This window comes from Mesorhizobium sp. WSM4884, assembly GCF_029625675.1.
In the GTDB taxonomy this organism is placed as follows: Bacteria; Pseudomonadota; Alphaproteobacteria; order Rhizobiales; family Rhizobiaceae; genus Mesorhizobium.
The window spans coordinates 509,667-550,106 of sequence record NZ_JARTVO010000002.1 but is presented as its reverse complement, the minus strand read 5'-3'; the positions used below and the strand labels follow the sequence as shown (position 1 = coordinate 550,106).

The window sequence follows — 40,440 nt, the reverse complement described above, 5'->3', positions numbered from 1 at the left end:
GTTGCGGGCGCCGCCGGCGACGACCGCTTTCTCGAGCGCCCTTTGTGCCTTGCGTCCTTGCCAGAAGCGGATGCCGTAGAAGAGCGCGAGCAGCGCGACGGTCACGCCGATGATCGTCGCTCGCAACCAGGCTGGTGCGAGCGGACGGGTGTCGGCAAAGCGGATCAGCGGCCCGGCATACCAGACTGCCGCCGAGAACCCGGCAAGCGCGAGCAGGCTGAATATCCTGAGCACCCAGCGCATCAGTACCGCCGCTCCCTGCCGCGCCCGCTCACAGCGTCTCCTCCTTTGCGATCATCACATCGACGCGGCGGTTCTTGGCGCGGCCGTCCGCCGTCGCATTGTCGGCGATCGGTTCATCCTCCCCCTTGCCGTCGACTGTTACCCGCGACGGGTCTTTCAATTGCTTGGCCATCACTGCCTGAACGGCTTTGGCGCGGGCGACGGAGAGATCGAAATTGGACTTGAACGTGCTCGACTTCTTCGGCTTCACATTGTCGGTATGGCCGACGATCCGGATCGGCCCTGGCTCGCCGTCGAGCGCGGAGGCGATGTCGGCCGCGATGGGCTGGAACTCTGTCTTCAGCTCCGCCTGGCCTGACGCGAACAAAAGCTGGTTGTTGACCTCCACGACGATGAAGTTGCCCTTGGTGCCGACCGTCAGCCCGCCGCCGGTGATCTCCTTGGCCAAGGCTGCGCGGATGCGGTCGAACTGGGTGGAGGTGGGAGCGACGGGCGGCGGGGCGGCTTCCGCGGGTTCGGCGAGCGGCGCGCTGGCGCGCTCGATGGTGACCGGGGTCGAAGGATTGAGCGCCAGCAATTCGCCGGCGGTGACGTCGCCTTGGTCGGTGATGAGCACCCGCAACCCGAAGAACGCTGCCGTCACCAGCGTCGCCGCGGCGGCCGCCACCGCCCACAGCGGCAGCCGCGCGCGGGGCTTTGACAGCTTCGCCGCCATGCCTTGCCAATGGGGAGAGATGTCGTCTTCGGCGCGCGGCCTGAAATAGCGGAGCGTGTCGTAGACGTCGCGCCGGACACGTTCGAGTGTGTCTCGCTCGCCGGCCCGCCCGCGATACTGGCCCTCGAACCCGAGCGACAGGCAGGCATGCATCAGTTCGAGCAGGTCGTGATGGCCATCCGGGCTGCCCAGAATATTGTTCAGCGCCTCGTAGAAACCGGCGCCGGTGGGCTTGGTGTGGAAGAACCGCACTACCAGGCTGTGCCCGCTCCAGCTGTCCTCCTTCGGCCAGGGCAGGTTGCCGACGAGATCGTCGGCCGTCTCGCAAAGGGCGAATTTTGCGATTCTGCCGTCCTCCTCGGCGATGCCGGCTTTCGTCATCTCCCGGTCGAATGTTTCGATCGCTTCGGCGATATGCTCCGCGAGCGGTGCCGCCTGCCTCTCGACCGGCATCAGCCGCAACTGGCCGAACAGCATCAGCAAGGGAGCTGCCGCGGCGAGAATTGGATTTGCCGCGGCGTATTTCACGCCGTGCGAGGCATTAAGCAGGATTTCCTGCTGCAACGCGGGCGCGGATGCAGCAGGCGCCGCATCGGAAGCACCTTGGTGGATAACGGTCCCGGACGACCAGCCGGTCGGCATCTGCCGGCCGACGCCCGGATCGAACACAGTCGATTCCCGGGCGGCTGGCGCGACGCCACCAGGAGCGGCTCTCTCGGGAGCCGCGGGCGAGCGTTGTCTTGGCCGTGGCGCGCGGATGACGGTCTTGTCCGCCGGCACGGAGGGATCGTCGTTCGAGCTCATCGGCGGTCCACCGTCGAGGTGTGGCGATCGTTTCTCTGACGGGAAATGAGGCCGGCCTCGCGCCTTTCACGCCAAGGTTTGGCGGCGGGCCGGATGGAAAGGCTCATCTCGCCGAAACATGACATTGCTGCACACGCCCCAAGCCACGCCGCTTTGCCCGCCAGGCAAGCTTCCGTGCGCTTATCCTAAAGCATGTCTCCCGAAAGTGGGAACCGGTTTCGGGACAAAGACATGCGTAAAATCAAAAGCTAAAGCGCATGGAGCGAATCCGAACGATCGCGACGCGCTTTGGCTGCACGGGTGGCCGATTGAAATCGGAAAGCAGGATGCTCAAAGCAGCGGTTTCTTCTGTGAGACCGCTCACATAACGCCGGGTTCGTTACTTCTGTTTGCCGGCCTTGGCGTAGGCTTCGCTGAAATAGGCGAGGAAGACGTCGAGCATGCCGTTTTCATGCTTCTCCTCCATGGTCCGCCAGGTGGCGACGAGGGCATCCCATGCCTGGCTCTTCTTGGATGAAAAGGAGGCCGGCGGCAGTTTCCTGGCGATCGCCTCCGGCGACAGGTCGTCGAGCAGCCTGGAAAGCGCGGCCTGCATGGCGGCATAGGTAGCGAATTCGTGCGCCTTGAGGTCCCGGAAGGCGTCCTCGACACTGTGCGCGGCGTCCAGGTAGCCGGCCCTGCGTTTCGCGAACATGATCTCCAGTATGTCGTCGATGCCCGGCACGAATTTCAGCGGGTTGTTGTTCTCCGCGCCGATCATCGTGCGGTTGGCGCTCTTGGCCAGCACCTTGGCCGCCGCGCGCGCCTTGAGCAGCAGGGACAACTGCTCGACCGTGGTTCTGAGCACGGTGCCGATCTCGGCGGCCACTTCATGCGGATCGCGCGACTGAAGCAGGTCAGGCGAAATGCCGGCCGCCTTAGCGATATCCCGCAACAGCGCATCGGCTGCCGCGGGCCGGCCAGGCGGGGCCGCCGGGGTCGGCGGCGGCTGCAGCGCCGAGGACGTCGATGCCGGCAATCCTCGTCCGGGCCGCTGCTCCTTCGGACTGAAGAACGGCTCGTTGCCCAATTCCAGCGGCCTGCCTGTCGACGGCGGCAGCTCACGTTGCGTTGACCCGCTCCGGCTTTGCGGATGGCCGGTGGCGATACGCTCTTCGTCGATCGAAACCGAAATGACATAGCGGCCGATCAGCAGCCGGTCGCCGTGGGCCAGCCGGTGCGGCCCGGCCATACGCTGGCTGGAGCCGTTGATGAAGGTGCCGTTGCGCGAGATGTCGTAGAGCCAGAAGGCGCCCGCCTGGTAGCGGACCTCGCAATGCCGGCCCGAGATGATTTTGTCCGGATCGGCGAGCGTCCAGTCGCAGTTCTCGCGGCCGATCTCGAAGCTGCGGCCGCGGACGGCGTAGCTTGCCGCCGTGCCCGGAGGCAGCCTGTCGACATTGCTGATCTGGAGCGAGATGAACATCCGGAAGCGTCGCCGAACTTGGTAAATAAATACTTGCTTCGCAATTCCGGACGGAGAACCGCTGCGCGCTTTTTCCCGGAATTGCTCCGGCATTCTAGCAGCTTGCGGGAACGACGGGAGAGGAGCGTTTCACATCGGCGCATCGCCACCGTTTAGGCACCGCTGTTGTTTGGCCGGCACCAAACATGTGCTAGGTTTGGATCGGTCCGGTGCGATGAATGCGAAAACTTCCCGAACGTGATGCAGTTTACAGAGCGGGGGCTTCGAACCATCACACTGGCGGCCGCGTCCAGGAGGGGCACGACCCATGCCGAACGAACGTGCCACCGTTGTGCAGACGCCGGTTGGCGCCGACCTGACTTTCACCCATCTCATCGGCCGCGATGAGATCAGCCGTTGTTTCGCCTATACCGTCGGCTTCGTCTCGAAGAGCCATGATGTCGATCCGCTGAAGATGCTCGGCGGCGTCGTTTCGGTCGAAGGCGAATCCGATCCGAAACGCTGGTTCAGCGGGCTGGTGTCGGAATTCAAGCTTACCCGCATCGAGGACCGGCTGGCCTTTTATGAGGCGGTGGTCAGGCCGTGGCTCTGGTTCCTCGGCAACACCACCGATTGCCGCATCTTCCAGAACATGACGGCGGTCGAGATCATCGAAAAAATCTTCTCGAAATACGGCATCGCGAAATTCGAGAAGCGGCTGCAGGGATCTTACCCCCAGCGCGAATATTGCGTGCAGTATGACGAAAGCGATCTGGATTTCGTGCAGCGGCTGATGGAGCACGAGGGCATCTTCTATTTCTTCGAGCATGACGAGGGCAAGCATACGCTGGTGCTCTGCGATGCGATGAGCAAGCTGAAGGCAGCGCCTGGCTACGAGAAGGTGCTCTATAATTTCGAGGGGCAGGGCTCGCGGCGCGACGTCGAATACATCACCGAATGGATCCCCGGCAGCGCGGTGCGGCCGGGCGCCTATGCCCACACCGACTACGATTTCGAGAAGCCTGGCGCGGACCTGATGGCGAAGTCCGCCCAGCCGTTCAGCCATAAGGAGGCGGCAGGCGAAAACTACCGCCAGCCTGGAGCGCATCTCGATGTCGGGCGCGGCGACACGATTGCGGGGATTCGCCGCGAGGAACTTCAGGCGGTGCACCAGCGCAGCACGGCGGTGGGCACCGTGCGCGGCATCTTTTCCGGCTGCAAGTTCAAGCTGGAGAGTTTTCCGCGCGACGACCAGAACCAGGACTATCTGGTGATCAGCGCCGAATACCGGCTATTCGATCCGGGCTACCGGACCCAGAACGAGGCCCATAGCGAGAATTTCAAGGTCGTTCTGGGGGTCGCGCCCACCAAATTGCCCTACCGGCCGCCGCGCATCACGCCGCGGCCGATCATGCGCGGGCCGCAGACGGCGACGGTGGTCGGCCCTTCCGGCGAAGAAATCTTCACCGACAAATATGCCCGCGTGAAGGTGCAGTTCCACTGGGACCGGCTCGGCAAGAAGGATCAGAACTCCTCCTGCTTCGTGCGCGTGTCTCAGACCTGGGCCGGCAGCGGCTGGGGTTTCATCCAGATCCCGCGCATCGGCCAGGAGGTCATCGTCGATTTCATCGAGGGCGATCCGGACCTGCCGATCATCACCGGCCGCGTCTACAACGCCGCCGAGATGCCCCCTTACGCGCTGCCGGGCAATGCGACGCAGTCGGGCTGGAAGTCGAACTCATCCAAGGGCGGCGGCGGTTACAACGAGCTGATGTTCGAGGACAAGGCCGGCTCCGAGCTGGTCAACTTCCAGGCGCAGAAGGACCACCACCTGCTGATCAAGCACGACCGCAACAAGACGGTGCAGCACGACCAGTCCGACCGCATCGACCACGACGCCAAGCACTCAGTCGGTCACAACCTCGACGAGGACGTGGGCAACAACAAGACGGTCAAGATCGGCGTCGACCAGACGACGAACATCGGGTCGAACGACACCGAGACGGTGGGGGCGAACCGCTCGCTGACGGTTATGGCGAATGAGACGATCCACGTCGTCTCGAACTCGACGGAAAACATCGACGCCAACCATTCGCAGACGGTCGGGTTGGTGCAGACGGTGACGGTGGGGGCGGCGCGTGTCGATACGGTGGGGGCGGCTGAGACACGGACTGTCGGCGCGGCACAGATTAACACCATCGGAGCGACGCGGGCAGTCAGCGTGGGCATCAGTCAGAGCCACGAAATTGGAGCCTCCGACAGTTGGACTATCGGCGCCGATCAAAGCATCAGCATCGGTGCCGGACAGACGGTTTCGATCGCCGCGTCACAGGCAACCGATGTGGGTGCCTCGCGCATCGCCAAAATCACATCGAACGACTCCACCGATGTTGGTGGCGGCTTCATGCTCAAGATTGCAAAGGGCAGCCTTACCGACATCAAAGAAGACTCGGTTACAAAGTCTGGCAAAAGCCTGTCGATCGAAGCGACGGACGATATCACCCTGACATGCGGAAGTTCGAAGGTTGTCATGAAAAAGGATGGCACGATCGTCGTGGAGGGAAAGGACATTTTCTTGAAAGCATCTGGTAAGATCAACGCCAAGGCTTCGGGTGACATCATCCTGAAGGGCTCGAAGATCAACGAGAATTGAGGTCGCGATGAGCAAAGTTGTCGAGCGTATCTATGGGGTGGTCATCGGGCTGTTCCTTGGTTTCGACGATCAGGGTCCGCTGGTTGTATTTCCCGGCAATCCCCTGGATGTGGCGCTGAGAGCCAGAAGCCTGGTTGAGCTCGATCAGGCTATGATCGGATCAGAAGTGGCGTTGCTGTTTCAGGACGGCGACCCGAGACGTCCGCTCATCATGGGGCCGATCATCGAACCAGCGCGCAAGGGCGCCGCCCAACGCGTTATCAGCGATGGTGAATATGTCCGACTGAAGGCCTCGAAGAGGATCGAACTTCGCTGCGGAAAGTCCAGTCTCATACTTGACAGTGATGGACATATCTCGCTTCGCGGAAAATACATCGTGAGCCAGGCCAGCGGTGCGAACAATATCCGCGGTGGCTCCGTGAATCTGAACTGATGACTCTGCCACAGGTCACAACGCAGTCGCGGCCCAACAGGGTGGCTGGTGACGTGCTCCGTCAGCATGTCGAATTGGTGGCATTCCTTTGGGCGCAACGAAATACGCTACTGAATGCAGACCCGCCGGACGTCCAGGTGGCAAAGAGCATTGGCGAGCGGCTTGACGTGCATCTAGACGCGCTGCGGATCGCCGGCGCGGCGGCTTGGCCATTTGCCATCGAACAATGGGCCGATTTTCCCGACAAAGGCGAACTTTTCACGTGTGCATGGCTCGCAATTGAGCTGGAAGACGAAAAAAGCCTGAACGAGTCGATTGAGTTCTTCCGCGCTGAAAGGAGCACGGCTTACGGCTTTGTTGGCGCGTTGGAAATCCATCGAGCGGACAAGATCGCGAGGTGGGTCAGGCAGTGGGTGTCGCACGAGGATCCCGTTAGGCGGCAACTTGCCGCTCACGCGATCGAAGTGCACAAAATGGACCCCGGCAGAATGCTTTTGCATCTGCTAAAGGACTCTGGCGCAGAGACGCGGTGTATCGGTCTTAGGCTCACGGCGGGACTTCGACATATCGAGTTTGTCCAAGTTGTCGCCGCGCTGCTCGATGATCGCGACGCTCAGGTACGCTTCTGGGCCGGCATCGCACTCGCAGAGCTTGGATTTGGGGAGCGGGTTAGGCCTGACCTTCAGGCCGTAGCCGCATCAGACGACGCTAACGCACTCACCGCGTTGCGTACTTTGATCAAGACAACGCAGCCGCAGGAAGTCCGATCCTGGCTGGGAGGTCTGATGCGCGCCGCGAACCCGGTGGCTGTCCGCGCAGTTGGGATGCTCAACGACAAGACCTACCTCAACTGGCTCATCGATCGCATGCGCGAACCCGCGATGGCCGCCGCGGCGGGTGCGGCCTTTCTGGAGCTCTTTCCCGACGCTGCGCAAGAAGATGATTTGTTCACCATCGACCCAGCCGAAGCCGGTTTGGAATTTGTCCGCCGCTTCGAATATGGCGAACAGAAAATCCCGCTGGCTGACAGAGTCATGGAATGGGGCAAGGCGAGTGGATTTGTAGAATAGGGCCAACCTCGCAGCAGCGATCTCTCCGCACACGCGTGGAACTGCTCAGGTCGCTATCGGGTGCCCAAAAAAATATCTCTGACCGGGCCTGAAGCTCTCGATCTGGTCGCCGTCGAAAAATGCCTCTAGGATCCCGGCTGCATGCAACGATTTCAAGTTGCCGCTGCGATCGAACATTTTCGAACAATTTATACCTGTGGCGGCCTCGAACAGCGTCGCTTCCCGAGCCAGTCTTTGCTCCCGCTCGTCGTCCTGGTCCAGGTTGTCATACATGCGCTTCGCAATCTTGGCGATGTCAATCGCCTCGCCTCCATAGATCGGAATATCCTTGGAGCCTACGCGCTCCAGCACCGCATCTTGCGCCTGCTTCACTTGGTCGAAATATCTTTCGCGGTTAGCTCTCTCGACCCAGCCCTCATCCGTCAAGACTTCCTCCATGGAACCCGCCATCAAAGGGCCATCCTCGGCTTCGAGGAGGAAGGATATTTCCTGCTCGATCTGTCTTAGCGGGTCGATGTCCCCGGCTCGTTTGTGCGCTTCCATGAGGTAGTCGACTGCAGCGAGGTTGGATGTAGCTCCCAGTGCAATTGCCAGAAAAAAGAGAAAATTGTCTCCGCTTTTGTCCTCGATATAATCGAAAGTCTGCCGCACCGACTGAAGTGTGCCGGCATAACCGGAAATGTTGGCGATCGCGTGCCAAAGTAGGTAAAGCGGATTGTCTCGCATCAAAGGGCCGAGTTCCGGAAGCCTGGAAAAGTTTCCGCGCGAGCATCCTAGCAGAACCGCCGCTATCCGCTCCCATGCGCGCGTGCTCGTTTCGAGGCGGGCGAGGTCCAACGCATAGAGGTCGAACGATTTGGGATGAAACCCATAGCTGAGTTCCTCGAATGCGGTGTTGGCAATCTTTGGATAGTGTTCCATGTCCAGTCAATAAATGAGGCTGGCGACCTTTTCCAGTTCGCTCTGGTCATCTTCAATATCGTTGCATGCCTTGGTGTTCATGTAGTGCTGGGGAACGACGTTTCCCTGATCGTTGCAGCCACCCGCCATGCGCGGCGTCTTATGATTAAGTTTGTCCGGTCGCTTCGTGCTTGGCGGAGGATAAGAAGCTGGAATGGGATTCGACGGATTCACCTTGCTCCAGGTGCTCAGAACCGCGCTCTTCTTCTTCGGGCTGAAAGCGTCGTACGCAGCCTGGGCCGCTGTTGGACCATTTGGTCGCTTCACGGTCGGACGATATCGTGTAGGCGTATCACGGTGTTGAGGTATGTCAAAATGGAGAGCGCAGCCCTGGTTTTCCTTCGTTTGAACATTCGGGCAACTCGGCTGACCGGCCTTTCTTGCCTTGCGCTGCCTGGTCTTTCTTCTGTTCATCCGCTTGAGCGTCTTAGTTAGTCGATCTTTCTCGGCCTGCTTGTCCGGCACTTTGATCAAGCTGATCTGCTTTCGCCAGAAGGCGCCCGCCGTCATCACCGGATACGGTTTTTTGGTCTTGGGATCCTTCTGCCACTTATGCAAAGGGTTGCCGCAACAGGGGCATTTGCCGGCTTTGATGGCCACCTTGGCTTGTTTCATGTCTTGTGTTTCATTCGTAGGCGCCGGTGGCGTTGCGCCGATCTGCGAGGCGTGATTGCTTGTTGTTATGTCAATATGCCGGCAAACGTTCTTGCCCTCGAACTTCACCGTCATCGCCCAGGCCTGGAAGTAGGTCTTGCCCGTGATTTGGTGAGTGATGACAGACGCGCCAAAGCTTCGGGTGGCCGCCTCGTTGCCCAAAGGCGACGATTTGTAATAGGACTTTTGGGCCAGCGCGGCGGGCTTGCCACCGATATTGACCGTCTCGGACCCTTCCTTGAGGTCTGTCGAAAACGACGTGTCGGGATAAGGAACCGGGATAGGCCCGGCTGGCGGCGAAGGCGGCGACAGACACACGTCGGGAAAGCGCGCCAATGATTTGTTCATACCGTTCTTCCCGGCGATTTCCCACTTCTCGGCGAAGACGTCTTTTGTCATCGGTCAACTCGGCCTTCTGGGTGCCACAATCGCTGCGGCCTTTGCGCCGAAGCAAGAGCTTGCATGGAGCGCCGCGAGCTTTCCCGGCGCATAGCTGCGCGCATAGGCTTGCTCGGCCCAGGCGAACTGGATGATGCCCGCGGCGGCGCCGCTGTCGCCAATGCAATCCGCTGCGTGCCAAACGTCTTGGCAGGGCCGGACTTCACGCATATTGCGCATCTGTGCCAGCACCAACTCTTCGAAAGCGTAGCTTTCGCCAGCAACGTCGGACAGCCGAAACGAGACTTTGTGCATAGGCACGCCGGCATCGGCGAGCGCGGCTTTCAGGGCGGCGCTCAATCCGTCGGCTCGGAACGGCGTCTCGTTGAACAAGGTCGACCTCTCGACGCCAAAACCGATGCCGAGAATGCTGATCGCGGTCAAAGAAGCGGCATCGCGCGTCATCACCAGGATCCCGGCGGCTTCACCAGGCACCAGTCCGTCGGTGACGATACTGGTCTTCAAGCGCTGGTGGAGATCGAGCCAGGACAACGTTCGCGCATCCACCAGACTGTCGACGGCGACGATGACGCATGCGGGAAATCCTTCGCTCTTCAAAAGCTTTTCGGCATGCGACAATGCGGTGAAGACCGCGACGGAGCCGCCCGCGATATGCAACAGCTTCGGTCCCGTCAGCCCACGTCCGTCCGGTAGCGTTATTCCCGCCAGAATTCCTTTGAGCCTGCCGCCAGGCATTTCGTTCTCACGCGTGCACAACAGAAGGGGCATCTGCCCCCAAGGCAGGCCGGTCACGTTGTCAGCATCGAGTTGCTCGAATGCGAGTTTGACCAGCGCCGAGATGCGGTCGCGGCCTCGAAGCTTGAGCGGCAAGGCGTCGACTGTTGCGCCGATGATCGGCTCGCCTTCCGCATCGTGATAGTTTAGCTCGTTGAATGCGGCGATTCTTCCCCGCATGGCCGCGATCGAACTGGCGGCGCTGTAGCCAACCGGCGTCACCAGGCTTATGCAGGCAACCCAACTCATGACAGGCGCCGTCGACTTTTCAGGGCTTCAATTGCCGCGCCCAGTCCAGCGTAGTGTGGTTTATCATCATCATCCGGGATGAGATTAACGCCAATCTCGACCTGCTGCAGTTTGACGAATTTGCGCGGAACCTTCGTGCTCACGCGGCCCACCAACACGATCTTGCCTTCGTGCGGCACGATGTTCAACGTGTCGGGCACGAGGGTCTTGCGCTCAATGCGGTCTTCGTAAACAAACCGGACCGGCACCGAGAGCCTTGGCAACCTAGCCGCGAAGCGCCCTCTTTCAGTCATCCCTAGGCAGCCGAAAACCATTCCTTCGCTAAGCAGATCAAGCCACTGATCTTGTGGCGCCGCCTGGAAATAACGGTCATCAAAATCCGGCGGCAAGTAGGGAAAAATATTGTCGAGCCAGTGCTTGTCATAGGTGCCCGCATATTGCGCGCGCTGTTTGGCGAAGCGCGGCACTGGGCCGAAGCCGATCGGCTTCACGCGGTCGTTCCAGATGCGGACACGCGATTGCGGATGCTCCACGCATGGCAACAGGACGCCATCGGGATTGGCCTGGTTCACCAGGAAGCCGGTGCCGATGGGGTTCACGCCATCGCCATGCGGCTTCTCGGGATCTGTCCTGTCAGTTCCGCCGAAAGTGAGATGCCACGCAAGCGGCATGCTGACAAAGGGCGTAGTCCGTGAGGCCTGCACACCCAGGCCTGTCTTGAACCAGCGCCTTTGCCCGGTGAGGATGGCTCGTTTATCGATGCCAGGCCCGATCAGCGCAACTTCCATCGATTCCACCGGACGGCCGATTGGTGTGACCGCCCGGGCGTCGAGCAGCACTTCGCATTTTGGCTTGACCGGAACGAAATCGCTTTCGACGCGTACCGACGTCGTCTCGGGGTCGCCGTAGTGCGTGTCTGCAAATACAAAAGGCGATTGCTCCTTCGCAGGTGTGCAGTTGCCTTGCTCGTCGACGTCGTATGTCGCGCGAACGACCGCGACGCAGAACTTCACGCAGTGCTTATCCTGATAGGGAAAAGTCTCGGCGAGAAACGGGGTGGTGTTCTGGCTGACGAACATCAACTGGTCTCCCAACTAGCCGCGAAGATCTGCTCCAGCGCCGGCTGCGGCGCCTGCGGATCGACGTCGAAGATATCCGTGCGCGCGGTCCACATGACGAGATCGTCGATGATATCGCCCTGGCCATCGGCAAGCGGAACCGGCAGGGCTGTCAGGGCGGCATCCAGCTCGTCGGGCGTCAATTCACCCCGTTGCGCTGCGAAAGCGGCTTTCTCGATGCCTTCGAACCAGACATCGGCATAAGCAAGCTTCAGCGGCGCTTCGGCAAGCCGCGCGACAACGCTGAGCGGAAACCGCCTGCCGACCCTGTCGGCGCTCTGCAGCACGATACCCGCGGCGGCGCCGAAGGAAGCAGGACCGCTGAGGAAGCGCAAAGCGATGTCCGTCGGCCAGTTTTCAAGGCCGAACAGCGGCACGATGTGTTGCGCTAGCCAGCGGTCCCATATGCGCACGAAATCGCCCGGCAGCCGCCGCGTCACGAAATCGCCGGCGGCGGGCATCTTGCCGTAGAAGCCGGGCATGTTCAGATCTGCGGCGGACATGTGAACTTCTTGAACATCTCGAGCGTGTAGGGATTCTCGACGCTGGCCGCCTTCAGCTCGAAATCGGCATACATGCCTTTCGTGCCCAGCCGCAGGCTGTAGACGTCGGTGAGCTTGGTGCCGGCGAATTTGCCGCCGCGCAGCATCCTCAGCCATGCCCAACTGCCGGTTTCGTTGAGCATCACCTCGGGCGAGCCGTCGACCGGCTGGAAGGCGAGCGAGATCACACCGGTTCCGTCCTTGCCGGGCCACGTCATCGGCTGCGGCCTCGTCGCGTTGTTGTAGTAGACGAGGTTCTGGCCATCGAGGTTGAGCGTCACCCGCGCCACGTTGGGCGACAGGTCCTTTGGTTCCAGCGTGAAGTTCATCACCGGGCCGCTGCCGCCCGGGAAAAGGTCGTCGCGGATGTGCCTTGCCTGCTCGAAAGCCGGCAGCGCCGCAGGATCGAGGCCGAAATCGGCGCGCCATTTCCAGGGCTCGCTGGCGGTGTCGACATAGTTGATCAGGTGGTCGTTGATGAAGGCGTCGATCAACCCGGCGGGACCGAACAGACGCTGGAAATCGCGCACATTGACATCCACCGCGCTGTCGGGGCTGAAGGGATAGCGGTTGTTGAGCGCCGCCTGGCAGAAGGGCAGGATGTCGGCGCGCCAGATGGCGTTGAGCTCGTTGGTGACGGCCTTCTGCGACAGCCCGCTGGTGTCGCCGGCAATGCCGCCCAGCCAGTCGTTGATCGGCGAAGGCAGGATCTGCGCCTGCCTGGCCACAGCTCCCGTCAGTTCCGCGAGGCCGCCCTGCTTCTTGATGGCGTCCTGCGGGTTGGGGTTGGCGGTCACCGTCTGCAGCACGTTGGAAAGCGCCGTCAGCGCCACCACCGCGGCGTCGAGCGCCGGCGGCTGACCGTCGACTTCGGCGATGGTGCCCTTGAGCGGTTTGAAATGCGCGGCCACCAGGCTGCCGGTCATATCGACCTGATCGGCCGAGCCCGCGCGGGGCAGCAATTTCGCTCCCGTTTTCACCACCTTGCCCAATTTGCCGAGCTTGCTGAGCAGCTTCGAGCCGGTCTTTGCGGCGCCGCCACTCTTGTCATCGGCCGGCGCGTCGTCGGAACGGGTGAGATCGACTTCCTGCACGACCGCGGTAAGCAGCCGCTTCAGCGCGGAATCGGCGCTCGAAAGATCCTTGAGGTTTTCGCTGGCGACATTGAGGTCGGTCAGTGGCGCCAGCCGCATGTCGCGCAGGAAACTGTCCCACTGCGCGATGTAGTCGTCGTAATAGAGCTTCAGAATGTCCTCTGACAGCGCCGATACAGAGGTCTCGGAATTTTCCGAGCAACCGCCGGCGAACACCGCCCGGTCGAGTGCCGCCTGCGCCGCCACATCCTCGAGCCGGTCGAGGATCGCATCGTGGAAACCGGCATAGGTATAGGCGCCGGGAACGCCGACACGCAGTGTCTTGTCGGAGCGGCGCGCGAACACCTTCGCGCCGTTGGGCCCGGCGAAATTGGCTGGCAGCCATTCCTTGACGGCAGCCACTTCCGGGTCGGCGAGCAGCTGCTTGTAGGCGCGCTCCGGCAGCGAGATCGTGCAGACCGTCTTCAGCGCCTCTGCGACCAGCTCTTTGTCGGGGGCGATGTAGCTGTCGTCGACCGCCATGCGGCGGATAGCGGCAAGCTGGTGTTCCTCGGCGTCGGCGGTAGGGAAGGGCGGGGCGGGCGCGAATTCCGGCAGGCTGTTCACCCACCAGTTCTGCGCGAAGTCGGCGTCCATCTGCGACAGGCCCGTCATCATGCGATAGGTCTTCAGCGCGCCGAGCATGAAGTCCGGATCGCGGATCTGCCGCCACATCGTCGCCTCGAGCAGGGCGACCATGTGCGGCTCGAGCACGTTGCGCAGCGCGTGGTCATAGGTGTCGGTCTGCGCGCGCACGAGTTCCGCCGAGGCGGTGGGCCCGAGCAGATTGTGAGCCGCGTCCGGCGGCGTGGTGCGGGCCGTCGCCACCGCGTCCATCGCGGCCAGCGCTCCATCCATCGTCGGCTGCTCCACCGATGCCGGTGCGGCTGAAACGTCGGTCAGCGGCGCCTGCAGCGCCTCGAACTGGCCGGCCTGCTCGGTGATGGCATTGCGGTTGTCGAGATAGGACCAGGTGAACAGTCCGCAGGCGAGCAGGGCGGCAAGCGCGCAGGCCGTGGCCGCGCCGCGCCAGATCCAGGCGCGGCGGCGCTGCGCCAGGGGATCGAACGTGCCCAAGCCGGCTTCCTTGAAGATGACTTCGGTCAGAAGATTCCGCAGGAAGAAGCTGCGCTTCTCGACGCGCGGCGCCAGCATCGCGCGGCGCGGCGGCAACCCGAAAGAGGAGGACAGTGCCGCGGTCAGCCGGTCGATCGGCGCGCCTTCCTGCGTCGCCGACGTCAGATAGAGGCCGCGCAGCCAAGCGGCTTCCTCGTAGCGGCTTTCGCCGAACATCGCGTCTACCAGCACCTGGATCGGCTCGGAGAGGCTGGCGAGCTGGGCCGGGAAGCGGAAGATTTCGGCGCGCGCGCCAAGCTTGTCCTCGTCCTCGAGCTTCGGCACCAGCCGCCGCTCGAGCTCTGCCGCAAGCGTGGCGATTTCCTTTTCGACGGTCTTGGCGTCGATGCGGGCATCGAGCGGGAAGGTCGTTCCCCACACCTGTTCGCGGGCGGCGGTCGACAAGCCGCCGAAGAAGGCTTCGAAGCCTTTGATCAGGTCGGCCTTGGTCAGCATCAGGTAGACCGGCAGGCGGATTTCGAGCCGGTCGTTCAGCTCAGCCAGCCGGCGACGGATCTTGCGGCCATGCGCCTTGATGGCTTCGTCGCCTTCCGAGAGCACGTCGATCGACAACGCGACGATGACGCCGTTGAGCGCGCGGCGGCCCCGATGCTTCTTCAGAAGATCGAGGAAGCCCAGCCATTCCGTCGCGTCGACATCCGGCTGGCTCTCCTGCTGGACGTAGCGGCCGGCGGTGTCGATCAGCACCGCGTTCTCCGAGAAGAACCAGTCGCAGTTGCGCGTGCCGCCGACGCCCTGCAGGTCATCGGTGAGGTCGATCGGGAAGTTCAGGCCGGACTGCCGCAGCGCCGTCGTCTTGCCGGTGGCCGGCGGTCCGACGATGACATACCACGGCATCTCGCGCAGGAATTTCCTGCCGCCGAGCTTGCGCCGCTTGAGCTCCGCCATCACCTCGCCGAACTTGGCGCCGACCGCCGCCACGCTCTCTTCGCCCGGCGTAAGCTGCTTTTCCTGCACCGGCGCCGCGATCTCGGCGACGAAGAGGCGGTTGGCGCGGATCGCGCGCCGCTGGGCGATGATCAGCCAGATCAGCCACAGGATGATCAGTCCGGCGATGATGGCGATGCGCACATTGTCGGATTCGAACGGCGCGTAAGGGCCGACCTGGACGATCGGGCCGAACACCCAGATCAGCAGCGAAAGCAGCGCTATGCCGATCAGCGTCCAAAGGAAGCGTGAGGTCAGAACCGCCCAGAGGAAGCGCAGGATGAACATCACAGCCTCTTCTCGACCAGGACCTCGACGCGGCGGTTGAGCGCGCGGCCCTCGCGCGTGGCGTTGTCGGCCACCGGATCGGTATCGGCACGGCCTTCGGAATGGATGCGCTCCTGCGGCACGCCGGCCTGCACGAGAAGGCTGGCTATGGTCTCGGCGCGCGCTTCCGACAGCCGCTGGTTGGACGAAAGCGGATTGGATTTTTGCAGACGCACGTTGTCGGTGTGGCCGACGACGGTGATGTTCCCGATCAGCTCCTGGTTGGCGAGGATCACCTTGGCGATCGACTCGATCAGCGGCTCGTAGCCTTCTGTGAGCGTTGGCCGCGACGACTGGAACAATTCGGGGTTGGAGGACTGGATGACCAGCTTGGCCAGCGACACGCTCTCGGTGCCGCTCAGCGCCCCCTTGAGGCTATCCGGCGCCTCGGCCTTGAATTCCGGCAGCAGCGCGAAATCGACCGGCTGCGGCGGTTCCGGTTCGGGAGCATCCGGTTTGGGCGGGGCGCGGGTAACGTCGCCACGCGAGGGCGGCGGCAGCGTGCGGACCAGTGCGGAGAGCTCGACCGCCTGGCTGCTCAGCCCCATCGACAGACCGATGTAAGCGGCGGCGGCGATGACCACGGCCGCAAGCGCCATCACCCAGATCGGCACGATGAAGCGCTGCGGCTCGTCGGACGCCGTCACGCCCTTCCAGTTCGGCGACAGCGGCGCGTCTTCGGCGTCGGCATTGCGCAGGAAGCGCGCCGCCGCCACGCGAACGGCGTTGAGCGAGCGGTCGCCGGCGCGGCCTGGCACGCGATACTTGCCGCGGAAGCCGAGCGCCAGGCAGTAATATTGCAGCTCGAGCATTTCGCGGTCGCGGTTCGGGTGCCGCTCCAGTTCGTCGAGACGCGAGAAGAACTGCGTGCCGGCATCGACGTCGCCGCGCAGCATCACCACCAGCGGCTGGCGCGGCCAGGCGCTGGCGCCGCCCCAGGGCGTGTTGAGCGCGAGGTCGTCGAGCAGCGCCGCCACCGCCCAGGCGGCCTGGTCGGCCCGCTCGAGCGAAGAGCCAGCCGCCATCGCGGTGTCGCGCGCCCGGACCAGCTCGTCGAGCAGGCGCGTGCGCATCACTTCCGGATTCTCGGGCGCGAGCGCGCTTTCGAGCTCCGGTGCGAATTCGAGCAGCGGCGCGAATATGTTGATCAGCGTGTTGGGATGGGCACGCGCCCGCTTTACCGGCGCGCCGGGCGAAAGCGGCGCCATCGGCCGGGGCGCGGCCCCCGTCAGCCGGATGCGCGTGCGTTCGCGATCCTCCGACAGTCCGAAGGGATCATCCCGGCTCATGGCCTCACCTGTTCACCGAATAGCAGTCGACCTGCGGCTCGCTCGGCAGCACACCGGAAACGCCGATGACGAAACCGGGAGCGTCGAGCAGCGAGGCCCAATGCTCGCTCTTCTGGTCCAGCTCCAGGCACAGCCGGTCGCCGTCATAGGGGATCTCGCGCGGCTGCGAGTGCAGCGGCTTCAGCGGAATGCCGGGCAGGCGCGACTTCCACAGGCCTTCGAACTGGTCGGCCGACCCGACGGTCGCCTGGTTGACGAAGATCTTGCGCAGCGCGTCTTCCGACAGTTCGGAGCCGACGCGGATGACGATGCGGCTGGCGACCAGAAGCTTCGGATTGTCGATGCGGACCTTCCACACATTGGTCGCATGCCGCATGACCGGCAGCGCGCGCGATTTCGGCTCGATGTAGCGCAGGCTGAGGATCAGCGAGCGCAAGGCGTCGGCAAGCGCCATGTAGGCCGGTCCAGGCGCCATATGGTCGTAGGCCGGCAGCTCGCCAAGCCTCCGCGAGCTGGAGCCGTAAGTCGCCATCTCGCCGGCGAGACCGGCAAGCTCGAGATAGAGCTCGGCCGGATGAAAGACGTCCTGCGCCAGCATGTGCGCGAGCCGCGGCCGCGCGGCATTGGCAAGGTGGAGCATCAAAAGGTCCTCGACGCTGCGACCCGGCCCGCCCATCACCATCTTGCCATGCGCCTCGGCGATCTGGTCGAGGCCGGTGACCACCTCTTGCAGCAATTGCCGGTACCAGGCGACCGCGCCGGTGATCAGTGTCGGCGGCAGGAAGCTCTCGTCGAGCGAGACGCCGCCGTCGGCGCGAACGCCCTTGATGTCGGCGACCGGCAGCGCGGTGTAGCCGCCGACCGATTTGCCGGGCGCAAGCAGCACCGCCTGCGGCCGGGCGATCTCGATCTCTTCCGCATCCGCACCGCCTTGCACGGCATCACGCACCGAGACGATCTTGCCGTGATAGCGCGCGCCGGTCGACGCGGTGTGCGCCGGATCGAAACCGACGCCGCCGGGTGGCTCGAGCGGCAGCGCGACCAGCACCGGGCCTGCACCCGTGTCGGCCGTGACCGGCAATGGCTTGGGCGCGTCCATCAGTTCCGGAATGGAGAAGGGCGTGCCGTCCGGGAAAATACCCCGCGCGGACACGATCGAAACCTGGCCGGCGTCGAGCAGCGACTGGTCGAGCGTCAGCTGCTGGAAGCCGAACGTATGGAGCTGGCCGGCCTGCAAGGCGCCGCGCACCATCCCCTCGAAGAACCGGTCCTGCTGCTGGAAGTGCTGGGTCCTCAAGAAGAGCCCCTCGGACCATAGGACCCTGTTTGTGTCGTTCATGCTGCTGCTCTCTGCACTGCTACCTGTTGTCTCTCCGTCAGGCGGAAATGCCGCCCTTGCCGAGGCTGACGTTGATGGTGAATTTCGACCCTGGCGACACCGACTTGGTGGTGCGCCAGTTCCTGCCGCCAGGTTCGCGGATCAGCGCGACGAAGCCGAGCGCCGTCGCGTTCGGCTCGACCGTGATGGTCTTGGCGGCGGTCTTGCCCGGCGCGACGGAGATCGTGTCGGATCCGATGAGGTCCGCGCCGAGCGCCGAGCCCGCATCGCCTTGCAGCGCGAAATAGTCGGCCGAATTGAACTTGCCGGTGCTGGCAAGCCGCATCACCAGCACGGTCACCGGCCGATCGCCGCCGCCCGGTCCCGGATTCATGCCTGCGCCACCGCTCACATTGACCGAGATAACCGATGGTTTCGGCGGGCCGCTCTGGCAAGCCGCAAGCAGCCCCGTCGCGCCGAGGGCAACGATGAATTCGCGTCGATCGATCATGTCCTACTCCTCTTCGTAAGCATCCCTGAAGTCCGCGCCGATCTCGCCCAGGAAGCTCGATTCCGCGCTTTGGGCGATGTCGCGATGGCGTTTCTGGTAAAGCTCCCACAGTTTGGCGCTGCGCCCGCCCGAAAGCAGGTTGCCGATCGCAGAATTGGATTTCAGCTCTTCCTCGATCGCGGCCGGATCGAACCGGTCGATCATGCGCCGAAGCGCTGCCTGCACGCCGCGCCAGGCGCGCACATGGTGCTGCGCGAGGTCGCGCACCGCATCGCCGATCGCCGCTTCGCCGGAGAGGAAGCCGGGGCTGCGCTCCGAGATGATGGTGACGATGACGTCCTCGACCGTCGGCAGGAACTTGAGCGGATTGACTTCCGAGGCCCCGACCATCGTCTGGGCGACGCGGGCGCTTCCCTTTTCCTCGGCGCGCTTGCGCAGAAGCTGCATCAAGCCATCCAGCATCAGCCGGTATTCGCGCCCGAACTTCTCCATTTCGGCGACCGCGTCGCGGCCGGGAAAATCGGCTTCCTCGACACCCATGCCGCGCAGGAACGCAGCGCGAAGCGCCATCTCCGAGGCAGGGGCCGCGTGTTCCGGGCGGGACGGCTTGGGCGCGGAAGCGGGGCGCGGCGGAGCAGGGGGCTCCGCAGCACGCGCCGGCATATCCCAGGGATGGGCGGCCTGCGGCTTGTCGGCCAACTGCTCGCCACGGCCGGCCGGATCGGCGCCGTCGGTGGAAGCAGGCGTCGCGGCCGGCCCGAAGCTGAAATCGTCATCGAAGCTGGACGCTTTCGGTGTGGGCTCCGCTGGATCTCTGGGCGGCGGCATGTCGCCGAAGCCGAACGGGTCTGACCGGCCCACCGCCGCGTCGTCGCTCGAGGCTGGCGTCGCTACCGGGTCGAGGCTGAACGGGTCGTCGAAGGCGGGCGAGCTGCGCTGGTTCGAGGCGCGGTCATAGGCGCCGGGCACGGGCTGCTCGAACGGGTCCGGCAGATTGGCCGGACGCGGCCGCCGCGGTTCTTCCTCGACCCTGGCCGAAAAGAAGTCGTCGCCGCCGATGCTGGGCGAAGATCGCGGCTGTGGCGGCGGCGACCATGCAGGGACCGAATGGTTGGCGGCCTGGCCGACCGACGTCTGGCTCGCGTTCGGCTGGACTTCGACATAGAGCACGTAGTCGCCCAACCTCAATCGCATGCCGCTCTGCAGTCGCGTCGACCTGCCGGCGCCGAGCGGGCTGTCGGAATCGTCGATGAAGAGCCCGCTGCTCGAGGTGTCGGTGACGAAGTAGCCGTCGCGGCCGCCGCTGATCTTGCAATGCGCGCGCGAGACGAACATGTCCGGATCGTCGATCTGCCAGCCGGCGTCGGCGCTGCGGCCGATCACCAGCTCGCCCTCGTCCAGTCGGGTCTGCCTGACCACCTGGGAGCGCGGGCCTTGTTCCAGCGTCAGCAGCAGGCTCATCAGGCCGCCTCCGCCATTTCCGGCCGCCAGCCGACGATCGTGCGCAGCTTGAGATCGTCGGCGTCTCCCTTTTCGGCGGGGCGCGCGAGCCAGGAGGTCCGGCCAAGCTGGACGGTTCCGATCCTTGGCGGCGGCACGGCGTCGCGTGCAAGCACGATGCGCAAATCGACATCGAGCGCCTCGCCGATCATGTCGCGCACGGCTTTCTTGAAGATGGCGAGGCGCCGCTCGCCGGGCAGGAAGGACTTGAAGTCATCGAGGCTGAGCGGACCTATGCGCAATTCGATCCGGCTCTGACGGCTGAAGACGCGCGGGCCGATCGTCGCCCCACGCCCGAGCGCCGCATAGGCCTTGCCGACGCGGCTCTGCAGCGCCGCCGGTATGGTGATCCAGGCGGCGACGAATTCCTTGATCTCAACCGGCACCTTGAAGGCCGTGGCGAGAAACAGCGTCAGCCGCTCCGCGCCGTCGACCTGGTTGGCGAGCGACCCGGCCTGACGCAGCCGCACCGTGTCGAGTTCGGGATCCTGGGTGCCGGGAAGGCCGATCCCCGCCATCGCTTCCAGCATGGCCCGGATGCGTCCGCCGACCGAGCGCTCGACCTGCACCGCCGGATGCGCGTCCGCCCAGGCCCGGTAGTAAAGCGCGATCATCCGGTGCTGCAGGATGTTGACGAAGTCAACGAAGGTCGTGTCGCTGGTCTGCTCCGCATCGGCGCCGGTAAACCAGCGCTGCGACAGCCGGTCGAGCACCCAGCGCGTCAGATGCAGCGGCATCGGTCCTTCAGGTCCCAGGAGTCCCAGATTGGCGACGGTTATCCGCGCCGGGGCCTTTTCGCCCGCCTCCTGGAATTTGACCACGTCCCTGGCCGAAAAGCTCAAGCGCACATGCTGGCCGAGCCGCGCCGGCTCGCGACTGGCCTGGCCGGAATAGCCGAACAGTCCGCCCCTCTGCTCCAGCCGGCGCAGCAGCTCGAAAAAGTCGAAGCTTTCCGACAGCGCGCCGAGTCCCTCAGGCGCGGCCCCGCTCGGGGTGGGCGGCGCTAGATCAGGTAGCGATTGCCGGGCGTCATCGGCCATGGCACATCCTCCTGCTTCTGCAGCAGTCGCGTGCGCGTCCGCACGAAACCGTTTATTCCGGCGTGGCGGGCAAACAGCCGCGCAAGCAGGGCCGAAAGCAGCAGCGTGCTTTGCCCCGCCAGCACCGACTGGTCGACATGCAGCGTCACTTCCGTGCCCCGCCCGAAGCACATCGGCCCGTCGATCTTGAGCCGCTCGATGACCGGGCGCGAGTCGATGCGCGTGATCGAATGCACGTTGCGGGCAAGGCTTGGATCGCCGCGGTCGGCATAGAGATCGAGCAGCGCATGCAGCGGATCGACGCCGCGCCCCTCCTTGGCGAGGCTCAGGAAATTGAGCGAGAGCTGCGCCACCAGCCGCCAGGCGAGATTATCGGCGCGGGATTCGCCCTCGGCGCCCGCCGGCAGCGAGGCCGGGATCGCCGGCTGCGGCGGCCGCAGCGCGCCGAGCAGCCTGACCGCCTCGACCGGATCGGCCGTCTCCAGCGTCAGCGTCGGTGTGTCGTCCAGGATCGGCAGGTCGCGATTGGTGCAGAGCGCCATCACGTCGAGGCGCTTGAGCGGCCGGTTCGCCGGGCTGCCAGCAGGGCGCGAGACCGCCAGGAAAACGTCGTCGCCGGTGTAGGACGTGCGGGTCAGGCCCTCGCGCCGCTCGTCTTCCGTTGCCCGGCGCGGGCGCCGCTCTGTCGAATAGACCCAGCCGCTGCCGCGATTCTGCCCCAGGCTGAAAAGCTCGGGAATTTGCGCCTCGCCGCCTTCCGCGTCGGCGTCCTCGACCCGGGTGATCCGAAAGACCTCGAAATCGCGCGCCCGGGTGCGGTCGGCGTGCACCACCTGCCGGGTCCTGCGCGGATCGATCTCGATGACGTTGCATTCCCGCTCGAAGAGATTGATGAGCGGCGTCGCGAATAGCTCGAGATCGGCCGGCGTCACATCTGCGAGCTCGGGTACTGGGCGGCGGAACAGGAAGATGATCTCGATCCCGGCCTCGCATTTGCGCACCACCGGCTGCAGTCCGGCGACCCGCACATAGTGGAAACGCTCCGGGATCATGAAATATTCGCGCAGCAGCCGGTAGCCTTCGAAGGTCGGACGAGTACGCGGCATCAAGGCTTCATCGTCGCGGATGCCGACCATTTCGGGCTCGGGCAAGGCCGAGAGCGGGTTGGTCTTTCCCTCCGCTCGGGCGCCGACTGCCGAGCAGGCGCCGAAGATCGCGTCGAACAGAAGCGGCGCCTTGGTGCGCCCGGCGAAATAGAGGTCGAGACGGTCGAGCGACAGCTCGCTGAGCTTGCCCTTTCCGGTTCGGGCGAGCGCGATGCGAAACGCCGCTTCGCCGCGCACGCCGCCGATCGGCGCGATGCCGGCGGCAGCCAACGCGCTGCGGTCCTGGAAATAGCTTACAGAGGTGATCGAGATCGGCCACAGTGTGACCTCTTGCGCGGTGGTGAAGGTACAGCGTGTCGAAAGCCCCGGATGCAGCCCGGAGACCAGTCGCGTGCCGCGCGCGACGGCGTGGCCGGCAATCATCGACTGCACCTGCTGGCCGGGTTTCAGCACGGCCATCGCCGTTGCCGGCGCCGGCGTCACCAGGTCCGGATAAAGCACGTCGAGCACGGCGCGCGAGAAGCGCGAGCGCTCGGCGTCCACCTTCAGCCGCGTGCGCGCGGCGAGGAAGGCCACGCCGTCGAGCAGCCGTTCGACATAGGGGTCGGGGCAGGGGACGGTGTCGAGGGAAAGATTGCGGGCGACCGCCGGATGCATGTCGGCGAATTCCGCGGCCAGCGCCCGGATATGGGTCAGTTCTTCTTCGTAATATTCGACGAAGACCCGATCCATCTCAGGTCTCCCGGAATTCGGTTCGCGCCAAGCCGTTGTCGAGATTGATCGTGGTGCGCAGCCGCATGCGTTCGGGCGTCGGCGTCATGATCAGCACGGCATCGATCTCGATCTTCAGACCGACGCTCTTGTCGCCGAGGGTCACATTGACCGTCGTGGCGCTTTCCTTCAGACGCGGCTCGAAAGTTGCGAGCACCGCGCGGATCTCGCGTGCCAAGGTATCGCGGTCGAAATCCCGCGACGAGCGGCCGGAGAAGGACGGCACGCCATAATTGACGACGCTGCGCCGCACTTCCGGGAAATCCGCGAGCGACGGCAATTCGTCCAACGGCTGTTCGTGTTCGGCGTCGGAGAGCATCGGAACGGATTCAAAACGCTCGGTGTTGAACAGGGCTTCGATGTCGCGCCGGACGGCTTCCCTGAGCACCCGCGCCGACACCACCACGCCGCGGCTTTCGATCTCGGCGCGATGCTCGGTCTGGAAGACAAGCCGGTGCAGGCGCCGCTTCTGGTCGGCCGTCAATTCCGCATCGGCATCGATGGCGCGCGCGCTGCCGGCGAGAAGAGCCTCGACGCGCTCGGCGCCGAGTTCTTCTTCCAGCAGTCGGCGCAGCCCGTCGATCTCCGAGGTCAGCCCGGGCAAATCGTTGATGAGGCGGTCCCAGAGGGAGGGCTGGACCGCCTCGCGCTTTGCCCGGGAACTGCCGGCAAGCTGCGCTTTCGCACCAGGCCGTTTGGCCTCACTTGCCGACATAGACATCCATTTCGATCTCGTCGTCCTTGTCATAGACGAACTTGATCTTCTTGTAGGCGAAGCTGACTTCTTCCTCGATCAGGTCGGCCTCGTCGTTGGCCTGCCGCATATCGTATTCCATGATCGAGGCGTCGGTGAGCGTCACCACCAGGTAGTCGCTGGTCTCGCCGTCGATGGTGCGGCGCGCCGAAAACACCACCTCGTCGAGCGCCTTGTTTTCGAACAGCGCCTTCTTCAGGTAGGGAGACGACTTGTCGTAGTGCTTGGTGAATTTGATCATCCCCATCGACACGCGACCGCGCCGCGACAGCGAGTTGGGGTCGTAGGGCGCGATCATCTTGTAGTCGACGCCATGGATCTCGATCTCGTCTTCATGGCCGTCGCGCTTGCTCGGGCCCTTGATGTCCGGGACTTTCAAAAAACCATCGATCTTCATTGTAGGCCCATCCGTTCTCACTGTTGTCGGCATTGTCTTTCTCCACCGCTTTCAAACGAAACAGATCACTATGCTTGCTATTTCAGCCCTTCACTGACGGCAGTTCGGACACCAGCCGGAGCGAGGCGTTGATACCTTCCAGCTGGTAGTGCGGACGCAGATAGAAACGGGCATTGTAGTAACCGGGCCGGCCTTCGACGCTGTCGACCTGGACTTCGGCCGCGGCGAGCGGGCGCTTGGCGCGCGCCTTGTCGTCGGCAAAGGCAGGGTTGGCCAGCACGTACCGGTTGATCCATTCGGTCAACCAGATCTGCATGTCGGTGCGTTCCTTGAACGAGCCGATCTTGTCGCGCGCAATCGCCTTCAGGTAGTGCGCGAAGCGCGAGACGGGGAAAAGGTAGGGCAGGTTGGCGCTGAGCCGCTCGTTCGACTGCGCGTCGGGATCGACCAGACGGCCGGCGCGGGTCTCGTCGTCCTGCAGCGAATGAGCGCCGATGAAGGCCGCAAGGTCGGTGTTCTTCCGGTGCAGGATCGGCATCAGGCCGAGCTTGGCCAATTCCGCCTCGCGCCGGTCGTCGATGGCGACCTCGGTCGGGCACTTCATCGCGATCGACCCGTCATCGGTCGGGAAGGCGTGCACCGGCAGGTTGAGCACCGTGCCGCCATTCTCGACGCCGCGGATCTGCGTGCCCCAGCCATAGAGCTTGTGGCTGCGGTTGATGTTGACCCCCATCGGGAAGGCGGCGTTCATCCAGACATATTTGTTGTGGTCGCCCCCCACCTCTTCCTCGAAGGTGAATCCCTTCACCGGAACGGTTTCGGTGCCGTAGGGCAGGCGCGCCAGCACACGCGGCATGGTGAGGCCGATATAGCGGGCGTCCTCGCTCTCGCGCAGCGACTGCCACGAGGCATAGGCCGGGTTGTTCACGATCATCGCCAGGTCCTGCGGATTGGGCAGTTCCTGCCAGCTGTCCATGCGGAACAGGCGCGGCGAGGCGGCGGCGATGAAGGGCGTATGCGCCGAGGCGCAGACGCCGGATATGTTGCGCAGCAGCCCGACGTCGCGCGGATGGTTCGAGAATTCGTAGGCGCCGATGATGCAGCCGATCGGCTCGCCGCCCAGCATCGAATACTCGTCCGTGTAGACCTTCTTGAAGATCGGGCTCTGGTCCCACATCTGGCCTTCATAGTCTTCGAGCGTGTCGGCCAGCTGCTCCTTGGAGATGTTCATCACCCGGATCTTGAGCTTGGTATCCGTCTCGGTGTTGTTGACGAGGTACCAGAGGCCGCGCCAGGTGCCTTCCATCTCCCGCACTTCCGGCGCGTGCAGGATCTCGTTGACTTGCGTCGTCAGCAATTTGTCGATCCCGGCGATCAGCGACTTGATCGACTTGATCGCATTGGACGAGATGGTGGTGGTCTCGGAGCGCGACTGCGCCGCCAGCGCCAGGTTGCGCACCAACTGCTGCAGCTTCTCGCTGTCGTCCTTCTTGACCTTGAAATCCTTTTCCAGGAGTCCGCTGAATTCGCCGAGATCGATTGCTTCCGCCTCGGCGGTGGCGGCTGCGGTCTTTTGCTGTTCAGCCATGACTTACTCCTCGCCCTTGCCGTCAGCCATCGCCTGGCTGGCGATCTTGCTCAGCAGCGGCTCGTTGTTCAGAAGCTGCGCGATGCGCTTTTCGGCGTCGACGCGCCCGTCCATGAAGCCCAGCAGCTCTTCGAGCTGACGGCGCATCTTCAGGATCTCCGCCAGTTGCGGGACCTGCTCGGCGATCTTGTCCGGGGCGAAATCGCCCATCTTGGAGAAGGTGAGATCGACCGCGAGCTCCTCGTCGCGCTCGGCGCCCTCGGCTTGCGGCAGCGTGTTCTTGACCCGCGCCTTAACCCTTGGCCCCATGGCCTCCATGAATTTCGGGAAGCGGTTGGCGTCGGTTTCGACGAAATTGCGGTCGAGCACCGACTTTACCGCTTCCTTGGTCTGTGAAGCGCCGGATAGATCGGCCATCACGGCCATGACGAACGGCAGTTCGATCGTCGTCGGGCTGCCGTAGGTCTCGACGTCGTAGGCGATCTGCACGCGCGGCGCGCGGTTTCTTTCGATGACCTTCGCTTTGCTCTCTGCTGGCATGCTTGTTACCTTTCATCCTTCTGGGCCGGCTTCTTGGGATCGGGGACACCGGCAAGCAGCCGGAACTCCTTCAGCCCCGACGGGGCGAGATCTTCCATCAGTTCCACGAAATCCATGTGCACCATGCGCCGCACGCGGCGGGCGAGATGCGGTATCGGGCTCGAAGGCTCGGTGCGATCATAGAAAGCGACGACGAGATCGAGGCATTTGACGACGTCGTCGCGCGAGGTGATCCGGTCAGGCAGCCCGACGCCCGGTTCCGCACGGCTTGCGATACTTGCCATCGTTTCGGCTCCCATCGCTTCGGCCCCTTCCGCTCGATGACCGTTTCGGGTAGGCGCTGCCGGTTCCTGCGGGACCGGCTTTGCGGCTCCGTTTCCAGCAGTGCCGGCGGACGAATTCCGCTCCAGCGTCGTCAGCAAACGCTGCAGGAACCGTTTCAATTCCGGGACGGTCGGGCCATTGCCTTCGATACGCTTGTTGAGCGCGGCGTCGACCTCGTCGAGGGCTGCGATCGCCGCGCGGGCGTCGGCGAGCAGCGCGGCCATCGCGTCGCCGGCCTGGTCGATGTGTGCCACGCAGCCGCTGCGCACCCGGTTCAAGAGCTGGCTGTGAGCGGTCGCCAGCGCCGCTTTTTCGGAAGCTCCCAGTCCGGAAGCCGCTTCCTGCAGCATGATGCGCTCGTCGAGCGCGCCCTTTTCCAGGTCGCGTCCGCTGATCGGTCCGACTTGGCGCGGCGAGAAGAAGATCATCTCGCGCAGGTTCGCCAAGAGGCCTTCCTGGGCATTCTGGAGGTCGAGCAGGGCATTGATGCGGCGCAAGGCGGCGTCGCGCGGCGGCGCGTTGGCCCGCACTGCCGGATGCATCGTGTCCCAGTACTGGTCGAAGGTCCTGGCGATCAGCGTCAGGCCCTGCGCGAGGCCTGCCAGCCTTTCCTCGTTGGCTAAAGCGCGCGCCACGATGACCAGCAGGCGCAGATCCCGGCCGCGGGGGCGAAGCTCTTCCGCCTTCTCGAGGACGGCCGCCCAGTCGACCGGGCTGGATTGCGAGACAGGCTTGCTGTTGCCGTCGTGGACGACCTTGACTTGCGGTTCGGTCAGACGCTCCAGCTCATGAAACGCCGGGTCGTTGCGCAAGTCCTCTCCCGACGGATTCTCACCGTTCAGAGGATTCAGCCAGAGTGCGAGATCAATCACACTAACCCCCAGCCAGCGGCCCTGAGACCCCTATGTGACGCGACGTTATCACATGGCCTCACTTTATCACAATTGAGCACTCGCTCAAAAACTAACGGAAGCTAAACGCGACCGGTTTCTTCGGCGAAACCCATTGCGCGATTGTCGGACCGGGTATGTGAAATGGCTCGCATAGCCCGGACGGTAATCCGGTGTTTGTTGGGTGAGTTTGCAAGGCTTGTGTAACCGGGCGGTGCCGCCTGGATGAATCCAAACGCCTTATCCGTCACACGGCTTTGTCAAGCCGCCGCTTATATGGCAGGGTACGGTTGGCAGGTTGCGGGAGCAGGTTCGATGGAACAGCGCCGGTCATCGCAGAGCTTCAAGCGTAAGGAACTGGTCGCAAAGCTCAACGCCACGGGGGTGCGCGCCTTCAAGGCCGCAGCCGACACGGCCAAGCTGCGCGGCAATCCCTATGTCGAGCTCGTCCATTTCATCCAGCAACTGGTGCTGTCCGAGCGCTCGGACGTGCAGATGATCCTTGCCGATGCCGGAGTGGACGCAAGCCGGCTTTCGGCGGATATGACGCGCGCCATCGACAAGCTGCCTTACGGCGCGACCTCGGTGGAGGAATTTTCCGACCACATCTTCCACGCCATTCAGGAAGGCTGGAACCTGGCGACGCTGGAGTTCGGCGTCGAGGAGGTGCGCAGCGCCCATATCCTGCTTGCCTGCCTGAAGACGCCCGTTCTGGAAGGCCTGGTTTCCAAGATCAGCGCCGAGTTCGACAAGATAGATGCGGACGGCGTCGTTTCCCGCTTCGCCGATGTCACCGAAGGCTCGTTGGAAGCCGGCTCACCGCCCGCCGCGGCCGCCGCCGAGACTCCGCTGAAGCGCGGCCCGGGCGGGGATTCGGCGCTGGCGAAATACGCCACCGACCTCACCCAGCGCGCCCGCGACGGCAAGATCGATCCGGTAGTTGGCCGCGATCCGGAAATTCGGCAGATCGTCGACATCCTGATGCGACGCCGGCAAAACAACCCGATCCTGACCGGCGAGGCCGGCGTCGGCAAGACGGCGGTGGTCGAGGGTTTCGCGCTCCGCATCGCCCAGGGCGACGTGCCGCCGACGCTGCAGAACGTCAGCGTGCGCATGCTCGATGTCGGGCTGATGCAGGCGGGCGCCAGCGTCAAGGGCGAGTTCGAGAAGCGGCTGAAGGCGGTAATCGACGAGGTGCAGGCCTCCGAGACGCCGATCATCCTGTTCATCGACGAGGCACACACCCTGATCGGTGCCGGAGGTGCCGCGGGCACCGGCGATGCGGCCAATCTTCTGAAGCCGGCGCTGGCGCGCGGCGAGCTGCGCACGATCGCGGCCACGACCTGGGCCGAATACAAGCAGCATATCGAGAAGGACCCGGCGCTGACCCGCCGCTTCCAGGTGGTCAAGATCGACGAGCCGTCGGAAGCCGTGGCCGTGCTGATGCTGCGCGGCGTCGCCGGCGTTCTGGAGCAGCACCACAAGGTGCAGATCCTGGATGAGGCGATCGAGGCGGCCGTTTCCCTCTCGCACCGCTACATCCCGGCACGGCAATTGCCGGACAAGGCGGTCAGTCTTCTCGACACCGCTTGCGCTCGCGTCGCCGTCTCGCAGCATGCGACGCCCGCGGAGGTCGAGGACATTCTGCGCCGCCGCCAGGCGCTGGAGGTCGAGAGCGGTATCATCGGCCGCGAGGCGGCGATCGGCATCGACGTCGCCGACCGGCAGGCTCGCGTCGACGCCGGGCTGGCGGAAACCGAGACGACCTTGGCCGCCGCCCAGGCGCGCTGGGATCGGGAAAAGGCGCTGGTGGCCGAGATTCTCGACCTGCGCGCCAAATTGCGCGGCGAAGGCGTGCCGCTCGATGCGGCTGCGGCCGAGGAGGGCGCCGAGGAAACCGCAGGGGCTGAGCCGCCTGCATCCGGAGCTTCCAAGGCGAAGGCGCCTGAGAACAAGGCGGCTGAAACAAAGCCAGCGAAATCCAAGGGTTCGAAAGCCAAGCCGACCAAGGGCGAGGCGGCCAAAGCCGAGGCGACCGCTTCGGAGACGATCGCCGAGGGATCGGCGGGTTCAACCGCCGACCTTGCGCGGCTGCGCGAATTGATGGCGGAACTCGCCGCGGCGCAGGGCGAGACGCCGCTGATCCTGCCGTCGGTCGATCGCAACGCGGTTGCCGCCGTGGTGCAGGACTGGACCGGCATCCCGACCGGACGCATGCTGTCCAGCCAGACCGAAAAGGCGCTCAGACTCGCCGCCACCCTGTCCGAGCGGGTGGTCGGCCAGGACCATGCGATGGAGATGATCGCCAGGCGTGTGCAGACCAGCCGCGCCGGCCTCGGCGCCCCGGAAAAGCCGGTCGGCGTGTTCCTGCTCTGCGGTCCGTCCGGCGTCGGCAAGACCGAGACCGCGCTGGCGCTCGCCGAGACGCTCTATGGCGGCGAGCAGAACCTGATCTCGATCAACATGTCCGAGTTCCAGGAAGCGCATACCGTCTCGACGCTGAAAGGCGCGCCGCCCGGCTACGTCGGCTACGGCAAAGGCGGCATCCTGACCGAAGCGGTGCGCCGCAAGCCCTATTCGGTGATCCTGCTCGACGAGGTCGAGAAGGCGCACCCGGACGTGCACGAGATATTCTTCCAGGTCTTCGACAAGGGCATGATGGACGACAGCGAGGGCCGGCGCATCGATTTCAAGAACACGCTGATCCTGCTCACTTCGAATGTCGGCTCGGACGTCATCATGGACCGCACGAGGAACGGCACCGTGCGGACCGGGATCGACGACCTCGACACTGCCTTGCGCGCGCCGCTGCTGAAGGTGTTCCCGGCCGCCTTCCTCGGCCGCGTCGTCACCATACCTTACTATCCGCTCTCGGATGCGATGATCGAGGCGATCACTCGCCACCAGTTCGGCAAGATCGCGCGGCGGCTGAAGGCAACCAACGATGCCGAACTGGTCATCGGCGACGGCGTCATGGACCTGGTCAAGGCGCGCTGCACCGAGATCGAATCCGGCGGGCGCATGATCGACGCCATCCTCACCAACACGCTGCTGCCGGAGCTGAGCCGCGGCGTGCTGAACCGCTCGCTCGAGGGCGCCAAGATGACGAAGGTCACCGTCGGAGCCTCGGCGGAAGGGTTTACGTATTCGTTCGAGTAGCGGGGCTCTGACGCACAAAAAAGTCTGCGCCATGTCACGTTGGGCGGGTTCTCACTCGTCTTTGAGGTCGGAACCAACGAAAGGAACCGACCATGACTGCCAGACTTGATCCCCTTGCCGCCGCCCCGTCGCTGATGAAGGAGTGGCACCGCGCCTCGCTCGTGATTTCCGCCAGTCTCGATCCGGCGCTTGCCGAGCTCATCGAGATCCGCTCTTCCCAGATCAACGGCTGCGCCAACTGCATCAACATGCACACCACCTATGCCCGCGAGCGCGGAGAGACCGAACAGCGTGTCTATCTGCTGGCGGCCTGGCGTGAGGCGCCGTGCTATACCGACCGCGAGCGCGCCGCGCTTGGCTGGACCGAGGCGCTGACGCGGATCAGCGAAGGCCATACGCATGAGGCCGCCTATGAGGCGCTGAAGGACCATTTCACCGAGGAGGAACGGGTGAAGCTCACCCTGATGATTAACATCATCAACGGCTGGAACCGCATCGCGGTTGGCTTCGGCGGCTTTGTCGACCCGGCTGCGGTGAAGGCGGCCAATGCCAAGGCTTCCAACAAGGTGGCCGCCGCTTGATGGCGAAGCCGGCATCCGAGGGTGCGGCGGCATTCGAGCCGCTGCGCCCGAAGCTCATGCGGGTCGCCTACCGCATGCTCGGCTCGGTGGCCGATGCCGAGGACATGGTGCAGGAGGCCTTCATCCGCTGGATGAGGGCCGACCGTGCCGAGGTACGCGAGCCCGAGGCTTTCTTGCGCCGCACGGTCACGCGGCTCTGCCTCGACCAGCTCAAGTCCGCACGCCACCAGCGCGAGACCTATGTCGGCTCCTGGCTTCCCGATCCCGTCGTCGAAGACGACGAGGCGGACGACGTCACCTTGCCGCTGATGCTGGCGCTGGAGCGCCTGTCGCCGCTCGAGCGGGCGGCCTTCCTGCTGCACGACGTGTTCGGGCTGCAATTCGAGGAAGTGGCAACCGAGATCGACCGCGATCCGGCGGCCTGTCGCCAGCTCGCCGCCCGCGCGCGCAGCCATGTCCGCGAGGCGCGGCCGCGTTTCAAGGTCGAGAAAGAGCGTGGCCTCGAGCTTGCCGAGGCCTTCTTCAATGCCTCGCGCAGCGGCGACATGAAGGCGCTCGGCGCCATGCTCAGCGCCGATGTCAGCGCTCATGCGGACGGCGGCGGCAAGCGCCCGGCGGCGATCGCGCCGGTCTTCGGCTACGACGCGGTCATCAAGCAATACGAGACCGTCGTCGCCTGGCTTAGGGACAATCGCTCGCAGCTCGTCCGTTTTGGCTTCATCAACGGGTTGCCGGGTTTCATCACGCTGGAAGCCGACGGCGAGTTGCAGACCACCGCGCTCGACATCGAGGACGGCAAGATCACCGCGATCTATGTGATGCGCAATCCCGACAAGCTGAAGCATCTGCATTAGCAGTCGCAACTGGCCGAGAGACCCTGCAAGGCTGCCGACGGAACCTTTGTTCGGCTGGCGATTTTGGCTATATGTTTGGGCACCGGATGCCAGAAGGGTTGCTGACGATGACGACCAAAAACCTTGCGATCTCCGCTGCCGTTCTGGCCGCGGCCGTTGCCATGTCCGCCCCGGCATTCGCCGGCCACCGGCACCATCATCGCCCGGTCGAGCAGGAACGCTACGTTCCGGCCGAAGGCGACCTCGTCGACATCCTGTTCGGCGGTCCGCGCTACTATGACGCTATGCTGGTCACCTCGGCGGCGGGCGCCTGCTCCTATCACCGGACCGGACCGGACGCAAACGCGCTGAACAAGATCAACGACCATCATTGCGGAAAATAGCCGCTCTCGCGGTTGTCTTTGCGCGGCTTGGCCTCGATGAGCCGCGCCCGCTTTTGCCCCTCCTTCAAGTGCTGATCGGGTTGGCCGAGGCGTGCCCGCTTGTTGTCGGCCGTTGCGCAGCGTGCGGCTGTCGCGCCGTCGCACACATCTGCTTCAAATATTGTATACAATAACTAAGAAAGATGTTGACAATCCGTCGCAGCCGGTTTCCCTTAGGCTATCCGCGCCATCCAACGAAAAACACAAGGCGCGATAACCAGAAGGGAACCTGCAAATGATCAATCGACGCTCGACTCTGAAATCGATGGTGCTAGGCGCCGTCTCGACCCTGGCCATTGCCGCTTTTGCCATTCCGTCCGCGCAGGCTGGAAACAAGGAGCTGAAGATAGGCTTCGTTGGCGTCACCAGCGGTCCCGCCGCCGCCTGGGGCACGTCCAATGTGCGCTCGATGCAGACGCGCGCCGCCTGGCTCAACGAAAAAGGCGGCGTCAAGATCGGCGACGACACCTACAACATCAACATCGTCACCTTCGACGACCAGAAGGATCCCAAGCGCGCCATCGCCGGCATGGAGAAGATGGCGCAGGAAGGCATCCACTATGTCGTCGGGCCGAATGTCGATGACGGTGCCGCCGCGGTGCGCCCTGTCGCAGAGTCCAACGGCATCATCTATTTCCCCTACGCTTTCCCGAAAGCCCTCTACCAAAAGCCGGCCTCGAATGCCGTGCTGGGCATGATCGCCAACTATCAGTCAGGCCCGGCGATCTACAAATATCTCAAGGAAAACAAGGGCGTGAAGACGATTGCCTTCGTTGCGGCGAACGAATCCGACCCGCTCAGCCAGCGCGACAGCGGCGTCGAGGCAGCCAAGGCGCTCGGGCTTCAGGTCGTCGCCCAGAACGACACCTACCAGAACGACACCCGCGACTTCACTCCGGTGCTGACGCCGATCGTCGCGCTGAAGCCCGACCTGCTGGTGCTGTCCGGCGTGGCGCCGGCCAACGCGCCGCTGCTCATCCGCGCCGCCCGCGAGCTCGGCTATGAGGGCCTGATCTCGACCGAGACGGCGCAGGACGCCAAGGTGCTGGAAGAGGGCGCCGGCGAATATGCCAACGGTTTCATCTCGGTCGGTGGCGCCTCGACGCCGGAGATCGCCTCCGACGAGATGAAGGAGTTCGTCACCCGCTACACCAAGATGTTCGGCGAGTACAACGACGAGTCCAACACCAAGGTCTACGCGCTGGAATACATTCTCGATACGCTGAAGGCCAATCCCGCCGCCATCAACGACGTCGCCGAATTCAAGAAGACGATGGAGACCTTCTCGGCGCCCAATCCCTTCCTGAAGGGTGACGCCAAGCTGAGCTATGTCGGCACGACGTCGTTTGGCCAGAAGCGTCAGCTCGCCGTGCCGATGGTGGTCAACGAGTATAAGGACGGTGCTTTCCAGACCCTGTTCGTAGGCTCCGTCGACTAACGCATGTCTCCCGAAAGTGGGAACCGGTTTTCGGGACAAAGACATGCGTAAATCAAAACCTAAAGCACAAGCTTTAGGGTCAGGTTCCTAAGGTTGCTTCCTCCCGCATGCCGGGGGTCCGGGCGATGCTCGGACCCCGCGGAAGATCGAAGGTGTCCATGGAACAGGTCATCGCCAACGGATTGTATCTCGGTGCCCAATATGCGCTGATCGCGCTGGGCCTCACCCTGATCTTCGCCCTGATGAACGTGCTCAACTTCGCCCACGGGCAGATGTACGTGCTGGGCGGGTTCATCACCTACACCGTCTACGGACAGCTCGGCCTGCCTTTCGTGGTGGCGCTCTTGGCCTCCGGCGTGACGCTCGCGGTGATCGGCGCGCTGATGGAGAAATTCCTCTTTCGCACCGTCATCAGGCGCAGTCATCGCGAGGAGAGCACCATGCTGCTCGCCGCGGCGACGGCCTTCTTCTTCGACGCCGTCATCCTGCTCATGTTCGGCGAGAAGCAGCGCGGCGTGCCCAAGATCGTCAAGGGCGTCTTCAACCAGGCCGGCATCATCATGCCCTACGACCGACTGGTCGTCGGTGCCTTGGCCATCGTCTTCATCGCCGCTTTCGTCCTCTATATGCAATACAGCCGAGTCGGCCGCGCCATGCGCGCGCTCGCCCAGGATCGTGTCGCGGCCCAGCTGATGGGTGTGCGGGTCGACCGCTATTCGATGATCGGCTTCGCGCTCGGCGCCATGCTGGCGGGTGTCGTCGGCGGCCTGCTGGTCACGATCACAGGCGTCAATTCCGGCATCGGCGGCCCGATCTCGATCAAGGCCTTCCTGATGGTGATGATCGGCGGCGCCGGCGTGGTCGGCGGCGCTATCGCCGGCGGCTTCATCCTCGGCATGATGGAGTCGGTCGGCCTCACCGTGCTGCGTGAATATGGCGACGTCACTTATCTCGTCATCTTCGCCGCTCTGATGGTGTTCCTGTCGATCCGCCCCAACGGGCTGATGGGCAAGCCGTGGGGTTGAGAGCGCCATGACCCGCAATCGCAACATGAAAATCGCTTCGGTCGTGGCCTTTCTGGCGATCGTCTTCGTCGTCGTGCCGGCCGCGATCTCGGCAAGCGGCCGCATCGACCTCTACTACACGCTGACCTCGGTGGCACTGCTCAGCATCGCCAGCGCCGGCGTGTGGCTCACCTTCTACATCGGTCGCATCAATATCGGCCAGGGCGCCTACGCGCTTATGGGCGGCTACGTCTCGGCCATCCTGGTGATGAACCATGGCTGGTCCTTCTGGTTGACGTTGCCCGTGGCCGGCCTGTTCTGCGCCGCGGCAAGCGTGCTGATCGGCCTGCCGATCCTGCGGCTGCGCGGCGTCTATTTCGCCATGGTGACGCTGACGCTGACCGAGGTGGCGCGGCTGTTGGCTCTGGCGCTGCCGATCACCAACGGCGCCAAGGGCATCGTCAGCATCCCGCTGCCGGGCGCGCTGTCGGTCTTCGGCCTGATCATCATCCCGGATTTCGCCACGCTGCAGAACTCGCGGCTCGCCTTCTATCTGCTGGCGGTCACGCTGATGGTGGTCTGCTTCGGCGTCATGTACCGGCTGGTCCATTCGCGCATCGGCAAGCTTTGCCAGTCGCTGCAGCAGAATGAGGAGCTTGCCTCATCGATCGGCGTCAACATCGCCTATCTGCGCGTCATTGCCTATGCGGTGTCGTCTTTCTTCGGCGGTGTCGCCGGTGCGATCTTCGCCGCCATCTCGCAATCGATCTATCCGTCGAGCTTCACGGTCACAGACTCCGTCAACTTCATGCTGAACTGCTTCCTCGGCGGCCTCGGTTATGTATTCGGGCCGATGCTCGGCACGCTGGTGCTCTATTTCGGATGGGACCTGCTCTTCCAGACCGGCCAGTTCCAACTGCTCATCTATTCCGGCCTGATGATCGTCCTGATGCTGGTGCTGCCAAACGGCCTGCTCAGCCTCACGGCTTCGACCCGGAAGAAGGCTTGAGCCATGGCCGAAATGCTCGAAGTCTCCAGCATCACCAAGCGCTTCGGCGGTCTCGTCGCGGTCAATAACGTCTCCTTCTCGGTGCGCGAAAAGGAGATCCTGTCGGTGATCGGTCCGAACGGCGCCGGTAAGTCGACGCTGTTCAAGCTGATCTCGTCGTTCCTCAGGCCGACATCCGGCGAGGTGCGCCTGAAGGGCGAGCGTATCTCCGGCATGGCGCCGCATATCGCCGCCCGCAAGGGCGTCGTGCGCACCTTCCAGGAAACGACGATCTTCAAGAACATGAGCGTGCGCGACAACGTCGTCATCGCGCACCACCTGCGCTCGAAGGCGAATCTCGTCGGCTTCTTCTTCGGCACTGGCACGGCCAAGGCCGACGAAGCGGCCTTCGGCCAGTCCGCCGACGAGATCCTGGCGCTGCTCGGCCTGGCCCCGCTTGCCAAGGAGATCGCCCGCAACCTGCCGCACGGCCATTTGCGGGCGCTGGGCATCGCCATCGGCCTTGCCACCAATCCTTCCATCCTGCTGCTCGACGAACCCTTCGCCGGCATGAACCACGAGGAGACGATGCGGATGGTGGCGATGGTGCGGCGCCTGCGCGATCTCGGCCTCACCATCCTGCTCGTCGAGCACGATATGCCGGCGGTGATGAAAATCTCGGACCGCATCGTGGTCCTCAATTTCGGGCAGAAGATCGCCGAAGGAACGCCGCCGGAAATCCAGGCCAACGAGAAGGTCATCGAAGCCTATCTCGGCAGCGAAGACGAGGCGATCGGCCTATGAACCAGATCCTGAATTTCGCCGGTGTCGAGCTCTATTACGATCACGTCTATGCGCTGAAAGGCGTCTCGCTCGAGGTCAACGAGGGCGAGACCGTCGCGCTGATCGGCGCCAACGGTGCCGGCAAGTCGTCGATCCTTCGCGCCATCACCGGTCTGAACAGGATCAGGTCCGGCGAAATCCATTACAACGGCAAGCGCATTGACGGCGCTGCGCCGGACGAGATCGTCAAGATGGGCATCGCCATGGTGCCGGAAGGGCGGCGCGTCTTCCCCTATATGACGGTGAGGGACAACCTCCTGATGGGCGCCTTCACCCGCTCGAGTAAATCCGAGATCGCCGCAACGATGGAGATGGTGCTGGGGCGCTTTCCCCGGCTGAAGGAGCGCTTCTCGCAGGCCGCCGGCACGATGAGCGGCGGTGAGCAGCAGATGCTGGTCATCGGCCGCGCGCTGATGGCGAAGCCGAAGCTTCTGCTGCTCGACGAGCCGTCGCTCGGCGTCGCGCCAAAGCTCGTCCAGGACATCGCCCGCTCGATCGTCGCCATCAACCGCGACGAAAAGGTCAGCGTTCTTCTCGTCGAGCAGAATTCCCGCATGGCGCTCCGCATCTCGCAGCGCGCCTATGCGCTGACCACGGGCAGTGTCGCGCTGAGCGGCAACTCCGCCGAATTGCTGACCGACGACAGGGTCAAGCGTCTTTATCTCGGCGGCGAGATCTGAGGCTGATTGAATGCGCATACTCGTCATCAACCCCAACACGACGGCATCGATGACCGCCAAGATCGGTCAGGCCGCGGCGAGCGTCGCGGCGGCGGGCACCGAAATCATCGCCGTCAATCCGGCCGACGGTCCGCCGAGCATCGAGGGCTATTTCGACGAGGTTTTCGCCATTCCGGGCATCATCGCCGAGATGGGCAAGGCGCCGGCGGCGGACGCCTATGTGATCGCTTGCTTCGACGACACCGGGCTCGACGCCGCGCGCTGCGCTGCCGAGGCTCCGGTCATCGGCATCGGCGAGGCGGCCTTCCACCTCGCCAGCCTTGTCGCCGGCAAGTTCAGCGTCGTTACCACGCTTGCTCGCTCGGTTCCCGCCATCGAGCACAATCTGGCAAAATACGGTCTTGCCTCGCGTTGCGCCAAGGTGCGCTCGTCGGAAGTCGCCGTGCTGGAGCTCGAACGGCCCGGCTCGAATGCGAGGCACAGGATATCGGAGGAAATTGCGCGCGCCATAAACGAGGATCGCGCCGAGGCGATTGTGCTGGGCTGCGCCGGCATGGCAGACCTCGCGCACAGCCTGTCGGAAGAGCACGGCGTTCCCGTGCTCGACGGCGTCGCCTGCGCGGTGACGCTGGCCGAGAGCCTGTTCAAGGTGGGCTTGAAGACATCGAAAGTCGGCGGCTATGCGACACCGCGCGCCAAGCGTTTCGCCGGCATATTTGCCTCGGCCTCGCCCATGGAAGCCGGTTCGCCGGGCTAGGGCGTCGGATCCCAGCGGGATTGACCGGGGCGCGGGCGACATTAGATTGGGTTGGCTGCTGGCGATTTGGGGGCAGATCGGGCCGGATCGGGCCTGCGCATTGAAAGCATGTTGACGGTACTCAGGGAAGACGATCGCGACGACAAGCCGGCAGCGCGCTGGTCGCCGATCTACTATGGGCTGAGGGACGCCATCGTCGGCCATCGCCTCGCGCCGGGCACCAAGCTGCCGGAAGACGAGCTGGCGTCGATCTATTCGGTAAGCCGCACCGTCGTCCGCTCCGCCCTGCAGGCGTTAGCGCATGACCGGCTGGCGCGGCTGGAACCCAATCGCGGCGCCTTCGTCGCGCAGCCGTCGAAGATCGAGGCGCGAGAGGTGTTCGAGGCCCGCGCCTTGATCGAGCCCAAGGTTGCGGCACTTGCCGCCAAGGCGGCGGTGCCGTCCGACATCGCGCAATTGCGGGCGCATCTGGAGAAGGAGCACGAGGCGCTCCACGCCGGCCGCGACAGCGACGCCATCATGCTGTCAGCGCGCTTCCATGTCGGCATCGCCGAGATCGCCGCGCATTCCGTCTTCACCAACTTCGTGCGCGATCTCGTCTCGCATTCCTCGCTGATCATCGCGCTTTATTGGAAGCGCCGCGACGCGACCTGCGAAAAGCACGCCCACCATGCGCTGGTCGACGCGATCGAGGCCGGCGACAGCGCCGACGCCGCGGCCCTGATGAACAGCCACCTGGTCGACCTGCTGTCCGGGCTCGACCTCACCGACAAGGTGGAGAAGTCGGACAGCCTGGCCGATCTGCTGCGCGTCTAGGCCGGCTCCGGGCCCTGCGAGGTACTCCATGAGCTTCGATCTGAAATGGTCTCCGTCCGAAAAGAAGGTCGCACGCCGCGCCTTCGACGCAGCACTGGAGGTAGCGCTCGGCAAGACGATGGCCGAACTCAAGAGCAAGGTTAGTGGCGTGACGACACCTGCGGCCATGTGGGACATCGAAGACTACCTGCGGCAGCAACGGCTGAAGATCGATCGGATGTTCGACTACCGCTATTCACAGCTTATCGTCGTTTTCGCGGTTCTCATCCGGGAAGGATATCTGGACGAGAACCAGCTTTCTGGTTTGTCGGAAGACAAGCGGAACGAGATCCACAGGATCCTCGCCTGGCGCGCCAGCGAGTAGGGCACGGCCGGTCCGACGGGTGATACGTCAGGCCCGAGCCTGCCGTTCCCGCGATCGTTTTCGGGAAACGTCGGCGCCGCCTTGCGAGCGGATATGATCGATGAATGCGCGCAGCTTCGGCAGCACTTGATGCCTTTCCGGGTAGTAGAGAAAGACACCCGGCGATGTGACGGCGAAGGCCGTCAGGACCGTATCGAGGCGTCCATCCGCAACCGCGTCACCGGCAATCGGACTGGGCACCTGGGCAAGTCCGGCGCCCTGGATCGCGGCGCCGAGGAGGGTAGGGTAGTCCTGCGCTATGAGGGGTCCTGTGACGATCGCCTCGATTGCCTTGTTGCCCTTGGTGAAGCGCCACGGCGCGACCGAACCGTTCGATCGGCGCAGGCGAAGGCAGGCGTGGTGACGCAGATCCTCGATGCGCTCCGGGGCTGTTCGCTGGTGTAGATAGTCGGGGCTGCCGACGACCATCATCGGGAAGGGCGGCGTCAGTCGAACCGCGATCATGTCGGGCGCGATCAGGTCCCCCATTCGGATGCCGGCATCAAATCCTTCGACGGCGAGATCGGCCAGTTCGCCGCTTGCGACGATCTCCAGCTCGATCTCGGGATAGGCCTGGCAGAAGGACGCGATCATCGGCTCCAGCAGGGTCGGCACAACCGCGGGCGGCACCGAGAGGCGCAAGAGCCCGGCCGGCCGTTGGCCGATTCCGCGCGCGACCTCGCTCGCGGCTATCAATTCCTCGAAAGCCGGCCGTGCGCGCGAAAAAAAACGCTCGCCGGCTTCGGTCAGGCCGACGCTGCGTGTCGTGCGTGTGAAGAGCGCGGCGCCGATGCGCGCCTCGAGCGTCCGCACCGCCTGGCTGATCGCCGATGGCGTGACACCAAGTTCCGCCGCCGCCTTACGGAAGTTGCGGTGCCTGGCGAC

At 64.0% G+C, this 40,440-nt stretch carries 36 protein-coding genes (1 of these 36 cut by a window edge); 15 read left to right on the top strand and 21 right to left on the bottom strand.

What is annotated here, in order from left to right; translation table 11 throughout:
* The 3 genes from P9236_RS05245 to tagH (P9236_RS05235) all read right to left on the bottom strand — a co-directional run.
* The coding region (locus P9236_RS05245) for a hypothetical protein (RefSeq protein ID WP_278073524.1) at positions 1-243 on the bottom strand (243 nt) is incomplete at its 3' end.
* Positions 244-271: 28 nt separating this feature from the next.
* Positions 272-1,762, bottom strand: coding sequence for a type VI secretion system protein TssL, long form (gene tssL / locus P9236_RS05240; protein ID WP_278073523.1), 1,491 nt, complete (start codon positions 1,760-1,762; stop codon positions 272-274).
* A 379-nt stretch (positions 1,763-2,141) separates the two neighbouring features.
* A complete protein-coding gene (gene tagH, locus P9236_RS05235; RefSeq protein ID WP_278073522.1) occupies positions 2,142-3,227 on the bottom strand; it encodes a type VI secretion system-associated FHA domain protein TagH in 1,086 nt (361 codons plus the stop codon).
* A gap of 307 nt (positions 3,228-3,534) precedes the next feature.
* Between tagH (P9236_RS05235) and tssI the strand changes: the two genes are divergently transcribed.
* The 3 genes from tssI to P9236_RS05220 all read left to right on the top strand — a co-directional run bounded on the left by tssI (position 3,535) and on the right by P9236_RS05220 (position 7,362).
* On the top strand, positions 3,535-5,859 hold the full coding sequence (gene tssI, locus P9236_RS05230) for a type VI secretion system tip protein TssI/VgrG (RefSeq protein WP_278073521.1): 2,325 nt from the start codon (positions 3,535-3,537) through the stop codon (positions 5,857-5,859).
* A gap of 7 nt (positions 5,860-5,866) precedes the next feature.
* On the top strand, positions 5,867-6,292 hold the full coding sequence (locus P9236_RS05225; protein WP_278073520.1) for a DUF6484 domain-containing protein: 426 nt from the start codon (positions 5,867-5,869) through the stop codon (positions 6,290-6,292).
* 137 nt (positions 6,293-6,429) lie between these two features.
* On the top strand, positions 6,430-7,362 hold the full coding sequence (locus P9236_RS05220) for a hypothetical protein (RefSeq protein ID WP_278073519.1): 933 nt from the start codon (positions 6,430-6,432) through the stop codon (positions 7,360-7,362).
* Between the two features lie 45 nt (positions 7,363-7,407).
* Here the strand turns inward: P9236_RS05220 and P9236_RS05215 are convergent, their stop codons facing one another.
* From P9236_RS05215 to tssA, 17 genes are all read right to left on the bottom strand, one after another.
* Complete coding sequence (locus P9236_RS05215; RefSeq protein WP_278073518.1) at positions 7,408-8,283, bottom strand: hypothetical protein; 876 nt, start codon at positions 8,281-8,283, stop codon at positions 7,408-7,410.
* A 6-nt stretch (positions 8,284-8,289) separates the two neighbouring features.
* Positions 8,290-9,375, bottom strand: a complete 1,086-nt coding sequence (locus P9236_RS05210; RefSeq protein WP_278073517.1) for a DUF4150 domain-containing protein — start codon at positions 9,373-9,375, stop codon at positions 8,290-8,292.
* A gap of 3 nt (positions 9,376-9,378) precedes the next feature.
* Entirely contained in the window at positions 9,379-10,167 is a 789-nt protein-coding gene (locus P9236_RS05205; RefSeq protein ID WP_278073516.1) for a hypothetical protein, read from the bottom strand.
* Between the two features lie 227 nt (positions 10,168-10,394).
* Positions 10,395-11,477: a DUF2169 domain-containing protein gene (locus tag P9236_RS05200; RefSeq protein ID WP_278073515.1), complete on the bottom strand. Its 1,083-nt coding sequence runs from the start codon at positions 11,475-11,477 to the stop codon at positions 10,395-10,397.
* On the bottom strand, positions 11,477-12,019 hold the full coding sequence (gene tagF, locus P9236_RS05195) for a type VI secretion system-associated protein TagF (RefSeq protein ID WP_278073514.1): 543 nt from the start codon (positions 12,017-12,019) through the stop codon (positions 11,477-11,479). The genes P9236_RS05200 and tagF overlap by 1 nt, the downstream gene beginning before the upstream one ends.
* Entirely contained in the window at positions 12,001-15,543 is a 3,543-nt protein-coding gene (gene tssM, locus P9236_RS05190) for a type VI secretion system membrane subunit TssM (RefSeq protein ID WP_278073513.1), read from the bottom strand. Before tssM ends, tagF begins: the two co-directional genes overlap by 19 nt.
* Positions 15,543-16,871, bottom strand: a complete 1,329-nt coding sequence (gene tssL, locus P9236_RS05185; RefSeq protein WP_278073512.1) for a type VI secretion system protein TssL, long form — start codon at positions 16,869-16,871, stop codon at positions 15,543-15,545. The genes tssM and tssL (P9236_RS05185) overlap by 1 nt, the downstream gene beginning before the upstream one ends.
* A 4-nt stretch (positions 16,872-16,875) precedes the next feature.
* Positions 16,876-18,210, bottom strand: coding sequence for a type VI secretion system baseplate subunit TssK (gene tssK / locus P9236_RS05180; RefSeq protein ID WP_278073511.1), 1,335 nt, complete (start codon positions 18,208-18,210; stop codon positions 16,876-16,878).
* Between the two features lie 37 nt (positions 18,211-18,247).
* A complete protein-coding gene (gene tssJ / locus P9236_RS05175) occupies positions 18,248-18,700 on the bottom strand; it encodes a type VI secretion system lipoprotein TssJ (RefSeq protein WP_278073510.1) in 453 nt (150 codons plus the stop codon).
* A 3-nt stretch (positions 18,701-18,703) separates the two neighbouring features.
* Positions 18,704-20,161 (bottom strand): type VI secretion system-associated FHA domain protein TagH, encoded by a 1,458-nt coding sequence (tagH, locus tag P9236_RS05170; RefSeq protein WP_278073509.1) that lies wholly within the window; start codon positions 20,159-20,161, stop codon positions 18,704-18,706.
* Positions 20,161-21,240, bottom strand: coding sequence for a type VI secretion system baseplate subunit TssG (gene tssG / locus P9236_RS05165; RefSeq protein WP_278073508.1), 1,080 nt, complete (start codon positions 21,238-21,240; stop codon positions 20,161-20,163). Before tssG ends, tagH (P9236_RS05170) begins: the two co-directional genes overlap by 1 nt.
* Positions 21,204-23,078 carry a type VI secretion system baseplate subunit TssF gene (tssF, locus tag P9236_RS05160; RefSeq protein WP_278073507.1) on the bottom strand — a complete coding sequence of 625 codons (1,875 nt, stop codon included), beginning with the start codon at positions 23,076-23,078 and terminating at the stop codon, positions 21,204-21,206. Before tssF ends, tssG begins: the two co-directional genes overlap by 37 nt.
* 1 nt (position 23,079) lies before the next feature.
* The gene (gene tssE, locus P9236_RS05155) at positions 23,080-23,832 is read right to left on the bottom strand and encodes a type VI secretion system baseplate subunit TssE (protein ID WP_278073550.1); all 753 of its coding nucleotides are present in this window, start codon (positions 23,830-23,832) and stop codon (positions 23,080-23,082) included.
* Positions 23,819-24,268 (bottom strand): Hcp family type VI secretion system effector, encoded by a 450-nt coding sequence (locus P9236_RS05150; RefSeq protein ID WP_188131293.1) that lies wholly within the window; start codon positions 24,266-24,268, stop codon positions 23,819-23,821. Before P9236_RS05150 ends, tssE begins: the two co-directional genes overlap by 14 nt.
* Before the next feature lie 82 nt (positions 24,269-24,350).
* Entirely contained in the window at positions 24,351-25,856 is a 1,506-nt protein-coding gene (tssC, locus tag P9236_RS05145) for a type VI secretion system contractile sheath large subunit (RefSeq protein WP_278073506.1), read from the bottom strand.
* 3 nt (positions 25,857-25,859) lie between these two features.
* Positions 25,860-26,396 carry a type VI secretion system contractile sheath small subunit gene (gene tssB, locus P9236_RS05140; RefSeq protein WP_278073505.1) on the bottom strand — a complete coding sequence of 179 codons (537 nt, stop codon included), beginning with the start codon at positions 26,394-26,396 and terminating at the stop codon, positions 25,860-25,862.
* 5 nt (positions 26,397-26,401) lie between these two features.
* Complete coding sequence (tssA, locus tag P9236_RS05135; RefSeq protein WP_278073504.1) at positions 26,402-27,592, bottom strand: type VI secretion system protein TssA; 1,191 nt, start codon at positions 27,590-27,592, stop codon at positions 26,402-26,404.
* A gap of 333 nt (positions 27,593-27,925) precedes the next feature.
* Between tssA and tssH the strand changes: the two genes are divergently transcribed.
* The 12 genes from tssH to P9236_RS05075 all read left to right on the top strand — a co-directional run bounded on the left by tssH (position 27,926) and on the right by P9236_RS05075 (position 39,516).
* The gene (gene tssH, locus P9236_RS05130; RefSeq protein ID WP_278073503.1) at positions 27,926-30,769 is read left to right on the top strand and encodes a type VI secretion system ATPase TssH; all 2,844 of its coding nucleotides are present in this window, start codon (positions 27,926-27,928) and stop codon (positions 30,767-30,769) included.
* Between the two features lie 92 nt (positions 30,770-30,861).
* Positions 30,862-31,350, top strand: coding sequence for a carboxymuconolactone decarboxylase family protein (locus tag P9236_RS05125; RefSeq protein ID WP_278073502.1), 489 nt, complete (start codon positions 30,862-30,864; stop codon positions 31,348-31,350).
* The gene (locus P9236_RS05120) at positions 31,350-32,204 is read left to right on the top strand and encodes a sigma-70 family RNA polymerase sigma factor (protein ID WP_278073501.1); all 855 of its coding nucleotides are present in this window, start codon (positions 31,350-31,352) and stop codon (positions 32,202-32,204) included. Before P9236_RS05125 ends, P9236_RS05120 begins: the two co-directional genes overlap by 1 nt.
* A 107-nt stretch (positions 32,205-32,311) precedes the next feature.
* Positions 32,312-32,587 (top strand): hypothetical protein, encoded by a 276-nt coding sequence (locus P9236_RS05115; RefSeq protein WP_278073500.1) that lies wholly within the window; start codon positions 32,312-32,314, stop codon positions 32,585-32,587.
* 274 nt (positions 32,588-32,861) lie between these two features.
* A complete protein-coding gene (locus P9236_RS05110; protein WP_278073499.1) occupies positions 32,862-34,064 on the top strand; it encodes an ABC transporter substrate-binding protein in 1,203 nt (400 codons plus the stop codon).
* 158 nt (positions 34,065-34,222) lie between these two features.
* A complete protein-coding gene (locus P9236_RS05105) occupies positions 34,223-35,089 on the top strand; it encodes a branched-chain amino acid ABC transporter permease (RefSeq protein WP_040970740.1) in 867 nt (288 codons plus the stop codon).
* Positions 35,090-35,096: 7 nt separating this feature from the next.
* Positions 35,097-36,077 carry a branched-chain amino acid ABC transporter permease gene (locus P9236_RS05100; protein ID WP_278073498.1) on the top strand — a complete coding sequence of 327 codons (981 nt, stop codon included), beginning with the start codon at positions 35,097-35,099 and terminating at the stop codon, positions 36,075-36,077.
* Positions 36,078-36,080: 3 nt separating this feature from the next.
* Positions 36,081-36,860 carry an ABC transporter ATP-binding protein gene (locus P9236_RS05095; RefSeq protein WP_278073497.1) on the top strand — a complete coding sequence of 260 codons (780 nt, stop codon included), beginning with the start codon at positions 36,081-36,083 and terminating at the stop codon, positions 36,858-36,860.
* On the top strand, positions 36,857-37,579 hold the full coding sequence (locus P9236_RS05090) for an ABC transporter ATP-binding protein (protein WP_278073496.1): 723 nt from the start codon (positions 36,857-36,859) through the stop codon (positions 37,577-37,579). The genes P9236_RS05095 and P9236_RS05090 overlap by 4 nt, the downstream gene beginning before the upstream one ends.
* A gap of 10 nt (positions 37,580-37,589) precedes the next feature.
* Positions 37,590-38,336, top strand: coding sequence for an aspartate/glutamate racemase family protein (locus P9236_RS05085; RefSeq protein ID WP_278073495.1), 747 nt, complete (start codon positions 37,590-37,592; stop codon positions 38,334-38,336).
* A gap of 108 nt (positions 38,337-38,444) precedes the next feature.
* Positions 38,445-39,152: a GntR family transcriptional regulator gene (locus P9236_RS05080; RefSeq protein WP_278073494.1), complete on the top strand. Its 708-nt coding sequence runs from the start codon at positions 38,445-38,447 to the stop codon at positions 39,150-39,152.
* Between the two features lie 28 nt (positions 39,153-39,180).
* A complete protein-coding gene (locus P9236_RS05075; RefSeq protein WP_278073493.1) occupies positions 39,181-39,516 on the top strand; it encodes a hypothetical protein in 336 nt (111 codons plus the stop codon).
* Positions 39,517-39,543: 27 nt separating this feature from the next.
* Here the strand turns inward: P9236_RS05075 and P9236_RS05070 are convergent, their stop codons facing one another.
* Positions 39,544-40,440, bottom strand: the 3' portion of a protein-coding gene (locus tag P9236_RS05070; RefSeq protein ID WP_278073492.1) for a LysR family transcriptional regulator. The gene runs 60 nt beyond the window's last position; only the last 897 of its 957 coding nucleotides appear in the window; the start codon falls outside the window, past its right edge; its stop codon occupies positions 39,544-39,546.

Bases quoted from the DNA above. Each gene is read 5' to 3' on its own strand.
- tssM (WP_278073513.1), bottom strand. From the start codon at position 15,543: ATGTTCATCCTGCGCTTCCTCTGGGCGGTTCTGACCTCACGCTTCCTT.
- tssI (WP_278073521.1), top strand. From the start codon at position 3,535: ATGCCGAACGAACGTGCCACCGTTGTGCAGACGCCGGTTGGCGCCGAC.
- P9236_RS05090 (WP_278073496.1), top strand. From the start codon at position 36,857: ATGAACCAGATCCTGAATTTCGCCGGTGTCGAGCTCTATTACGATCAC.
- P9236_RS05150 (WP_188131293.1), bottom strand. From the start codon at position 24,268: ATGAAGATCGATGGTTTTTTGAAAGTCCCGGACATCAAGGGCCCGAGC.
- tssF (WP_278073507.1), bottom strand. From the start codon at position 23,078: ATGGATCGGGTCTTCGTCGAATATTACGAAGAAGAACTGACCCATATC.
- P9236_RS05115 (WP_278073500.1), top strand. From the start codon at position 32,312: ATGACGACCAAAAACCTTGCGATCTCCGCTGCCGTTCTGGCCGCGGCC.
- tssG (WP_278073508.1), bottom strand. From the start codon at position 21,240: ATGGCCGATGACGCCCGGCAATCGCTACCTGATCTAGCGCCGCCCACC.
- tssC (WP_278073506.1), bottom strand. From the start codon at position 25,856: ATGGCTGAACAGCAAAAGACCGCAGCCGCCACCGCCGAGGCGGAAGCA.
- tssK (WP_278073511.1), bottom strand. From the start codon at position 18,210: ATGAACGACACAAACAGGGTCCTATGGTCCGAGGGGCTCTTCTTGAGG.
- P9236_RS05225 (WP_278073520.1), top strand. From the start codon at position 5,867: ATGAGCAAAGTTGTCGAGCGTATCTATGGGGTGGTCATCGGGCTGTTC.
- P9236_RS05215 (WP_278073518.1), bottom strand. From the start codon at position 8,283: ATGGAACACTATCCAAAGATTGCCAACACCGCATTCGAGGAACTCAGC.
- P9236_RS05120 (WP_278073501.1), top strand. From the start codon at position 31,350: ATGGCGAAGCCGGCATCCGAGGGTGCGGCGGCATTCGAGCCGCTGCGC.
- P9236_RS05100 (WP_278073498.1), top strand. From the start codon at position 35,097: ATGACCCGCAATCGCAACATGAAAATCGCTTCGGTCGTGGCCTTTCTG.
- P9236_RS05110 (WP_278073499.1), top strand. From the start codon at position 32,862: ATGATCAATCGACGCTCGACTCTGAAATCGATGGTGCTAGGCGCCGTC.
- P9236_RS05210 (WP_278073517.1), bottom strand. From the start codon at position 9,375: ATGACAAAAGACGTCTTCGCCGAGAAGTGGGAAATCGCCGGGAAGAAC.
- tssB (WP_278073505.1), bottom strand. From the start codon at position 26,396: ATGCCAGCAGAGAGCAAAGCGAAGGTCATCGAAAGAAACCGCGCGCCG.
- P9236_RS05105 (WP_040970740.1), top strand. From the start codon at position 34,223: ATGGAACAGGTCATCGCCAACGGATTGTATCTCGGTGCCCAATATGCG.
- tagH (WP_278073509.1), bottom strand. From the start codon at position 20,161: ATGAGCCTGCTGCTGACGCTGGAACAAGGCCCGCGCTCCCAGGTGGTC.
- tagF (WP_278073514.1), bottom strand. From the start codon at position 12,019: ATGTCCGCCGCAGATCTGAACATGCCCGGCTTCTACGGCAAGATGCCC.
- P9236_RS05085 (WP_278073495.1), top strand. From the start codon at position 37,590: ATGCGCATACTCGTCATCAACCCCAACACGACGGCATCGATGACCGCC.
- P9236_RS05075 (WP_278073493.1), top strand. From the start codon at position 39,181: ATGAGCTTCGATCTGAAATGGTCTCCGTCCGAAAAGAAGGTCGCACGC.
- P9236_RS05095 (WP_278073497.1), top strand. From the start codon at position 36,081: ATGGCCGAAATGCTCGAAGTCTCCAGCATCACCAAGCGCTTCGGCGGT.
- tssH (WP_278073503.1), top strand. From the start codon at position 27,926: ATGGAACAGCGCCGGTCATCGCAGAGCTTCAAGCGTAAGGAACTGGTC.
- P9236_RS05080 (WP_278073494.1), top strand. From the start codon at position 38,445: ATGTTGACGGTACTCAGGGAAGACGATCGCGACGACAAGCCGGCAGCG.
- tssL (WP_278073512.1), bottom strand. From the start codon at position 16,871: ATGAGCCGGGATGATCCCTTCGGACTGTCGGAGGATCGCGAACGCACG.
- tagH (WP_278073522.1), bottom strand. From the start codon at position 3,227: ATGTTCATCTCGCTCCAGATCAGCAATGTCGACAGGCTGCCTCCGGGC.
- tssJ (WP_278073510.1), bottom strand. From the start codon at position 18,700: ATGATCGATCGACGCGAATTCATCGTTGCCCTCGGCGCGACGGGGCTG.
- P9236_RS05200 (WP_278073515.1), bottom strand. From the start codon at position 11,477: ATGTTCGTCAGCCAGAACACCACCCCGTTTCTCGCCGAGACTTTTCCC.
- tssE (WP_278073550.1), bottom strand. From the start codon at position 23,832: ATGTCGGCAAGTGAGGCCAAACGGCCTGGTGCGAAAGCGCAGCTTGCC.
- tssL (WP_278073523.1), bottom strand. From the start codon at position 1,762: ATGAGCTCGAACGACGATCCCTCCGTGCCGGCGGACAAGACCGTCATC.
- P9236_RS05125 (WP_278073502.1), top strand. From the start codon at position 30,862: ATGACTGCCAGACTTGATCCCCTTGCCGCCGCCCCGTCGCTGATGAAG.